Here is a 56300-nt window from a genome sequence, read left to right on the forward strand (position 1 = left end):
AGGAAGCCCGCGAGCCGTTTGCCGTACTGCGTGGGGGTGCGGACGGGGATGACGTCCGGAGCCGGCCGGCCGCCCTTCCCGATGTCCAGCACCACCGCCTCCACCCCGCGCTCGCGCAGGTACCCGTGGAGCTGTTGGACGTGGATCGCCACGCCACCGTGCGGTGGCGGATAGTCACCGACGAGGAGCACTCGCATGCCCTGATCCCTTCTGGACTACCGCGCGGCGGACGTCGCCGATGGAGGAACGGACGGGACAGCCTCGGGGCGCCGCACCGGCGGGCGCAGTCCCATCTCGCGCTCGTAGGCGGCGAGCGGATCCGCGTCCCTGCGGATCTCCCTGGCCGGGATGCCTCCCACCACCGCGCCGGGAGCCACGTCCCGCACCACCACGGCATTGGCGCCAATGACGGCGAAGTCCCCGATGTGGATGTTGCCGAGGATCTTGGCGCCCGCGCCAATGCGCACGTAGTCGCCGATGACGGGCAGATCCTTGAGCCCCGAGCGTCCGCCGATCGTCACCTGGTGGGAGATGAGGCAGTGACGGCCGATCCGGGCGTCCTTGTGGATGACGATGCCCATGCCGCCGTAGCCCAGCTGCGTGCCCTCGCCGATCTCCGCCTCGGCGGGGATGTACGAGCCATGCAGGAAGTGGATCGTCTTGCGCAGTACGGCCGGCAACACGGGGACGCCCCGCAGGTACAGCTTGCGAGCCATCCGATACAGCGTCATCGCATCAATGCCCATCACGCCACTCCTCCCCAGTTGAACGGAGCCCCAAGCTAGGTACCAGCCCCCCAGGGCGGGAGTCCCCCCAGACCCGCACCGTCCACCAGTGACAGCTCCGGGGATCAGCCGGCGCGACGAGCACGCAGGCTGGCGAGGACGCTCAGCGGCCGCACCCCCGTCGCGTACAGGACACCCACATACCCCGCGAGGAACAGCAGGCCGGCCAGCGCGAGCGGCAGGACCCGCCAGAGGAAGCCCTCGGGCAGACCGAGCCAGGCGTGCTCCGTCCCGGCGCGCAGCAGGAAGACGCCCACCCCGGCGGCCAGGGCCGCGAGGGACGCCTTGCCCAGCTCGCCCCAGGGGATGACGTCCCGGACACGCAGCGGGTGCTCCGGAGTGGACAGCGCCGCCGGCACGCGCACCAGCAGTGAGCACTTGCCCACCACCTCGGCCAATGCCCAGGACACGACACCGCCCATCATCCCGAAGTGACGCACGCCCAACCACACGAGCGGCACCGTCACCACCGCCTTCAGCAGGTACGAGATGAAGATGGCGCGCGTGTGCCCGCGCGCGCGCAGCACGCCATCCATGGGAAGGATGGCGAGCACCACGCCCAGCACGCTCACCCGGAAGATGGGGACGGCCGGGAGGAACTTCGCGCCGAAGAGCGCGCCGATGAACTCGGGAGCCGCCGCGAAGAGGAACGCGGCGAAGGGCAGGAAGACGAACGCCAGCTTGCCCGCCGCCTCCCGGAAGGCCAGCACGCCCTCCTCCGGACGCCCCTGCTTGTCCAGCTCGCCCAGGCGCACCATGAGCACCTCGCTGGTGGGCGTGTAGAGCAGATCCACCACGGGCAGCTGGAAGCACCCCACGCGGTAGAGGGCATAGAGGGCCGGAGTCACCGCGCCCGCGACCATATAGAGGTGGGCGTTCTGCTGGGGAATGGCGAGCGCCATGGCCGCGCCGAAGGGCGCCGCGTACACGAGCTGCTCGCGCCACAGCTTCGCGCGCACCAGGGGCCCCGAGGCCCCGCGCGGCACCACCACCCAGGTGGCCACGTAGCGGAGGAAGGCGAAGCCCGCCACCGCCATCATCATCCCGTACAGGCCCGCGCCCAGCAGGCACGGCACCACCATGACGGCCGCGCGCACGGCGTCGGACACCAGGTACACGAGCGCCGACTGCTTCGTGCGGCCCTGGCTGGTGAGGGAGATCTCCAGCGGGAAGGAGCCGATCAGGAAGGCGGTATAGGCCGCGAGCGTCCCCCGGTACGGGAGCAGCCCCGGGTTGCCGAACCTGTCCGCCACGAACCCGAGCAGCCCCCACACCAGCGCCGCGCCCACCAGCCCCGCGCCGGACGTGAAGAGCAGCGCCTGGCCCAACCAGGGCCGCTTCTCCTCGGTGCGAGGCACGAAGTAGTAGAGGCTCTGCACCACCCCGAAGGGCAGCACGTAGTAGAGCGTCGTGGCGATGAGGAAGAGCTGGTAGTAGGTGCCGTAGTCCTCGAGGCTCAGCACCCGCGCCAGGACGAGGGGAATGGACAAGGTGAGCCCGGCGGTGAACAGCCGGGCCAGCACCAACGGTCCCGCCTTCCCCAGGAAGGAGGAGGCGGGAGCGGACTTCTCGTTCACCAGGACACCTCCCCCAGCGGGCCAGCAGCCACGAGCGGATTGCCCAGGGCCTTGGCCTGCTGCGGGCGCCGGCCCGGCACGGGATCCCTCAGACCCAGCACGCCGAAGCAGTCATCCAGCTGGCACACGGTGAGGCTGCGCGAGTACCCGGTCAGGCCCACGCTGAAGTTCTCCCAGAGCACCTTGCGCTTGAGGGTGAACGGGTCGCCGCCGATCAGGTTGGACATGTCCTCGGTGGTGACGGCCGAGCGGAAGCCATTGCGCTTGAGCACGCCGATGACCTCGTCCGAGTACCACCCGTTGCAGTAGGCGAAGTCGCGCACGGTGATGCCGGCCTCGCGCTCGATGAGGGCCTTGGACTCGCGCACCTCGCGCTCCACCACCTCGAGCGGCTCGTGCGTGAGCACCACGTGGCCCAGGGTGTGCGCGCCGAACTCGAAGCCGTCCTTCGCCATGCGCCGCACCTCGTCCCAGTCCATCAGGTCCCCCTGCTCCGGGAGCAGCGGGGAGCCGGGCGCGAGCCGCGCCTCCAGCGCCTGGATGGTCTCCACGAGCGTGGCGGAGGGATACTGGCCGATGAAGTCGTCGAGCGCCGCGGACAGCCGCTTGCGGCCGGTGAGCACCGTCTCCACCAGCTCCGCGGCGGGCGCGGGCATCACGTCGAACAACACCTGCTTCTGCTGGGACTGCAGCAGCCGCAGCAGGTGGAAGAGCCGGTCGTGGTTGAAGCGCTGTGAAGTGCCGATGAGCTCCGCCGGCAGGTAGGTGATGGCCGGCACGCCCATCTCCTTGAGGACGGGGTAGCCGTACCGGTACACGTCGCGGTAGCCGTCATCGAAGGTGACGACGCACAGGTCCTTGCGCGCCGTGCGCCTGCCGGCCATCACGTCCAGCGCATCGCCAAGGGAGGCGAACTCGTAGTCGGCCTCGGCGAGCCCCTCCAGGTGCCTGCGGAACGTCTCCTGGGAGATGAGCAGCCCCGGGATGGAGCGCTGGAGCTCCCCGGAGAAGTCGTCCACCACCCGGTGATAGCTGACGATGAGGATACGGCGCCCGCCCGACTGGTGCCGTCTCCAGGCCGCCATGGCCTTGCGCAGCCCGGTGTGGTGGAACACACCCGCCGCCGCTGTTTTCATCGCCCGCCGCACCATTCCCCGCATGTCCATCGCTGCTTCCTCCCAGATGACGCCGCCGCCCATTCTCCGCGCCAGGAGTCTGCATACGCGATGCCAGCCGCACGGCGTGGACCTGCCTGGAAGATCGAGCCTCTGTTGACGGTAACTCCGTTCCCAATCACTACGTGCACGGGCACGGTCCGGTGCAAGCCGGGTGTCAGCGGGTGAAAGATCTTCCGTTTCGCGGAGGACAAGAGTCCCATTCACGCCCTCCCCGAGCCTCCACAAGCCCCGTGAGGGCCGCTGGTGTGGCCCACGAATTGAAAAAGGTTCCTCGGACCTCTCGCGTGGATCGCACCGGGAGAGCCCAGGCCGTGCCGTGGATTTTCCCTCCCCGGGCCACGGCTCGACCCTCCGCGTCGGAGCCCTCCGGGCGAGCCTCGGGCGGCCATGACCCCGCCCGGGGGTTCGGGCCTCGTCCTGGGGCCTCGTCTCCAGGCTCCTGACCAGGCTGCCGGGCCTGCTTTCGCTGGAGTGCGGGGGAGTTTCCAGTTACGAACGGTCCCGCCGATGGAAGCTCCCCCTGTAGCGCCTCCCGCGTTGGCCCTCCACGATGTCAGCAAGCGATATGGACGTCGCTGGGCTCTCGCGCGCCTCAGCTACACCCTTCCCCAGGGCCGCTCCCTGCTGCTCACGGGGCACAATGGCTCCGGAAAGACGACGCTGTTGCGGCTGGTGGCCACGGCGCTCTCCCCCACCCACGGCCGCGTGGAGGTGAGGGGCAAGGACTCCGTGCAGGAGCGGGAGACGGTGCGCCGCGAGGTGGCGCTCCTGTCACACGCGAGCTTCCTCTACGAGGACCTCACCGCCCACCAGAACCTGGTGGTGCTGGCGCGGCTGCTCGGCATGGACGGGCCCTCGGACGTGGCCGGCGAGCTGCTCACGAAGGTGGGGCTGACGAAGCGCTCGGACAGTCCGGTGCGCCAGTTCTCCGCGGGCATGCGCAAGCGCCTGGCCATCGCCCGGCTGCTGATGAAGTCCCCTGCCCTCGCGCTGTTGGACGAGCCCTTTGGCGAGCTGGATCCCTCGGGCATCCAGGACATGGAGAAGATCATCGGAGAGCTGAAGGACTCGGGTGTCACCGTGGTACTGGCCACGCACCTCATCGAGCAGGGCCTGGCCCTGTGCGAGGAGCGCCTGCACCTGCAGGAAGGCCGGGCGGTGGCGGCATGAAGCGCGTGCGTCCCATCTCCCTGCTGAAGACGGTGGGGGTGTTGCTGGCCAAGGATCTGCTGATCGAATGGCGCACCCGCGCGCGGCTCAACGCGCTCGTCTTCTTCGCGCTGGCCACGCTGCTGCTCTTCTCCTTCGCGGTGGGCCCGGACAGCAAGGTGCTGGCGCGCAACGCGGGCGGCTACCTGTGGCTGGCGCTGCTGTTCGCCAGCGTGCTCGCGCTGGGCGAGTCCTTCCGGGTGGAGCAGGAGAACCTCACCCTGGACGGGCTGCGGCTGGCCCCGGCGGACGCGCGCGCCATCTTCCTGTCCAAGGCCATGGGCAACGCGCTGCTGCTCATCGCCCTGGGCGCCCTGCTGATTCCGGTGATGGTGGCCCTCTACGGGGTGCAGGTGTCGATGGGGGTGGGAGCTTTCTTCACCACCCTGGTGCTCGGCTGCATGGCCATCAGCGCGCCGGGCACGGTGTATTCGGCCATCGCGAGCAATGCGCGGGCAAGAGATGTGCTGCTCCCGCTGTTGCTGTTCCCGCTCATCATTCCAGCGCTGCTCGCCGCCGCGAAGGCGACATCGCTCGTGTTGCAAGGTGACCCGATGAATCAGCTGGGCTCATGGTTTGGGCTGCTCTTCGGGTTCAATCTGATTTATTGGGGGTTGGGATTCGTCCTGTTCCCCCGGGTCATCGAGGATTGAGGTCATGAGCGGTGTCATGAACACGGTGCTGCAGACGGGCTCGGCGGCGGCGGCGCTGACGACGGTCGGTCTGGGAGTATGGCTGGGCCGCAAGTGGGCGCCTCCGGGCTCGCGCTTCAACGCGCGTCCGGTGCTGATCGGCATGACGGCGGCCACGCTGCTGCTGCTGGCGGTGGGCACGTACCTGGGACTGGTGTGGACGCCAGAGGACCGGGAGATGGGCCACGTCTACCGCATCATCTACGTCCACGTGCCAGCCATGTGGATGGCGATGCTGGCGCTGGTACTGAACTTCGGCCTGTGCGTGGCCTACCTCTTCAAGTCGAGCTGGAAGACGGACGCGCTGGCGGAGGCCTCCGGTGAGGTGGGCCTGCTCTTCGGCAGCTACGGACTGGTGCTGGGCGCCATCTGGGGCAAGCCGACGTGGGGCACGTACTGGGACTGGGATCCGCGGCTCACCGCCATGGCCATCATGCTGGTGACGTACGTGGCCTACATGGCGCTGCGCCGCTTCGTGGAGGACCCCGAGAAGCGGGCGGTGTGGAGCTCGGTGGTGGGCATCATCTCGTTCGTGAACCTGCCCATCGTGTGGTTCTCGGTGAAGTGGTGGCGCAGCCTGCACCAGGTGCAGTCGACGCCGAAGACGGTGGACCCGGACATGGTCTTGTCGCTGCGCGTCAATGCCTGGGCCTCGCTGATGATCCTCACCCTCTTCCTGCTGCACCGCTACCGGGTCGCCCTCGCCACGCGCGAGGCGGAGGTGGCGCTGCCCGAGGCGCTCCCCACGGACGCGCCGGCCCCGCGGAACGACCGCGCTTCGGAGGTTGCCTGACATGAGCACGGCACTGCACACGTACACGCTGCTCGCCCAGGTGGGCATGGGCCGCATCCAGGGTGGTTGGGAGTACATCTGGTCCGCCTACGGCATCGCCTGGGCGTCGCTTTCGCTGTATGCCCTGTCCCTCTGGCTGCGCCGGCCCGGCAAGGCCGCCAACGACGCGAAGGAGTGAGCCATGACTCAGCAGAACCGCAACCGCCTCATCGCCGTGGTGGCCCTGCTGGTGGCCGGAGCGGGCCTCGCCCTGGTGGCCTTCGGCAACATCGGTGAGAACCTCGTCTACTACTGGAGGCCCTCGGAGATGCTGGCCCAGGGCGAGAAGGCCTACGGCCCCACCATCCGCCTGGGTGGCCAGGTGAAGCCGGGCAGCATCCAGTGGAACGAGCAGCACACCACCTTGAACTTCGAGGTGATGGACAGCGAGCAGCCCGACGCGGCCCACGTGATGGTGCGCACCACGGAGGTGCCGCCGCAGATGTTCCGCGAGCGCATCGGCGTGGTGGTGGAGGGCACCTTCGACAAGTCGCGGGTGTTCCAGGGCAGCCGACTCATGGTGAACCACTCCAACGAGTACCGCGCGCCGAAGACGGATGACGACGTGAAGAAGATGTTCGAGGAGATGCAGAAGCAGGAAGCCACCACGGCGGCTGTGAGGAACCCGTGAACGGAACGCTCGGATACGGGCTGGTGCTCGGCGGGCTCGCGTTCGCGAGCTTCGGAGCGCTGGTCGGCCTGGTGGGCGGGCTGCGCCGCGACGACGCGGCGTTCCCCTGGGTGATGCGGTGCGTGTACGGCTTCTTCGCCTGCATGCTCGGCGCCAACGTGGTGATGGAGTGGGCGCTGCTCACCAACGACTTCAGCGTGAAGTACGTGGCGCAGGTGGGCAGCCTGGCCACGCCCACGGTCTTCAAGATCGTCTCGCTGTGGAGCGCGCTCGAGGGCTCCATCCTCTTCTGGGGCCTCATCATGGGCAGCTACGTGCTGGCCTTCGCGCTGGTGCACCGGCGCGAGCACGCGCGTTACATGTCCCTGGCGCTGGGCACGATGCTGGCGGTGGGCGTGTTCTTCACCTTCCTCATCGCCGGACCGGCCAACCCGTTCCACGCGATGTCGCCGGTGCCGTCGGACGGGCCGGGCCCCAACGCGCTGCTGCAGAACCACTACCTGATGGTCATCCACCCGCCCATGTTGTACCTGGGCTACGTGGGTATGACGGTGCCCTTCGGCATCGCCGTGGCCGCGCTGCTGCGCGGGGAGATGGGCGATGCGTGGATGGCGCCCCTGCGCCGCTGGACGCTGGTGGCGTGGCTGTTCCTGTCCGTGGGCATCATCCTCGGCTCGTGGTGGGCGTACGCGGTGCTGGGCTGGGGCGGCTACTGGGCGTGGGATCCGGTGGAGAACGCGTCCTTCCTGCCGTGGTTGACGTCCACCGCGTTCATGCACTCCACGCTGGTGCACGAGCGCAAGAAGATGCTGAAGCTGTGGACGCTGAGCCTGGTGTTGAGCAGCTTCGTGCTGACCATCCTGGGCACGTTCATGACGCGAAGCGGCATCTTCAACTCGGTGCACAGCTTCACGCAGTCGGACATCGGCCCGACGTTCCTGGTGTTCATCGCGGTGCTGCTGTTCGTGTCCATCGCGCTGCTGGCCACGCGCGGGCACCTGCTGGTGGCCGAGAGCGAGCTCAAGTCGCTGATGTCGCGCGAGGCGACGATCCTGGTGAACAACCTGGTGTTCGTGGCCATCACCTTCACGGTGCTGCTGGGCACGCTCTACCCGCTCATCTCCGAGGCGGTTCGCGGGGTGCGGGTGAGCGTGGGCGAGCCGTACTTCAACAAGATGGCGGTGCCCGGCGGCATCATGGTGCTGTTCCTGATGGGCGTGGGCCCGATGCTGCCGTGGGGCAGCGCGGATCCGAAGACGGTGCGCGATCGCTTCTGGATTCCGGCGGCGGTGGGCGTGGCGGTGGTGGGCGCGTGCCTGCTGGGAGGCCTGAGGGGCTTCTACCCGCTGCTGACCTTCGGACTGGCGGGCTTCGTGACGGTCATCACCCTGCGTGAGCTGGCGCTGCCGGTGAAGGTGCGCATGAGCGAGCGCAAAGAGGGCTTCGTCACGGCGCTGGTGGGCAGCGCGACGAAGGCGCGGCGGCGCTTCGGCGGCTACATCGTGCACCTGGGGATCGTGATGATCCTCGTGGCGGTGGGAGCGTCGCAGGCGTACGTGACGCACACCTCGGGCACGGTGCGCGTGGGCCAGACGATGAAGGTGGGCGAGTACCAGGTGAAGTACCTGGGACTGACGAGTGGGCAGGAGCCGCACCGCACGTTCGTGGCCACGCGGGTCGAGGTGACGGCGCCGGACGGATCGGTGAACGAGCTGGCGCCGCGGATGAACTACTACGAGCGCATGACGGATCCGGTGGGAACGCCGGCGGTGCGCACGACGGCGAAGGAAGACCTGTACCTGTCGCTGATGGCGTTCTCCGAGGAGCGGGGCACGGCGAGCTTCAACGCGTGGGTGTTCCCGCTGGTGGGGTGGATCTGGTGGAGCATCCCGGTGCTGGTGCTGGGGACGCTGATCGCGCTGTGGCCGTCGAGGAAGGCGCGGGCGGTGGCCGGGACGGAGACACCGGCGGCGGGAGCCTCGCCCGAGTCTGGCGGTGAGATGAACCGGGGTGCGGCATGAACTGGCGCGTCACGCTGAGCTTCGTCGTCCTGTGCCTGGGGCTGCTGCTGGTGCTCAACAAGGGCTTCGGGAGGGATCCGCACGAGGTGCCCTTCATGCTGAAGGGCAAACCGGCGCCGGCGTTCGGGCTGAGGTCGCTGAACGACGGGCAGCTGGTGAAGCTGGAGCAGTTCAAGGGCCGGCCGGTGGTGATCAACTTCTGGGCGTCGTGGTGCGGGCCCTGCAAGATGGAGCACCCGGTGCTCGAGTGGGGGGCGAGGGAGTTCAGCGGCCAGGCGGTGTTCCTGGGAGTCATCTTCGAGGACACCGAGGACAACGCGAGACAGTTCCTGTCGCAGATGGGGGCGAGCTTCCCGCAGCTGATGGATCCACGCTCGCAGATGGCGGTGGACTACGGGGTGGCGGGAGTACCGGAGACGTACTTCATCGACGCGCAGGGGACGATCCGGGGCAAGCACGTGGGACCGATCGACCCCCAATCGTTGGCGAACTGGATCCGGGAGCTCTCGACGAGCGCCCCCACGGCGAGACAATAAACACACCAACCCCTCTCCCTCCGGGAGAGGGACGGGGTGAGGGTATCCCGCCCCCCGGGTTGACCCCGCGAAAAACCCCCTCTCCCTCTGGGAGAGGGCTGGGGTGAGGGTCATCACCGAAATCCAGTACACTCCGCGCGGGAACAACCGGGAGCACCGAGGGCCCGGGAGCAGGAGGCCGTAACCCATGCGGTGCAAGGAGTGCGGAGAGCGAGCGCAGGATCCCACCCTGCGATACTGCGAGAACTGTGGGGCGAAGATGCCCACGCCGCCGCCCGGGAGCATCCGCCGGACATCCACCGGAACCACGGCGGTGCAGACGACGGGGCGCTCGAGGAGCACGTCGACGGCGAGGGCCGTCCAAGCCCGAGACGAAGCCGAGGACACGAACCCAGGCCCGCGCCGGGTACGCGTGGACGACGCGGACGAGCACACGGATCCAGGGAGACCCGCGGCCCCCCCATACGACGGGCCGCTCTGGCTGGCGCACGTCCCGGGACACTCGCCGAGCGTGCTGGGAGTGGGCCTGCTGGGGATAGCACTGGTGCTCGGCATCCTGCCCTTCTTCGCGAGCGTGGGAGCGCTCAGCGCATTGGCGGTCGTCGCGGGAGGGTGGCTGGTCACAGCGCGGGAGATGCGTGCGGCGGGCGCGAGGCACGGGCTGGTGGACTGGGTACCGGACTCGCTGCTGCACCCGGCGGTGCCGGCGGTGTACACGGTGCTGACGGTGGGGCTGGCGATCCGGATGCTGGGCATCGGCCTGACGCCGCTGCTGTGGCTGGGGGGAGCGGGGCTGATCGGCTACGACCAGTACCGCAAGGTGTACGCGGGAGAGAGCGGGTGGAGCCGCCTCTTCGAGCCGCGCCAGCTGGTGCGCGGCACGTCGGGGTTGGCGCTCGGGGGCGTGGTGCTGTGCCTGGTGTCGCTGTTCCTCACCTGGACGCCGGGGAGGAGCTACTCGGGGCCGGTGCCGACGCCCCAGGGACCTCCGGGGCTGCAGGTGGTGGACGCGCCGCGCCCGTCGGACGACGTCGTCTACAGCCTCCTGGCCGAGGCCTACGACAAGGGCTGGGACAAGCCGCTGGCGGAGATGGTGGAGTTGCTGCTCCTGGCGGTGCTGGCGCTGCTGGCGCTGCGCCCGGAGGTGGCCCGGCCGGGCTGGCTGCGCTTCGCCCCCCTCGCGGTGGTGGTGATCGGCCTGGTCTGGACGCTCGCGTGCGGCGCACTGCTGGCGGGGCCCCTGCTGTTCATCGGAGGGCTGGCCGCGGTGGGCTTCGCCGGGGTGTACCAGGCCTTCACGCGCGAGGCGTGACGCCGGGAGCGAGCCCGGCGCCCGCCACCGAGCCGCTAGTGGCCCTCGGGCTTCGACTTCCCGCAGGTCTTGTCGCAGGACTGGGTGCTGGACTGGAGCTTCTCCGCGCAGCGGTTCACACAGGTCCGGGTCTTCTCCTTCTCGGCATCCGTGGTCCCCGACTTCGGACAGGTCTCGACACACGCGTTCATGGCCGAGTTGGCCTTCATCAGGCACTGGCCCCTGCACTCATCCGGAGTCTGCTTGCCAGCCGCCGCGGCCGGCAGCGCCAGCAGCACTCCACCGACGAGCATCGCACCCCACCACGAGGTCTTCCTCACTCGATTCATGGCTCGCACATCCTCCTGATGAAACGTTTGCCGCGAGGATAGGAGGGCACGCCCCCCTCAGGGAAGCGAACCGGCGGGAGAGGCCCTCGAGGAGCCACTCCCGCGCGGGTGAAGCGCTACTGCCCGCCCGTGGGAGCCTCGGTGTTGATCGCGTCGAACCGCACCGCGGAGCAGAAACCAACGGGCTGACATGGAGCGGCTCGGGGTAGAGTGACGCCCATGGCCTCCATCCAGTTCCTCGGCGCGGCGGGCACCGTCACCGGCTCCAAGTTCCTCCTCGAGCACCAGGGCAAGAGGGTCCTCGTCGACTGCGGTCTCTTCCAGGGGCGCAAGGAGCTGCGCCAGCGCAACTGGCACGCCCTGCCCGTCCCCGCCCGGAGCCTCGACGCCATCGTCCTCACGCACGCCCACATCGATCACACGGGCGGCCTGCCCCGCGTGGTGCGTGACGGCTTCCACGGGCCCGTCTACTGCACCTCGGGCACGAGGGACCTGTCCGCGCTGCTCCTCCCGGACTCGGCGCACCTCCAGGAGGAAGAGGCCCGCTACGCCAACAAGGAGGGCTACTCGAAGCACCGCCCCGCCCTCCCCCTCTACTCGGTGGAGGACGCGCAGCGCGCGCTGAAGCTCTTCGAGACCTTCGGCTACGAGCGCACCCGGGAGATCCTCCCCGGCATCACCCTCACCTTCTACCGGGCGGGCCACATCCTGGGCTCGGCGGTGTGCGTGTTCCACCTGGAGCGCACCAACCAGCGCGTGGTGTTCAGCGGCGATCTGGGCCGCTACCACGCACCCATCCTGAGGGATCCTCAGACGGTCCGCTCGGCCACCACGCTCCTGGTGGAGAGCACCTACGGCGACCGCGAGCACGCGGAGACGCGCCCCGTGGACGCGCTGTGCGAGGCCGTGAACGCGGCCGTCGAGCGCAAGGGCATGGTCGTCATCCCCGCCTTCTCCATCGGGCGCACGCAGGAGCTGCTCTACCACCTGGGCAACCTGGAGCGGGCGCGGCGCATCCCGGAGCTGGATGTGTTCGTGGACTCGCCCATGGCGTGCGACGCCACGCCCATCTACCTGGCGCACGCGGAGGAGCATGATCTGGACATGTCCGCCATCGTGGAGCGTGGTGGGTCTCCGCTGGCCACGAAGCGCACGCGCTTCATCACCTCGCCGAAGGAGAGCCAGCGGATCAACCAGTTCGAGGGCCCGGGCATCATCATCTCCGCCTCGGGCATGGCCACCGGGGGCCGCATCCTCCACCACCTGAAGCACCGGCTGCCGGATCCGCGCAACACGGTGCTCTTCGTGGGCTACCAGTCCGAGGGCTCGCGCGGCCGGCGCATGCTGGACGGCGAGAAGGAGATCAAGATCCACGGGCAGATGGTGCGGGTGGAGGCGGAGCTCCGCACGGTGAGCGGCTTCTCCGCGCACGCGGACTGGACGGAGATGCTGCGCTGGATGGACGGCTTCGAGGCCCCGCCGCGCCAGACACTGCTCGTCCACGGCGAGCCCTCGGCCCTTCAGGCGCTGAAGGGCCGCGTCGAGGCGCGCGGCTGGCCGGCCTACGTGCCCGGGTACATGGAGAAGGTCGAGCTGGCGGAGTAAGACCTTCTCCCCGCCCTCTCACTCGCCCCGGACGTAGGTGCGGGTCGTCCCGCCCTGCTCGGCGATGGTGAGGGCCGGCTTGCCATTGGGGTCCGTGGTCGGGTTCACGGTCCACGTCAGGACGCCGATGTTCGGAGTGAAGTCCGCGTTCGACGAGGGGCTGCAGAAGTTCTCGCGGCGGCCGATCTTGAACTCCGGCGTCACCGTCACCTGGCCATTGGCGCCCCACTGCACGCGCCCTGAGTGGTAGGTGTAGAGCCGCAGGTAGCACGACGTCTTGAAGTTGATGCGGGTGCGGTACAGGCTGGAGAACTCGTAGCGGCCGTTGGGCAGGAAGCGCACGTAGTAGCCGTCGAGGTCATCGGGTGCGCTGATGATCCACGAGCGCGCCTTGCTGTCGTAGTACCCGCCCCTCCGGATGAGGCCACTGTAGAAGGCGCCCTCCACCGGGCCGCCCTGCGTGCCCTTCCCTGTGTTCGGAGCGGGGGCCGCGGCCTCGGGCTGCCGCGCGGGCTCGGACGGCTGGCCTCCCAGCTTCAGCTCCAGGTTGACGCTCGCGGGCGGAGACACCTGGGCGTAGGCGCCATTCTGCGTCTGGGCGCCCACCAGATCCGCCGCGTCGATCTCCTTGTTTCCGTTCAGATCCTTCCAGGCGATGACCTGGTAGCTCCCCGGGGCCACGTTCTGGATGGAGAAGGACCCCGAGCGGCCGCTCTCCGCCACCTGGGCCGAGTAGGTCGGATCGCCGCAGCCGCCGCCGGCCGGGACGCAGGCGATGACGAGCGTGCCCTTCACGTCCTGGCCCTTGGGAGCCGTCACCTTGCCAGACAAGGAGGACCCGCCGCCGGACCCGCCGCCCGTGAGCAGCCCACCGCCCCCGTGGACCTTCATCTGGATGTTGATGTTCCTGGCGGGCGCGGTGACCATCGCCATCTCCTGCCCGCCCTGCTTCTGGCTCGAATAGAAGCCGAGCAGGTCTCCCGCGTCGATCTCCCCGTTCTTGTTGAGATCCTTCCAGGCCATCACGAACCGGCGCTCCGACGGCACATTCAGAAGCTCGAACGTGTGCTGCTGACCGTGCTCGACGTCGAAGAGGAGCCCGACGGCGGTCTCCTGGACACACTCGGCCTTGGGGCTCATCTTGCACGCCACCACCATGGCGCCGTTGATGTCGTGGCCCGGAGGAGCGCTCACCGTTCCCGAGATGTTGCCCGCCGCCAGGGCCGAGGAAGTGGACAGCGCCACACAGGTGGCGAGCAACGGAACCGCCCGGCGAATGGAATCGATCATGCGATGCACTCTCCAAGCGGCTCCGGCCGGGCGTCAATAGCCGTTCCAGACGCCCGGGATGAGGATGGGGACGGGCCCGTCCCCCACCCTCACTCCTCTTCGCCGTCGCCCAGCAGCTGCGCGAGGCCGGTGCCGGTGCCGGTGGCACCGGAGGCGAGGCGGCGGACGCTGGAGAGGTGGTGCAGGAGGAGGCCGCGGTTGTCGCCCACGGAGAGGTTCTGCATCTCCAGGGCGCCGATGCGGTCCTCCGGGGTGAAGGCGCTGGCCACCTTCTCCATGGAGAGCTTGCTCGGGTCGTAGGCCATGTGCTCGGCCTGGGTGTCGAGCAGGGTGTAGTCATCGCCGCGGCGCAGCTCGAGGGTGACGCTGCCGGTGATGCTGGGGGCCACCCACCGGGTGAGCGAGTCCTTGAGGAGCATGGCCTCGGGATCGAACCACTTGCCCTCGTAGAGGAAGCGGCCGAGGCGGCGGCCGAGGGAGAAGTAGAGGTCGGTGGTGGCCTCGTTGTGGATGGCGGACAGCAGGCGCTCGTAGACGATGTGGAGCAGCGCCATGCCCGGGGCCTCGTAGATGCCGCGGCTCTTGGCGTCGATGACGCGGTTCTCGAGCTGGTCGCTCATGCCCAGGCCGTGCCGGCCGCCGATGCGGTTGCACTCGAGGAAGAGCTCGAAGAGGGACGGGAAGCGCTTGCCGTTGAGGGAGACGGGCAGGCCCTGGGCGAACTCCACGGTGACGCGCTCGGGGCGGACGTCCACCTCGGGGCGCCAGTGGGCCACGCCCATGATGGGCTCCACGATGTTCATGCCCTTGTCCAGGTGCTCGAGATCCTTGGCCTCGTGCGTGGCGCCGAGCACGTTGGCGTCGGTGGAGTAGGCCTTCTCGGTGCCCATCTTGTAGGACAGGCCGATGGAGACCAGGTACTCGCTCATCTCCTTGCGGCCGCCGAAGGCGTTGACGAACTCCTGATCCAACCAGGGCTTGTAGATGCGCAGCTCCGGGTCGACGAGGATGCCGTAGCGGTAGAAGCGCTGGATGTCGTTGCCCTTGTGGGTGCTGCCGTCGCCGAAGACGTGCACGTCGTCCTCGCGCATGGCGCGGACGATGGCGGTGGTGGTGACGGCGCGGCCCAGGGGCGTGGTGTTGAAGTACTTCTTGCCGCCCACGGACAGGTGGAAGGCGCCGCACTGGATGGCGACGAGGCCCTCGCGCACCATGGCCTCACGGCAGTCCACGAGCTTCGCCTGTCTGGCCCCGTGCTGCATGGCGACGGGAGGGATGTCGGCGGGGTTCTTCTCATCGGGCTGGGCGAGGTCGGCCGTGTAGGCGTACACGTCGAGTCCCTTACGGGACATCCACGCGACGGCGGCGCGAGTGTCGAGACCACCCGAGAAGGCGAGACCAATCCGGGTACCAGCAGGGGGAAGCGAACGGTAGATGCGGCTCATGGCGCGGTGCGTGCTAGCACGGAAACGCGCGCGCGTCCTGCCCCACGTGCAGGCGCGTCACGGCTACGCTGCCGCTCCCATGAAGGCCTGGATGACCGCCATCTTCCTCTGCCTGGTGCCCGTACAGGGGTTTGCGGCATCCCCAGCGGCGATGGAGCCCCTACCCGTTCTCGTGCTGGGCATGCCTCCCCTGCCTGGAGACGAGTCGATCCGAGCCCGCCTCAAGGCCTGCATCCTCCTGGGAGACCTCACCTGTGTCGTCGACCAGTACCTCCTGCTCAAGAATATCGGACAAGTACCGGGCTGGCTCGTCTCGTTCCAGAACGCCTTCGCCGCCGCCAGCCGCAAGGCGGGCGAGTGCGAGCGTGTCGCGAAGACGATCCACGAGGGATTGACCCGGCTCGGTCAGCGCCCGGAGTACCTGCGATTCAGCGTCGAAGGGAACGTGCAACTGTTGGGTTTCAATGAGGTCTCAAATGGAGTCGTCGTCAGGACTCATCAGCTCGCGACAATAGGAAATCACTGGGCCGTCAAGCTGGGAGACAAGGTCATCGACGCCTATACCGGTCTGGCCGGTCTACCACTCTCTGAGTACGTGACTCGTCTCACCACTGCGTCCACCAGTCGGGTGGTCTATGAGGTAGTACCTGCGTTATGAGCGAGAAGAAAATCGCCAAGGTGGAGCCTCTCCCCGAGGAATGGCGCGGGCGCAGAGTCTGGCTCATGGATGCGCTGCTCCATGCCCGGAAGCAACTCCTCATGAAGCGAGGTCTTTGGATGGTGACAGGAGGAGACACGGTTGACTCACTCCACTCGTTCACCATCGGCTGGGCATCCAACACACAATTCAACGGCGAGGATGATCTGGAGTGGCAGGACTTCCTGGACTGGCTGCGCGACGTGAAGCACGAGGCGCCACCAGAGGGGTGGCACGTGAAGTACCTTCGGGACTGCGACGGAGATCACGAGCGCGCGGCCCTGAAGTTCCTCGACTTCGCCGCGGAGTTCGTCGCGCTCCGGCGCAAGTCCCCATCTTCCTGATCATCACGTATTCTGCTCGCGGATCGCTGCCGCACTACTGATGACGGGTATTCCGTCTCCTGCGGCACGAGCCCCTCAACTCGGACGCGCATCCCCCACCCGCTTCGGCTAGTCTCCGCGCGGCGCAACACCCCCGAGGAGACACATGTCCCGTACCATTCGTGCCCCCCGCGGAACGGCCCTGTCCTGCAAGGGCTGGGTCCAGGAAGCCGCCCTCCGGATGCTGATGAACAACCTGGATCCCGACGTGGCCGAGCGCCCCGAGGATCTGGTCGTCTACGGCGGCATCGGCAAGGCCGCCCGTGACTGGGGCTCTTTCGATCGCATCGTCGACGGCCTGCGCCGTCTCACCGACGAGGAGACCCTCCTCGTCCAGTCCGGCAAGCCCGTGGGCATTCTCCGCACCCACCCGGATGCCCCCCGCGTCCTCATCGCCAACTCCAACCTCGTGGGGAACTGGGCCAACTGGGACCACTTCTTCGAGCTCGAGAAGAAGGGCCTCATGATGTACGGCCAGATGACGGCCGGCTCGTGGATCTACATCGGCACCCAGGGCATCCTCCAGGGCACCTACGAGACCTTCGCCCAGGCCGGCCGCGTCCACTTCGGCTCCGATGACCTCTCCGGCCGGCTCGTCCTCTCCGGCGGTCTCGGCGGCATGGGCGGCGCCCAGCCCCTGGCGGCCACCATGAACAACGCCGTCTTCCTCGGCGTGGAGATCGATCCGCACCGCGCCCGCCGCCGCGTCGAGACGCGCTACCTGGACGTCGTCGCCAAGGATATCGACGAGGCCATCGCGCTCGCCAAGGAGGCCCAGCAGAAGCGCGTGGGCCGCTCCATCGGCGTCATTGGCAACGCGGCCCAGGTCTACCGTGAGCTGTACCGGCGCGGTCTCAAGCCGGACCTCGTCACGGACCAGACGAGCGCGCATGATCCGCTCAACGGCTACATCCCCGCGGACCTGTCCCTGGAGGCCGCGGCCGAGCTGCGCCAGCGCGATCCCAAGGGCTACGTCGAGAAGGCTCGTCAGTCGATGTCCATGCAGGTGGAGGCGATGCTCGACTTCGCCCGCGCCGGCAGCCACGTCTTCGACTACGGCAACAACATCCGCGCCCAGGCGCAGCTCGCCGGTCTGGAGAACGCCTTCGACTTCCCCGGCTTCGTCCCGGCCTACATCCGCCCCATGTTCTGCGAGGGCCTCGGGCCCTTCCGCTGGGTGGCGCTCTCGGGTGACCCCGAGGACATCCGCCGCACGGATCAGGCGGTGCTCGAGCTCTTCCCCCAGAAGCAGTCGCTGCACCGGTGGATCAAGATGGCCCAGGATCGCGTGGCCTTCCAGGGTCTGCCGGCGCGCATCTGCTGGCTGGGCTACGGCGAGCGCGCCAAGGCCGGCCTGCGCTTCAACGAGATGGTGCGCAAGGGCGAGGTGAAGGCCCCCATCGTCATCGGGCGCGATCACCTGGACTGCGGCTCCGTGGCCTCGCCCAACCGCGAGACGGAGTCCATGAAGGACGGCACGGACGCCGTGGCCGACTGGCCCATCCTCAACGCCCTGGTGAACGCGGTGAATGGCGCCTCCTGGGTGTCCTTCCACCACGGCGGCGGCGTGGGCATGGGCTACTCGCTGCACGCCGGCCAGGTCATCGTCGCCGACGGCACGCCCGAGGCCGCCCGCCGTATCGAGCGCGTGCTCACCTCGGATCCCGCCATGGGCGTGCTGCGTCACGCCGACGCGGGCTACCCCGAGGCCGTCGACGTTGCCCGCAGCCGTGGCGTGCGCATCCCCGGCATCACCGAGTGAGTCATGGAAACCCTGGAGCTGCTGGTCCGCAACACGTCCGAGGTGCTCACCGTGGAGGGCTCGCACACCGAGCCCGCCGAGCAGGCCCTCACGCCCCGTCCCAACGCCTGTGTCGGCGTGCGCCGGGGCAAGGTGTGGTACGTGGGCCCCGAGGGCGCCCTGCCGCCGGGCGCCGTGGGCCCCTCCACCCGCGTCATCGACGCGCACGGGCAATTCGTCGGCCCCGGCTTCGTGGATCCCCACACCCACGCCGTCTTCGCCGGTGAGCGCGCGGCGGAGTTCGACCTGCGCACCCAGGGTGCCACCTACCTGCAGATCGCCCAGGCCGGCGGTGGCATCGTCAGCACCGTGCGCGCCACGCGCTTCGCCAACGAGGAGGATCTCATCCGGCTCGCCCTGCCCCGGCTGCAGATGATGCTGGAGTACGGCATCACCACCGCCGAGGTGAAGAGCGGCTACGGCCTCAACCTTCAGGACGAGCTGAAGATCCTCCGGGTGGTACAGCGGCTGTCGGCGCTCCAGCCCGTGGAGCTGGTGCCCACGCTGCTGTGCGCACACGCGGTGCCGGAGGAGTACCGCGAGTGGCGCGAGGCCTACATGGACCTGTGCATCCGGGAGATCATCCCCGCGGTGGCCGAGCAGGGCCTGGCGCGCTTCTGCGACGTCTTCGCCGAGCAGAGCGCCTTCACCCTGGCCGAGGCGCGCCGGATCCTCGTGGCCGCCCAGAAGCTGGGAATGAAGCCGCGGTTGCACGCCGACCAGCTCACCTCCAACGGGGGCGCCGAGCTGGCGGCCGAGCTCGGCGCGGCCACCGCCGACCACCTGGAGCACGTGAGCGACGCGGGCATCCGCGCCATGGCCGAGGCGGGTGTCACCGCCGTCCTCGTGCCCACCTCCACCCTCTTCCTGCGTGTGCGGCCCTATGCCCCCGGCCGCAAGCTGCGCGACGCGGGCGTCAACGTGGCGCTCGGCACCAACCTCAACCCCGGCTCCGCCATGAGCGAGAACCTCCCCCTCTCCATGGGGCTCGCCTGCCTGGAGAACGGGCTGACCGCCGCCGAAGCCTACTGGGCCGCTACCCGAGGGGCCGCCCTCGCACTTGGTTTGAACACATACGGCCGGATTACCGTGGGCGATCCGGCAAACATTGTCGTTTTTTCGTGCTCAAACTACCGCCACCTTCCCTATCACCTGGGAATCAATCACGCACGGATTGTCATTAAAGATGGCCATGTGGTGGTAGAAAGCGAGCGGGCCCTCTGTCCGTGATGTCAGTCGGACAGCAGGCGCACTCCGGGACTTCCCGTCGGGGCCGGCCGTTATAATCAAAAAAGCAAGACCATGTGCCGTCTCTTCGGCTTTCGTTCGTCCATCCCCGCCGCCGTCCATCCCTCGCTCGTCACGGAGAAGAACTCCCTTCTTCGTCAGTCCAAGGAGCACAAGGATGGTTGGGGCATCGCATCCTATGAAGCAGGCGAGCGCCCGCTCGTCGCGCACGGACTCGGCCCCGCGTACTGCGACCCCGACTTCGAGCGGGTGAGCAGCCGGGTGTCCGCTCGCACGGTGGTGGCCCACCTGCGGCTGGCCTCCGTGGGCGCGGTGGAGAAGCGCAACGCCCACCCGTTCTCCCTCGGCCGCTGGTGTTTCGTGCACAACGGCACGGTGAAGAACTTCGCCCGGCACAAGGCCGAGGTGGAGGCGCTCATCCGTCCGGACCTCCGCGCACACATCCAGGGTGCGACGGACTCGGAGCGCTGCTTCTACCTCTTCCTCACCCAGCTGGCGGAGCAGCAGACGCTCGAGGGCCAGGCGTGTGTGGAGAAGGTCGCCTGCGCGCTGGCGCGGACCATGGAGCTGGTGTCGTCCATCACGGACGTGCCGGGGCAGGACCGCTCGTCGATGAACTTCCTCGTGACGAACGGGGACGTGATGGTGGCGACGCGGCGCAACCGGACGCTCTTCCTGTCGGACACGGCGCCCGAGACGGGCAAGCGCCCCCACCGCGGGCTGTCCGGTCCTCCGAAGCCGGGAACGCAGCTCGAGCAGTTCGTGCTCGCCAGCGAGCAGCTCTCGGGCGAGGACCACTGGCACCCCATCGACGAGGAGGACATCGTCGGCGTGGACAGCCGCCTCGTCCTGCACCGGTGGAAGGTGCAGGACCTCTGCACGAAGCCCTGATCCAGGCCCGCGCTCACTCCCTGGGCGGAGGGCCTTTGCCCGGAGTGCCCCAGCGGGCCACGGTGACGGGCACCGTCATGTCCCCCTGCACCAGGAAGGTGTGGCGGGACGTGGACGAGCCGTCCATGGCGAGTTCGGGGCGCCACTCGCCCCCCTGCCAGAGATCGAAGGACACCTCCGCGCCCACCACGAGGCGCACCGAGCCCGAGTAGAACCGCTCACGCTGGCGGCGGAGCTGGAAACCCGGAGCCGTCTCCTTGCCGAGCGCTGGATCCGAGCCCACCACGAGGACGACCGCGTCGGCCGGGGTGTCGGCGGGGACGGTCACCTCGAAGGTGACGGTGGCATGGGGATACTGCTGAGGGGGAGGCTCGATGGCGCCACAGCCGGCCAGCACCGCACCGGCGAGCGGAACGACCACCAGGAGCCACTTCGCTGCATGGGAGAGGGGCATGGGGCGGAAGATACCCAGGGACCGGAAGGCTCTGCCCAGGATGGCGGCCTCCCACTGTCCGCTGGAATGCTCTCCGGCCCCCCTGCCCGGCCAGGAAGCGGCCCTCGGGACCAGGCCCGAGGTCCGCCGAGGCTCGAGGGCTTACGCCCAGCTCATCGTCTGAGCCTGACGCTGAGCGAAGAGCTGCGCCAGGTTGTTCTGGATGATCTGGTCGGTGGTGGAGTCCGGCGCGGGCTGCGACTGACGCGACGAGAAGATGTCCGTCGCCATCTTGAGCAGATCACCCGAGCCCATGGCGTTCTTCAGGAAGCCACCGATGCTGCCCAGGCCGCCCCCGCTCAGGAAGCTCTGCGCGGTGCCCAGGAAGTTCGACGCGAAGCCGCCGAAGGAGCCCAACATGCTCCCGAGACCGCCCTTGGCGAGCATGCCCAGGCCGCTGGTCAGCAGGCTGCTGGTGCCACCCGTCAGGAGGCCGAGGCCCACGTTGATGAGAAGCTTGCCGAACGGGGACTGGGCGAACTTCATGACGCCCTTGGCGATCTTGCCGAGCCCCTTGCCCACCTTCTTCAAAACCTTGCCGACGAAACCCATGAATGTTCTCCCGAAGTGAAATCTGAAGGAATTATCGGGCTGGGAAAAGCAAAGTTGCGTGGATCATCCCTGCCGTCCGTGACCCGCGCGCCGGGCCTTCTCCAGATCGGCCTTGAGCTGGGAGTCCTCCTTGCCCGGCGTGGCGGCCACGGCGGGCGTGTCCGACAGCTGCACGGGGGGCGGCTTCTTCGCCTCGGTGAACTCGGTCCTGTTCGGGTTGGCCGTCTGAGCGATCGTCGCGGCCTCGATGATGTACTGCCCCATCGCGTCCGCGTCCGGCGGCGGGCAACCCATGGCACGCAGGTCCTCGTCCTCGACGATGTAGAGGCTGGGCTCCGCGTTGGGGTTGAGCACGAAGTGGATCACCTGGTTGACGTACTCCTCGAGGGGCACGCCCAGGTTCTCCGCGATCTTCGCGGTGTTGGGGTCGGAGAGGACCTTCCTGCGGATGACCTCGGGATCCTTGGGGATTGCGGGCTTGTTCGTGTCCATGGACCCAGCTTAAGAGGGGAGGCGACTTCTCGTCGAGTGAAGTCCCCTACCCCAGCCACGCCTTCAGCAGCTCCGCCGGACGCGAGCCCCAGGCCTCGGCCACCAGCTCGCGAGACTCCTCGCCGGTGTCCCGGAGGGTGATGCGCAGGTACTCGCGGGGGGCGGCCTCGGGCACCCTGTCCAGCCACTCCACCAGCACCGCGCCATCCCCACCCACCAGGTCCAGGAAGCCCGTGGCGTACAGCTCGTCGTAGTCGGCCAGCCGGTAGAGGTCCGCGTGGTACAACGGCACCCGGCCCTTGTAGGGGTAGACGATGGCGAAGGTGGGGCTGGCCACCTCCGAGCGCGACACGCCCGCGCCCTCGGCCACGCCACGCACCAGGTGCGTCTTGCCCGCGCCCAGATCGCCCACCAGCCCCACGAAGTCCCCCGGCTGGAGCAGCTCCCCGAGCCGGACTCCCAACCGGTGCGTCTCCTCGGGCGAGCCCGACTGCACCGTGCGGCCCAGCGTCGGCGCGCTCATCGGTTCCACCTCGTCCACACGTTGCACATCCCCTTGGCCACGTCCGTGGCGATCAACCCCAACCTGCCGCGCCGGGCCACCATCAGGTCCGCCGACAGGCCGTGCGCGTAGACCGCCGTCCAGGCGGCATCGGGGAGCTTCAGGCCCTGCGCCAGGAGCGCGCCCAGCACGCCGCTCAGCACGTCCCCCATGCCTCCGGTGGCCATGCCCGGGTTGCCCGTGGGGTTGACGTACACGGTGCCATCCGAGTGCGCGATGAGCGTCCGCGCGCCCTTGAGCACCAGCGTCACCCCGTGCGTGCGCGCGAAGTCCCGCGCCACCTCCACGCGGGCCTTCTGGAGATCCTTCGTGGGCACGCCCGTGAGCCGGGACATCTCGCCCGGGTGCGGGGTGAGCACCAGCGGCCCCTTGGCCCGGCGCAGCACGTCCAGGTCCGTGGCCACGGCGTTGAGCGCGTCAGCGTCCAACACCGCGGGCGCATCCACGCGCGCGAGCAGCTCGCCCAGGAGCTTCGTCGTCTCCGGGCCCCGGGGGATTCCAGGGCCCACGACGAGCACGTCCTTCTTCTCCGCCGCCTCCAGCAGGGGCTCCAGGTCCGCCATGCCGAGCGGCCCCCGGTTCTCCAACGGCCAGCCCATCACCTCGGGCGCATGGCCGAGCACCGGCTCCACCACCTCGGAGCGGGTGGCCACGGTGACGAGCCCCGCGCCAGCGCGCAGCGCCCCCAGGGCCGACATGGCCGCCGCGCCGGACTTGCCGTGGCTGCCGGCCACCACCAGCACGTGCCCATAGGAGCCCTTGTGCGTGTCCGAGCGGCGCGGTGCGATGGCCCCTCGCGCGTCGGCCTCCTCGACGAGGAACAGCTCCGTGCCCGGGTGGGGCTCGACGGCCTCGGGAGGAATGCCGATGTCCACGCACCGCAGCTCACCGCACAGGGTGGCGCCGGGCTCCAGCACCTGCCCCTGCTTGAGGAAGCCGAAGGTGACGGTGACGTCCGCCTCCACGCAGGGCACGAAGGGCTCGCCGGTGTCCGTGTGCAGCCCCGAGGGGATGTCCGCGGCCACCACCTTCGCCCCCGCCGCGCGCCAGCGGAGCATGTGCTGGATGGCCTCGGCGAACTCCCCCGCCGGGGCCCGCGTGAGCCCCGTGCCGAAGAGCGCGTCCACCACCACGTCCCCGCCCCGAGGATCCGCCACTGCCCCGAGCGGCTGGGGCTGAATTCCCGAGGGCCCGAGCGCATGCAGGTTACGCTTCGACTCGGGCGTCAGCTTCGTCCTGTCTCCCACCAGCACCAGCGTCACGGGGAGCCCGGCGGCGTGGAGGAAGCGCGCCGCCACCAGCCCGTCCCCGCCGTTGTTGCCCGGCCCGCACACCACCACGTACCGCCCGCCCGGGGCGCCCAGCCCGCGCGCCGCGTCCGCCAGGAACCGGCCGGCGTTCTCCATCAACAGGGGGGACGGCATGCCGAAACGGGACTCGGCGGCCTGGTCGGCCGCGCGCATCCTCGCGGCGGTGAGGGCACGGCGCATGACTCAGCTCCTTTTCTGAAGGATGACCGTCGCGGCGGCGACCCCCGCGTCATGGGTGAGCGCGAGCAGGGCCTCCGCGCCTCGCTTCTCCATTTCCTGGAGAGCCACCCCGGAGAGGCGGAAGCCGGGCGGACCGCCCTGCCGCACCACCTCCATGTCCTGCCAGGTGAGGCCCGGGGGCGCGCCCAGCGCCTTCACCAGGGCCTCCTTGGCGGCGAAGCGGGCCGCGTAGGCACTGGCCGCGTCCGCACGCGCGCCACACAGGGCCCGCTCGGCCTCCGTGTACACCCGCTCCAGGAAGCGCTCGGCGCGCGGCCCATCGAGGATGCGCTGGATGCGCGCCACCGAGCAGATGTCCATCCCCAGGCCGAGGATCGCCATGGCGCCTATCCCGGGTTGCGCATCAGCTCGACCATCTCCCGCACCGCCCGCTCGAAGCCCACCAGCACTGCCCGAGCGACGATGGAGTGACCGATGTTCAGCTCGTCGATCTCCTGGATGCGCGCGATGGGCAGCACGTTGTCGTAGTTGAGCCCGTGGCCCGCCGCCACCGTCATGCCCAGCCGCGCCGCCGCCTTCGCCGCGTCCACGATGCGGCTCAGCTCCCGCGTCCGCTCACGCTCGTTGCGCGCCTCGCAGTAGCGCCCGGTGTGCAGCTCGATCCGGTCCGCGTTCACCTTGTGCGACGCCCGCACCTGGTCCAGGTCCGGGTCGATGAACAGCGACACCGGGATGTCTCCGTCCTTGAGGTTCTTGATGATCTTCGCGAGCGGCTCGCGCTGGCCGGCCACGTCGAGCCCGCCCTCGGTGGTGAGCTCCTCGCGCCGCTCGGGCACCAGCGTCACCACGTCCGGCTTGTGCTCGTAGGCGATCTTCACCATCTCCTGGGTGGCCGCCATCTCCAGGTTGAGCAGCGTCTGCACGGTCTCCCGGAGGATGCGCAGATCCCGCTCCTGGATGTGCCGCCGGTCTTCCCGCAGGTGGATGGTGATCTGCCCGGCACCGGCCAGCTCGGCGATGGCCGCCGCCGTCACCGGATCCGGGTACGTGGTGCGCCGCGCCTGCCGCAGCGTCGCCACGTGGTCCACATTCACACCCAGTCGCTGTCCCATCTCGGCCGCTCCCTGCTGGCGCGCGTCTCAGAGCACGCGCGCCCTTCTATTGGCGGCCCGAGACCGGATGTCAACCGTTGAGCGCCTTGGAGAGCGCCTCGGCGATCTCCCGGGCGTACTGCTCGTTGCGCGCGGCGTCGGTGCCCTCGATGAGGACGCGGGCCTTGGGCTCGGTGCCGGAGAAGCGCACCAGCACCCGGCCCTCCTTGCCCAGCTTCTTCTCCACGTCCTGGATGGCCCTCATCACCGTGGGCAGCTCGCCCAGCTCGCGCTTCTGCTTGACGACCACGTTGACGAGCGTCTGCGGCACCGGCTCGAAGATGGAGGCCAGCTCGCTCACCGGCTTCTGCTGGCGGCACATGACGGCCAGCAGCTGCAGCGCGGCCAGGGTGCCGTCGCCCGTGGTGGTGTGGTCCGAGAAGATGAGGTGGCCGCTCTGCTCGCCACCGATGTTGTAGCCGTTCTTGCGCATCTCCTCGACGACGTAGCGGTCACCCACCTTGGTGCGGACGACCTTCACGCCCCAGCGCGACACCGCCCGCTCCAGGCCGATGTTGCTCATCACCGTGGACACGAGCGTCTTCTTCTTCAGCTCCTTGCGCGTGACGAGCTCGCCGGTGCAGATGGCCATGATGGCGTCGCCATCCACCACGTTGCCCTTCTCGTCCACGACGATGAGGCGGTCCGCGTCACCGTCGAGCGCGATGCCCACGTGCGCCCCGTGCTTCACCACCGCGCGGGACAGGTTCTCCGGGTAGAGCGCGCCGCACTTGTTGTTGATGTTCTTGCCGTCCGGCTGCACGCCCAGGGCGATCACCTTGGCGCCCAGCTCCTCGAGCACCGCCGGAGCCGTCTTGTAGGCGGCGCCGTTGGCGCAGTCGACGACGATGGTCATCCCCTCCAGCGTCAGCTCGCGGGGGAAGGTCGTCTTGAGGAACACGATGTAGCGCCCGCGCGCGTCCTCCAGGCGGAAGGCCCGGCCGATCTTCGTCGCGGTGGGGCGGATGGAGTCGATGGCGCCGCTGGCCACCAGCTCCTCAATCTTGGCCTCCGTCTCGTCCGGCAGCTTGAAGCCGTCGCGCCAGAAGAACTTGATGCCGTTGTCCTGGTACGGGTTGTGGGAGGCGGAGATGACGGCGCCGGCGTCGGCGCGCATCGAGGTGGTGAGGTTGGCGATGCCCGGTGTGGGCAGAGGACCCACCAGGTCCACATCCACGCCCATGGAGATGATGCCGGCGGCGAGCGCCTGCTCGAGCATGTAGCCGGACAGCCGCGTGTCCTTGCCGATGATGACGCGGTGACGGTGGGGCCCGTTGCGGATGAGGTGCGCGAGCGCTCGTCCGAGCTGCATCGCGACCTCCGCCGTCATCGGGTACACGTTGGCGACGCCCCGGACGCCGTCCGTGCCGAACAGTCTCTGCGACGCCCGCTCTTCCTTCGGGGGCATGTTCATCCTGTAAGCCATGGTGTGCCGCTCACCTTTCCCTATCCCTGGGCCGGCCTGAAGCCGGAACCTCCGACGCCGAGGGCTTATACCCTGCCCTCCACAGTGCCCGAAGCTAGGGAGTACGAGCCCCCTAAACAAGCTTGCGGCCAATCAGGCCGTCTCGCCCCGTGGTCGGTCGTCCCGGAGCGCACATCCGCCCTGAGGGGGCCACTCCCTCAGTCTCGTACTTTTCCCCCCAGGTAGAGAGACCCGCCCTCCCCCGCCGCGCGCACGGCATCCGCGACGGCGAGTGCGTCCCGCACCTCGGCCACGTCGTGCACGCGCACGAAGTCGGCGTCCCCCGCCGCGGCGACCACGGCCACGGAGCCCAATGTCGCCGCCAGACGCTCGTTCGCCGGCTTCCCCCCCGCCAGCTTCCCGAGGAAGGACTTCCGGCTGGTGCCCACCAGCACCGGCAGCCCCAGCACGCGCAGCTCCCCCAGCCGCCGCAGCAGGAAGAGGTTGTGCCCGAGCGTCTTGCCGAAGCCGATGCCCGGATCCACCAGCACACGCTCGCGCGGCACGCCCGCGGCCACCGCCCGCGCCACGCTGTCCTCCAGGAAGGCCAGCACCTCGTCCACCACGTCCTCGTAGTGGGGGTCCTTCTGCATCGTCTCGGGGGTGCCCTGGATATGCATCACGCAACAGGCCGCGCCCGCCTCGGCGGTCACACGGGGCAGCTCCGGATCGAAGAGAAAGCCACTGATGTCGTTGACGAGCACCGCGCCGGCCTTGAGCGCCTCGCGGGCCACCGCCGCCTTGGTGGTGTCCACGGAGATGGGCACCTCCGTGCGGGCGCGCAGGCCCTGGATGACGGGGACGATGCGGGCCACCTCCTCCTCGGCGGGCACGGGCGGAGAGCCGGGCCGGGTGGACTCACCGCCCACGTCCAGGATGTCCGCGCCCGCCTCGGCCAACCGCAGCCCATGCGCGATGGCCCGCTCGGTGTCGAAGTAGCGTCCACCGTCCGAGAAGCTGTCCGGAGTTACATTCACCACGCCCATGACGTAGGTGCGCGTCCCGAAGGTGAAGGTGCGTCCCCCCAGCACCAGTGATGCGGGTGGAGCCGGGGCCTCCAGCACGCGAGCCAGCGCCGTGCCCAGTCCGGCCAGCTCCGGCCGGACCTTCGCCTCGGACACCACGCGCTCGAACTGCTCCTTGCGTCCGGAGAGGAGCCCGGTGCCGGGGCGCGTGCGCTCGTCGCCCGCCACCCAGGAGGGGTACGCCTCGCGCCCGGCGGCCACCGGGGACGCGGAGAGGCCGGAGAGGAAGCGGCCCTGCTCGCGCTCCAGGCCAGTGAGCAGCACGTGCAGCGCGGGCAGCGTCCCGAGCAGGTGCTCGCGAGCGGAAGCAGGCAGCCCCATGCGAAGCAGGGCCGGCTCGAGGTCGGCGGGACGGTCGGCGCGGACGGGGCGGGCGCGAATCATGTCGGGTCGGCTCCGGGGACTCGGAAAGCAGAAGGGCCCTCCCCACGAGAGTGGAGAGGGCCCGGGTTCTACACGCAAGCGCGGCTCAGGCTACGCCTTGTTCGGCTCCATGTTGGGGATGCCATCGAGCGCGTCGAGGATCTTCCGCTTGTCCTTCTTCTCGGTGGACTTGGTGGGCGGAGCCACGACGCGGGGAGGCGGGCGCTCGCGGGTGAGCTGGCCACCCTGGAGGAGGATGTTGACGTCCTCGGCGTCCAGCGTCTCGTACTCCACCAGCGCATCGGCCACGCGCTTGAGGCCCTCGAGGTGCTCGGTCAGCAGCGCCTTGCCCTTCTCGTAGCAGCCCATGACGATGCCGCGCACCTCGGCGTCGATCTGCCGCGCGGTGTCCTCGGAGTAGTCCTTGGCCGAGTTGAAGTCGCGGCCCAGGAACACCTCACCGTCGCTCTTGCCGAAGGCCAGGGGCCCCAGCTTGTCGCTCATGCCCCAGCGGCACACCATGGCGCGCGCCGTCTCGGTCGCACGCTCGATGTCGTTGGACGCACCCGAGCTCATCTCGTTGAAGATCAGCTCCTCGGCGATGCGGCCGCCCATGGCCATGGTGATCTGATCGAGGATCTGCTTCTTGTACCCGTTGACCTTGTCCTCGGTGGGCAGGCTCCAGGTGAGACCCAGGGCCTGGCCGCGCGGGATGATGGTGACCTTGTGGAGGGGATCGCAGCCGGGCAGCAGCTTGGCGATGAGAGCATGGCCCGCCTCGTGGACGGCCGTGTTCTTCTTCTCCTTCTCGGTCATGATCATGGACTTGCGCTCGGGGCCCATGAAGACCTTGTCCTTGGCCTGCTCGAAGTCGCTCAGGTCCACGCGCTCCTTGTTCTGACGCGCGGCCATGAGGGCCGACTCGTTGACCAGGTTCTCCAGGTCCGCGCCCGTCATGCCCGGAGTTCCGCGGGCGATGACCTCGAGGTCCACTTCCGGAGCCAGCGGCACGCGGCGGGTGTGCACCTTGAGCACGCCCAGGCGGCCCTTCAGGTCGGGGCGCGGCACCACGATGCGGCGGTCGAAGCGGCCCGGGCGCTGCAGCGCGGGATCCAACACGTCCGGACGGTTGGTGGCGGCGATGAGGATGACGCCCTCGTTGGACTCGAAGCCGTCCATCTCCACCAGCAGCTGGTTGAGCGTCTGCTCGCGCTCGTCATGACCACCGCCGAGGCCCGCGCCACGGTGACGGCCCACGGCGTCGATCTCGTCGATGAAGATGATGCAGGGGGCGTTCTTCTTGCCCTGCTCGAACAGATCGCGCACGCGGCTGGCGCCGACGCCCACGAACATCTCCACGAAGTCCGAGCCGGAGATGGAGAAGAAGGGCACGCCGGCCTCACCGGCCACGGCACGGGCCAGCAGCGTCTTGCCGGTACCCGGAGGGCCCATCATCAGCACGCCCTTGGGGATGCGGCCGCCCAGCTTGGTGAACTTCTTGGGATCCTTGAGGAAGGCGACGATCTCCTCGAGCTCCTCCTTGCACTCGTCGGCGCCGGCCACGTCCGCGAACGTGACCTTGTTGTGGCTCTCATTGAGGAGCCGCGCCTTCGACTTGCCGAAGGTCATCGCCTTGCCGCTCCCACCCTGGAGCTGGCGCATGAAGAAGATGAAGAAGAGGAACAGGAAGACGACCGGCATCCACTGGCCGAGGATGGTGAGCCAGAGGCTGTTCTGCTCCTCCCGCTCGTACTTCACGTCCACGTTGTTCTTGCGCAGCTGCTCGAGAACGGTGGCGTCGGCCTCGGGGCCGGTGGTCCGGAACTTCTCCTCGGTGTCGGTGTAGACACCCGAGTAGGTGTTCCCCTTGACCGAGACGGCCCGGACCTTCTTGTCCTCTACCTTGGCGAGGAACTGCGTGAACGTCGGTTCCTGGACCTGGTCGTTGCTCGTGGAGAAGAAGTTGTAGAAGGCGACGAAGAGGACGATCAGGATGACCCAGAGGCCGATGGTCTTGTAAGTCGAACGCACGTGTCAGCTGCCCTTTCGGTGCTCGGCAGGATGAGGGCACGGTCAAAAAGGCCTAGCATTTCGACCGTTTGTCACGACACCGGGTGTGTGACCCGTTTGTCGGACGGTATCAGCAACAGCAAAAACGCCTCAACTATTTTGGGGGTTCCACCCCCCCACATCCTCCGCGGTGGTCGACTCTATAACGGAGTCGTCCCGAGCATGCCCGGGACTGGAGGCGAGGCCCACAGAAAGAGGCGTACAGCCCGCGAGGGTGTGGAATTCCAGACCCCTGGAATCCAGAGGACGAGCCCCTCGGCGTCCGTCACCACGGGCAGCGAGTCGCGGCGCTCGCCGGGAATGCGCCGGTCCACCAGCACATCCTGCAGCTTGCGCGAGCCGGCGGGCCCTCGGACCCGGTCGCCGGGCCGCCGCGTCCGCACGGTGAGGGGCCAGCGCGTCTCCTCCGGCAGCGACAGGCCCAGGGTTCCTGGGGGCGGAGCGACCGCCGCCACGGTGAAGCGCCAGCCCGTTCCCTCCTGGAGTCCCGAGGCCCCCTCCCCCGCCAGTACCAGCTCCGGAGGAGGTGGAGTGCTCCCACCCCGGCGCACGCAGCGCACGCGCCCGCCCGCCGTGTGGAGCTGAAGGCCGCCGGGCTCGTGGCCTCCGCCCAGCGTCACCGGCCGGCCCGTCTCCACCGCGCTCAGCGCCCGGGCGAGGGAGGCATCGTCCACCGTCGCCCCCGCCTCGGTCAGCAGGCGGGCCAGCACCCGGCGTCGCAGGGGCGGCTCCAGGGCGCGCACCCCCACCGCGTCCAGGCTCCCATCCGGCAGGGTGAGCCGGACCCGGGCGCCGTCGGCCAGCTCGCCCAGCAGGGCCTCGTCCTCGGCGGCCAGGCGGGCGAAGGTGGCCAGGTGCGGTACCACGGGGAAGCCCGCGGCGCGCACCAGCACGGGCAGCACCTCATATCGGATGCGGGTGCGCAGGAACGCGGGGTCCACGTTCATGGGATCCATGACGAAGGAGATTCCCTGCTCGGCCAGGAAGGCCTCCACCTCCTCCCGCGTACGCTCGATGAGCGGGCGGACGAGGAACGGACGTACCCTGTGGATGCCGACAGCGCCCCGGAGGGCGGTGCCCCGCACCAACCGCATGAGGAGCGTCTCCGCCTGGTCGGACGCCGTGTGCGCGGTGGCAACTACTTGGAGCCCCAACTCCCGCCGCAGGGTCTCCAGCGCCGAGTAGCGGGCCTCGCGCGCCCGCGCCTCCACGCCGGAGCCCGGCGACAGGTTCAACCGGCGCACATGGCAGGGCAGCCCCCAATGGGCGGCCAGCCGGGCGACCGCCTCCACCTCTCCCCGGGCCTCGGGCCGCAGGCCATGGTCGAGCGTGGCCACCTCCACCCTCAAGGAGAGGGACTCGCGCACCCGCGCGGTGCCCACGAGCAGCGCGGACGAGTCCGCGCCCCCCGAGACGGCCAGCAGCACCGAGCCCCCCACCAGCCCCAGCTGCCGGTAGGTGCGCTCCAGGGCCGTCGAGAAAAGGACGCTCGTTTCACCAGTGGAGGGCATTGAACAGGGGAAGGAATCAGAATCGAGCGAGTCGGGTTACACCGGATGCAGCCGGTTGAAGGGGCGCAAGACGATTCTTATGATCGTCACGGAGGTCGCGAGGGTCGGGAGGGTCGGGGAAAAGATGGTGGGGGGAAATGGTCGCGCGACGCAAAATGTTCTGAACGTGGATTTTTGACGGAGTTGGGCCTAGGGGTCCCCCCCCTCCCCCTCTGGGCCCACGGGGCCGCCGGGATCAGTCCTGGCGGTCCTTCTTTCCGGAAAGCCCCGGGTTCTCGCCATGAGGACCCGGGGCTTTCCCTTTTGCGGGTTTTTTTCCCAGACGGCGTCAGTCCGGGTGCATACGCTGTGTGAGCACTCCGAAACCGTTGACCCGTCAGGGAGACTGTCGGATAACGGCACCGGTGTGTTCAGGTCGTCACCTCGTATCCGCTCCGGAGACCCAGGTATGGCAGGCACCGACAAGCGCAAGCAGTCCCTGTACTTCCCCGAGGAGATGCTCAAGGAGATCCAGGAGGAGGCCAATCGCCAGGACCGCTCGCTCTCGTGGGTCGTGCAGCAGGCCTGGAAGATCGCTCGCGATCGTATCAAGTCGTTCCCCGCCGTGAACGACGTCACGGGCGACGAGCGGCAGGACCCTCGCGAGGAAGGAAGGTCCTAGCCCTCATGGCCGCAACCGATCATCGAAAGCAGAGCCTCTATTTCCCCGAGGACATGTTGGACGAAATCCAGCGCGAGGCGACGCGGCAGGATCGCTCGCTCTCGTGGATCGTCCAGCAGGCATGGAAGGTAGCTCGGGCCGAGCTGCGCAAGATGCCGTCGCCCAATGACGTGTTCGGGCCGACGCCCTCGCGGCCAGACGGCTCGGGAGATTCGCAGTCCTGAAGCGTGCGCGCCACGCGCCGCCGGCCTACTGCACCACGGGCCGGCCCGGCCGGGCGCAATTGACGAAGACGATCCGCTCAGCCTCCTCCAGAGGCTGTTTGTCCGTGGCGTGGTTCTTCCGCAGATAGGCCTCGGTGAGGTTGGCGTCCGTGGCCTTGCCGTCCGTCGCGCTCGCCGTGACGGGGTTGCGTGACAGGTCCTTGCCCGCGTCCTTGAAGATGACGCCGTACCCGTCCCCTCCTCCGAGGAGGAACTCGGCCATGGCCACGCGGTAGCGGATGGAAGGATCCGCGCGCGGCGGCAGCGGCACCGTGCGGTCCTTCACCTTGAGCCCCACCACGCGCTGGCCCATGGGGCGCGAGCAGTCCACGCGCACCGTGGTGCCCTCGGACACGTGCAGGAAGGCGCCGTCCGGCGAGACGATGGGCTGCTCCTCCGGGGACAGCGCCTCCACCGAGTGCTCGAACATGTCCACCAGCTGCTTCTCGGTGAGGTCCACCGTGATGACGGCGTTCTCGAAGAGGAGGATCTCGTGCAGCAGGCCGTTCTTCAGGGGGCCCCTGGGCACGGAGGTGCGGGTGACGCACAGGCCCTCGGCGCGCAGCGAGCCCCCGTTGACGATGCCGAGCTCGGCGGGGGCCTTGGAGCCGTCCTCCGCGTGGAGGAAGGCGTCCGCGGCGAGCTGGCCGAGCGCGTTGTTGTCGTGCCGGGTGAAGGGCTTGTCGAGGAAGACGTCCTGGGCCAGGTAGCCGACGATGGAGTTCGGATCGTCCACCAGCGGCTGGCACTGGTCGTTGAACTGCATGCAGCCGAGACCCGGCGCGAGGGCCACGGCGAGAACGGCGGCGGTGAGCGTGCGGGACATCAGTTGCGGGCCCTCAGGGTGAGGAAGGCGGAGACGCCCTCGCGTGGCAGCAGGCCGGACATGCGGTCCGGGCGGGGGACGTCGTCGCGCAGGTCGGAGTCGAAGACGTTGTGCACCACCACGGCCAGCTCGAAGCGGTCGGCGATGGGCTCGGTGCGCAGTTGCGCGGTGATGAGGCTGTAGGAGGGAATCTTGTAGCGGCGGATGAGCTCCAGCACGCTGCGGGTGTTGTTGCGCCGCTCGGCACCGGCGCGCACCACGAGATCGAAGTTGATGAAGTCACCGATGGGCATGGACACGCCCGCGTTGAAGCGCGCCTGGGGGATGTCGGTGAGGTACTTGTGGTTGGTGGGCAGCTCCTGGTCCTCGGCGCGGAAGAGGCTGGCGTTCACCCACGCGTTGGCGCGCTTGGAGGCCTCCAGCCGGGCCTCGCCCTCCACGCCGTAGACGAGCACGCCCAGCTCGCGGTTGCGCACCGGGACGATGTTGCCCGAGATGTCCACGGCCATGATGGGGTTGGAGAAGCTCTCGAGGAAGGCGTTGGTGCGCAGACGCACGCGCGCATCACCCGCGGCCTGGACGAGATCCGCGCCGACCTCGAAGGTGTTCACCACGGCGGGCTTCAGGTCCGCGTTTCCCTCGAAGCGGCCCTGGTTGTAGTCCGTGTCCGGGATGGTCTCCACCAGCTCCTGGAGCGTGGGCGGACGGAAGGCGCGGCCGTAGAGCAGCTTGAGGACGAGCGAGTCCGTGGCGGAGAAGACGAGCCCCACGCGCGGGTTGATGGTGGGCACCAGGTGGGTGCCGGTGATGAGGTTGGAGTCGTCGACGGTGGGCAGCTGGGTGGCGTCCACGCGCACGCCGAGGGTGAGCGTGAGCGGCTCCACCACCGTCCACTGGTCCTGCGCGAAGGCGCCCAGCGACAGGCGCCGCGCGGCCGCGCCATCGGCGAGCTCGAGGATGTCCACCAGCCCCTCGGGCGTGGTCAGCTCGGCACGGCGCCGGCTGTCGAGGGTGTAGTTCGTCGCGTAGCTGTAGTCGCCCAGCATCTGCAGCTCGCCCACGGCCCCCACCGAGAGCCGGTTGCCCTCGAACAGGGAGATGTCCGAGTCCACGCTGACGCCGATCGTGCGCACGGTGACGCGGGTCTGCTCCTGCATGCCCTCGGGGAAGAGCTGGTTGTCGTCGGGGCCGGTGCGGAAGTCGTTCGGGCCGATGTGGAAGAGCCGATCCGTGTGCTGCTGGTCCCCGTAGAGGCGCGCGCGCAGCCGCACCTGCTCGTTCAGCTCGTGCTCGTAGGTGACGTCGCCGAGGAACACCTGCCACCCCAGGCGCGAACCCGGGCCCGCGGTGTCGAAGAGGCCCATCAGGGCATCGCGGTCCTCGGAGATCAGCCGCGCGGAGACGTTGAGGTGCCCCTTGGGCGCCACGTCGAGCTCGGCCCCCAGGCCCAGGTTGAGCAGGAAGCGTCTGTCCTGGGTGTAGCCGACGGGATCCAACGGGTCGCGCATCTTCTGGGCGAGCGTCTCCGCGTCGAGCGCGTCCGTCTCGATGGGGGAAGAGTCCCCCTGCTGGTACCAGACGTCCGCGTCACCGAAGAGCTTGAAACCGCCGAAGGAGTGGGCCCCGGAGGCGTGACCATCGAAGGAGGTGGCCAACCGGTCGTCGAGCGCGGGAAAGCCGCCACCGGAGACGGCCGCGAGGAAGCCCTCGTTCCGCCAGGTGACGAGGTTCACCACGGCGAGGAAGGCGCCAGCGCCGTACAGCGCCGAGCCGGGCCCACGGATGACCTCGATGCGCTCGAGGTTCTCCACCGGCAGGTTCATCAGCGCCTTGCCATCGAAGAAGTTGTTGAGGCGCTGGCCATTGAGGAGGAAGAGCACCTCGGCGTCATTGCGCAGGCCGCGGATGGCGACGCGGTGGAAGCCCTGCACGTCGCGGCTGATGGTGAGGCCGGGCACCACGTCCAGCACGTCCGCCACCGTGCGGGCCCCGAGCGCGCGGATCTGCTCGCGCCCGAAGGAGGCGCCGATGGCGGGCACCTTCTTCACCGACTCCTCGTGCCGGGTGGCGAGCGCCAGGGTGTCCTCGGCGGTGTAGAGGGCCAGGTCCTCCTCCAGCGCGGAGCGCTCGGGCGGGGGCTCGGTGGGCTCGGCTGGCCGCGAGGACCGTGCGAGGGCCGAGCGCGAGGAGGCATTCTCCGGGTCCGGGGGCAGGTCGGCGGACAGTGCCGCCATGGCGTCATCGGAAGACGTGGCCTTCCGGGTCGGCTCGGCCCGGGTCTCGGCCTTCGGAGCCGGTTCCGCCTTCTGCGCCGGCTCGGCCTTCTGCGCCGGCTGACCCCTCCGGGTGGACTCGGCTCTGCGGGAAACGGGCTCCGGCTCGGAGGTCCGGGCAGACGCGGCCGAGGCAGCGGCACGCGGCGTGGGAGCCGGCTCCGGAGCGGGCCGGGACGTGGTGAGCGGGGTTCGCGTGGAGGGCACCTGCCCCACGACGATGACGCGGACCGGGCGGGTGGCGCTCTTGAAGAGAGGCACGCGGTCCCCGTCGGGGGTGTAGCCCTCCATGTAGTACTCGACGCCGGGCGGCGCGACGTTCGTCCCGGGGATGACACCCCGGTAGAGATCGCCGTACTGCAACTCCATGGGCGCTTCCGTATAGGGCTCGCCGGGTCCCCGGTAGCGGATGACGACGCGCTGGATGCGCTGGGTCCCGGTGAGCACGCCGTCGACCACCAGCGTCGCCCCGGGCTCCGCCTGGGCGGGCGCGGTGTGGAGCAGGGTCGACTGCTCCTGGGCGGAAACAGGCAACGCCGCGAGGAGCACCAGCGCGACGAGGATGGTGGGGGGGCTCGGGAGTGCGGACTTCACGGGTAATCCGGATGCTCCTCCGAGGGGTTCGGTACGTCAAGGAAGGGGGGTGGGCCCGGCCGCCGAATTTTTGCCGGGGTGGCGGGCGCGTGCGAGTTGTGACCGTCCATGCGCGCGTCGCTCGCTCTCCACCTCGCCCTGTTCCGCCGCCAGAAAGCCCAGATCGCCCGGGCCATCGAGGGGCAGTCGGTGGCCTTCCGGGCCTATGAGGCCCGCTACCGCCGGCGCACCTCGGAGTATCGGAGGGTGCTGCCCGCCTCGGCGGTGTCCCAGCAGGTGCAGGCGGCGGACGTGGTGTACGTGGGCGACTACCACACGCTGCCGCTGGCACAGGAGACGTACCTGGAGCTCGTCGAGGGCACGCGTGAGGCGGGCCGCCGCGTGGTGCTCGCGCTCGAGTGCGTGGAGGGCCGTCACCAGTCAGCGGTGGAGGCATATCTGGCGGGCCGCCTCGCGGAGCGCTCGCTGCTCGCCCGCCTGGGCCATGGCGTGGGCCAGGGGAACGGGGCCTGGTCGGGCCTGCGCTCGCTGCTGGCTTACGCGAAGCGTCATCGGCTGCAGGTGGTGGGCATCGACCGGCGGGCGCAGGGCGAGCGCTCCCTGGAGCTGCGGGACGCGTACGCGGCGGAGCGGATCGCCCGGGCGGTGCGGGCGGAGGATCGGCCGCGGGTGATGGTGCTGGTGGGCCAGTACCACGTGGCGCCCTGCCATCTCCCGGCGCAGGTGGAGCGGGCACTGGGCGAGGGGCACGGGCTGCGCGGGCTCGTGGTGTACCAGAACGCCGAGGGCGTGTACTGGCGGCTGGCGCGCGAGGGCAAGGCGGGCGCGGCGCAGGCGGTGGAGCTGCCGGACGGCTCGCTGTGCCTGCTGAACGCCTCGCCGGTGGTGTGCCAGCAGAGCTTCCTGGACTACCTGGAGGCGGAGTCCGGGGACTCGCCGCTGCGGGAGCGGAGCGCGGCGGAGCGCTTCCGGGAGATGGCGAGCCTCATCGGGCGGCTGGCGGGAGTACCGGTGGGCCGGGCACTGGACGAGGTGGAGGTGGTGACGGCGGCGGACGAGGACGCGCTGGTGCGCATCCAGCAGCGGGGCCGCTTCACGCAGGGCGAGCTGCTGCAACTGCGGCGGCACATCCTGTCGCGGGAGAGCTGCTACATCCCCCGGGCGCGGACGGCGTACCTGGCCTCGCTGTCGCTGAACCACGCGGCCGAGGAGGCGGCGCACTTCGTGCGGCACTGCGCGGTGGGAGACGCGATGGATTCTCCGCGGCGGGCCTCGGACGCGTTCTACGCGCGGTGCCTGGAGGAGGCGCTGGGGTTCTTCGGCTCGAAGCTGGTGAACCCGCGGCGCAGCTGCCTGGGCCCGGGCGAGTGGGCACTGCGCTTCGCCCAGGCACGAGGCGTGGAGCGGCAGATCGCCGCGTTCGTGCTTGCACACAAGGCGGCGGAGGTGGAGGTGCCCGACGAGGCGGTGAAGCTGCTGCCCCTGCGCAAGGACCGGCTCTTCCACGGCGTCAGCCACGCGCTGGGGTACCTGCTCGGAGACGCGCTGTACCGGGGCTTCGACGGAGATCAGGTGGACAAGGCGGACCTGCGGGCCCTGTTCCGCAATCCGTTGGAGGACCCGCGCGCCACGTATTTCGACTGGGTCCGCCGGCTCTCCGTGTGACCCTCGGGGGGTTTGGTCCCCTACCCGCCCCTCGTCACCAATCTTTCGCAAGCCTCCTCGCCTGCTTCACGGTGGGTAGGCGGTGGCGCCCGACGGTGACGTGCACAACGTCCGGAGCATGAAAGCTCTAACCTATGAAGGACCGTACCGGGTCGCGGTGCGTGAGAAGCCCGATCCGAAGATCGAGCATCCCCAGGACGGCATCGTCCGCGTGACGAGCGCGGCGATCTGTGGCTCCGACCTCCACCTGTTGCACGGGCTCATGCCGGACACCCGCATCGGGTTCACGTTCGGCCACGAGTTCACGGGCATCGTGGAGGAGGTCGGCCCCGGGGCCCAGGGCATCAAGAAGGGCGACCGGGTGATGCTGCCGTTCCAGATCTTCTGTGGCGGCTGCTACTACTGCACCCGCGGCCTCACCGCGTGCTGTGACAGCACCAACCCAGCAACCGACGCGGGGACCGGTATCTACGGCTACTCGCACACCATGGGAGGCTACGACGGCGGCCAGGCCGAATACGTCCGCGTTCCCTTCATTGGAGTGGACGCCGAGAAGATCCCCGATGACGTCGAGGACCTCGACGCCCTGCCCATCACGGATGCGTTCTCCACCGGCTACCAGGCCGCCGAGATGTGCGACCTCAAGGGGGGCGAGACCGTCCTGGTCCTCGGGTGTGGCCCGGTCGGCCTGTTCGCGATGTGGTCGGCCTGGGCGATGGGCGCCGGCCGCGTCATCGCCGTGGACCACATCGACTACCGCCTCGAGTTCGCGAGGAACTGGTTCGGCGTCGAGACGCTCAACTTCAAGGACCTCGATCTCGTCACCACGGTGAAGGGAATGACGGAGGGCCGCGGCGCCGATGCCACCATCGACGCGGTCGGCTGCGAGGCGGCGGGCTCGCCCGTGCATCGCGTGCTCGGCGTCTACGGGAAGCTGGAGGCCGGGTCTCCACAGGCCATCAACTTCGCCATCCACGCCACGCGCAAGGCCGGGACGATCTCCCTCATTGGCGGCTATGGCCCACCGTTCAACGGCGTCGACATCGGCACCTTCATGAACAAGGCGCAGACGATGCGCACCGGCCAGGCCAGCGTGAAGCGCTACATGCCGCACCTGCTCGAGCACGTCCGGGCCGGGCGGATCCAACCGAAGAAGGTCTTCACCCACCGCCTGCCGCTGGAGCAGGCCTCCCTCGGCTACCACACGTTCGCCCAGAAGCGTGACGGCTGCATCAAGGTGGCGCTCTTCCCCAACGGAACCCTTCACTAGGACGGAGACCCCGATGAATCCCACGCCAGAGCTGAGCACTCCGGAGAGAATCCAGAAGCGGTCCGGGTACCAGTCCCTTCAGCCCGTGACGAGACCGGACTACTGGGGCGTCGACCTCGACCCGTCCCGCCGGCCGGGTGTCCCGATGATGCGGGAGAACCCCCAGCCGTGGCCGAACACGCGCTTCCCACCGGAGCGCCAGCCGGGTGAGCCGACCTCACCCATGCACGGCCGCCCCAACAAGACCATGCCGCCGGTCTTCGGCACCGCCGTCCCGCTGCGCGGCCTCTCCGGTGCGATCCGTAGGTTCGCCTACAGCTACCCGGACCACTACCCGAGCCACTGGTTCCTGAAGATGCTCGGGGACCGCGTCGACTTCTGGAGCTACCGCGCCCGGCGCGTCCTGCCGGTGGTGGTGCCGTTCGCGGTGCTGGGCTTCCTCGGCGGCCTGGTCCGCCGTTGAGCCACTCCCCGCGCGGGGGGCTATGACTCCGGCGTGGGGAACACCACCAACCGCCCCGAGCGCAGCATCACGGCGAGCTCGGGGCGCGCGTCTCCGAGCAGGTTCACGGGCCGGACCCACTCCACCTGTCCGCCTGGCTCGTAGCGCCGCGCCCGGCCCCAGTTGCCGCCGCCCGTCCCGAGCGCCACCCACAGCGTGGTGTTGTCCTGGGACACACCGACGAAATCCGAAACGCCATCAGCATCCAGGTCCGTCAGCGCGAGCGTCTTGTCTCCCACGGGAGGCGCGCACGGAAAGGCGGCCCCAAGCGACCCGTGCCCATCACCGGGGTACAGCACCACGCCGCCGTTGCGCGACGCCGCCTGCACCAGGTCCATCCGTCCATCACCATCGGCATCCGTGACACCGAGCAGTTCCTCGGCGGAAAACTGATACGCGAAGCCGTGTCCCCGGAGCGTGGAGCCATCCGCTGCGGTGGGGTTGAGGTTGATGCCCAGCGTCGTGTGGATGAGATCCAACGTGCCATCGCCATTGAAGTCCGCGGCGAGCGGAGCTCCCACACCCGCGCAGCTGTCATCCGGCTCGGGGTTGTAATCCTCCAGGCGAGCCCCGCGGAACGTGCCGTCCCCCTGGTTCGTGAAGCGCAACACCGTGCCGAGGCAGTACCCCGGGACGGCGACCACGAGGTCCATGCGCCCATCGCGATTGAAGTCGGCGGCCAGGTGGTACCCCACATACTCCAAGGCCCAGAGCGGTAGCTCCCGCTCGAAGGGGGCCGTCGTGTCGTTCCACAGCACCCCCACGGAAGGCCCATACCAGGTGTCCGGTGGAGCATCCAGACGCCGGAAGGCACCCGCGAGATCGGTCCGGCCATCGCCGTCGAAGTCGCCCGCGACGATTCCACGCGCCTCGCGGTGTGAGGCGACGTCCCGGGTCATGAAGGTGCCGTTCCCCGCGTTCAGCACCAGCCGGACCCCTTTCTCCGGCAGCGCGAGCGCCACATCCTGGCGCCCATCCGCATCGAAGTCCCCCATCGCCACGTCCGTGCTCACCACCCCTGTCTCCACCGTCGCCAGCGGAGACACGGACGGGAGCGTGGAGGAGCCACCGGGCCTGGAAGCCAGGGGGCACGCGAAGGGGACGAGCGGTTCGCGGACGAGCTCGTCCGGGATGGCGTACACGGACACCGTGTTGTCGTCCGCCTCGGCCACCAGCAGCTCCGGCGTGCCATCGCCATCCAGGTCCGCCGTGGCGGCGGCGCTCGGAGCCCGGCCCACCGACAACTGGCCACGCGACACGAGCGTTCCATCTCCCTTCCCCCGCAGGAGGGTCACCGCGCCCCCCGTGCCGTGCAGGGCCACCACGTCGGGAAGGCCATCGGTGTCGAGGTGCACCACGGCGACGTCGGTCGCATCGGGCTCGAGAAACACCGTGGAAGCCAGGGAGAACCCCCCCTGGCCATCGCCCAGGAACACCGAGGCCCGGGTAGCGGTTGCCGCGAGCAGATCCGCGTGCCCATCGCGGTTGAAGTCCGTAGTGTACAGGTGACGGACGAAACCACTCCAGAGCGCGAGCCCCGCGGCCCGGACCCGGCCCATGGCGTCTCCGAGGAAGAGGTGGGCATTGTGCCCATGCTCCAGGGTGGCGTTGAACGCGACATCCGCGAAGCCATCCTCGTTGTAGTCCGCGACCGCGGCCTCCAGGCCGGAGTCCAGCATGTAGACCACATCCCCTCCGTCCTCCCACTGGAGGAACGAGGCCTCGAAGCCCCCGTCTCCCCGGGGCCGCAGCAGACTGAATCCGGCGAGGCTCCCGGGCCCCTCGTCGGAGGCTTCGTTACCGAGCACCCACAGGAAAGGGGAACCCGCGCCTCCGCTCCAGAAGCCCAGGCTGGAGACGACCCCCTCGCCAAAGGAGAAGGGCTTCACCGCGAAGGAGCCGTTCCCCTCCCCGAGCAGCAACTGCGCCCCGCCGCGAGTCCCCACCAACACGTCCAGATCGCCATCGCCATCCGCGTCACCAGCCGCGATACGGCCCATCGCACCCCGGACGTCTCGCAACGCAGTGACCTTGCCGAGACCTCCGCGCCCGTCATTGAGCAACAGGAGGAACTCGCCGACACGGCTCACGTACTGGCTCGTGAAGTTGCGGCCACTCGCGTTGACGGCGACGTCCACCGCACCGTCGCCATTGAAGTCACCCACCGCGAGCCCTCGCGGCGACACGCCCGCGTGGAACGAGGCTCGCCACCAGGCGCTCCGCTCACGCTTCGGCTCGGCCGGAGGCGGCATGCTCCCGCCCGGGCCAGGCGGATCCGGCTCGACGGGCGGAGGCTCGACGAGCGGGGGCGGTGGCTCCACGGGTGGTGCAGAGACATCCTCCGAAGGAGCCGACGGGACCGACGAGGGAACCTCGGCGGGCACCTCCCCCACGTCCACCACACGACACCCCGCGAACAACCAGGCCCCCGCGTACAGGCCCACACGCGCCCACTTCCCCCACCCGCCCCTCGACACCATCACCGCTCCCCCTCGACCCGCTTGCGCTGCAAATGCGCATGGGGCGCGTGGCTCGCAAGAACGGTCCGCCCGAGGCCGCGCCGCTACTCCCTCGCTCCCTCTACGGTGAGCCCGCTCCGGCATCCGCGGTGTCGGCGTGACGCACGCGGAACCGCAGCGCCTGGCCCGACACGGGTTCCATCGCTCGCCGTCCCAGATCGTTGGGAACGAACCAGAAGCTCCCCTCGTCGTTCACGCACCACAGCTCGTACTCGCCCACGGGGATGGCCCCGAGCGTGGTCACCACCCTGCCCCGCCCGGGCTCCTCGGTGACGGCCTGGGCGAGCGGGATGACGAAGAGTTGCAGCAGCTCGGCGGCGATCTCCCGGCTCGGGTCCCCCTGCAGGGCGCCAAGGAACGGAGCCGGATTGGGCAGCAGCGGCACGAGGACCTGCGCGGGCCGCCCCTGGCTGTCGAGCGGCACGGTCTGACCGGGCCGAGGCACGAAGCGCAGGAAGAACTGGGGCCACAGGTCGAACACGCCATCCCCGTTCACGTCATCTGGAGTCCCGTCCCCATTGGTGTCCGCGAGCCGGACGAAGAACCGGGGCTCCTCGCCGCGCAGCAACCCGAAGCCCTCGCTCCTCACGGAGAACGAGGTGATCGCCGTGGCCGAGTCCGTCAGGGACAGCACGCCCCCCTCCCCCTGCTCCACGACCTGGAACGCGGGAAGCGGACGGCGCACGCCGCGAGACAGCGCGAGGTCCGCCGTCAGCACCTGCCCCGGCTGGACGTTCAGCTCGACCGAGGACTCGGGCACCTGATCGCCCGCCCCTGGCTGCGCGAGCACGTCGACGGTCAGGTCCGCGTCGCCATTGGCATCGAGGAACCCCCACAGCCGGTACACGTCGGGGCCCACCTCGGAGAAGCGGAAGCGCGCGTCCCCGGCCGCGAGGCGCACCTCGGGCACGGCGGTCACGTACCTCGGCACCCCACGCTGCTCCGGAGGCGCTTCGCCGGGAGAAAACAGGAACAGGTAGGCATTGCCCCGGGCGGGGCCCGACGGCGCCACGCTGCCCTCCACGCGGGCGGCGCGCCGGAGCTCCGTGGAGGGCTCGGAGCAGCCGGCGAGGACGAGCCCGAGGGTCAGGCAGAGGACACGAAGGGCGATGGGAGACACGGCGCCACTCTATCCTTCCGGGGGTGCTCGCGGCTCTGGCAAGGTATCGCCCCGACTCTCCTGGGAGGCCACACCATGAAGATGAAGGATCGGGTGGAGAAGCTGGAGGAGCAGCGCCGGCGCAACGAGGGGATGGGGGGACCGGAGCGGATCGAGCGTCAGCACGCCAAGGGAAAGCTGACGGCCCGCGAGCGCCTGAAGCGGCTGTTCGACGAGAACACCTTCGAGGAGATGGGGCTGCTGGCCGGAGCGGAGGGCAACCTCCCCGAGGAGGAGGCGCCGGGCAAGCCCTCGCCGGCGGACGGCGTCATCACGGGCGTGGGGGAGATCGACGGCAGACCGGTGGCGGCGGCCATCTACGACTTCACGGTGTTCGGGGGCTCCATCGGCACGGTGGGCGAGCGCAAGGTGGCGAGGCTGAGGGACCTCGCGCTGAAGAACCGGATTCCGATGGTGTGGCTGGTGGACTCGGCGGGGGCGCGGTTGGAGGCGGGAGGCGAGGTGGACCCGAGACGCCTGGCGAGCTTCGCGGACACGGGGTACCTCTTCCGCGAGCAGGTGGTGATGAGCGGGGTCATCCCGCAGGTGGCGGCGATGGTGGGCCCCGGAGCTGCGGGTACGGCCTACATCCCGGCGCTGGCGGACTTCGTGCCCATGGTGAAGGGAACGAGCTCCATCGCCATTGGCGGCCCATACCTGGTGGAGTCGGTGGTGGGCGAGAAGGTGACGGAGGAGGAGCTGGGAGGCTCGAAGGTGCACAACGAGCTGTCCGGGGTTGCTGACTCCGAGTACCCGGACGACGCGGCATGCCTCACCGCCATCCGCGAGTATCTGTCCTTCTTCCCCTCGCACTGCGAGGACAAGCCGCCGCGCAAGCAGTCGTCGGACCCGTTCGACCGGAGGGACGAGGATCTGCTGAAGGTGGTACCGGAGAGCCCGAGGCAGGCGTTCGACATGCACAAGGTCATCCTGTCGCTGGTGGATGACCGGAAGTTCTTCCCGCTCAAGCCGAGGTTCGCGCGCAACTTGATTACAGGACTGGCGCGCATCGATGGCTGGCCGGTGGGCATCGTGGCGAACAACTCGATGTACCTGGGCGGAATCCTGGACGTGAACGCGTCGGACAAGGCGGCGCGGTTCATCAACCTGTGCGATGCCTTCAACATCCCGCTGGTGTTCCTACAGGACGTGCCGGGCTTCATGGTGGGCACGAAGGTGGAGCAGCAGGGAATCATCCGGCACGGGGCGAAGATGATGTACGCGGTGGCGAGCGCCACGGTGCCCAAGCTCACGGTGGTGGTGCGCAAGGGTTACGGGGCGGGCTATTACGTGATGAACGGCCGGGCCTTCGAGCCGGACCTGCTGGTGGCGTGGCCTGGGGCGGAGATTGGCGTGATGGGCCCAGAGGGAATGGTGTCCATCGCGGCGCGCAAGCTGCTGCAGAGCGCGGAGAGCCCCGAGGCGGCCGAGGCCATGAAGAAGGAGCTGGCGGACGGCCTGCGCCAGCACATCCGCATCGAGCGCACGGCGGCCATGGCGATGGTGGATGACGTGGTGGACCCGCGCGACACACGGAGGCTGCTGGCCCGGGCTCTCAAGCGCACAGCCAACAAGAAGGTCGAGCGCCCCTTCCGCCGCCGCGAAATCTCCCCCGTGTAGCCTGCCCCGACGGGTTCGAATCCCGTCGGGGCTGACCTGGGAATCCTGGCCCAGTCCCTGCCTGTCGTTCGCGTGAAGGTGCGTGTTGGCGTGCAGGAAGAAGCCCTCCATGAGGGCGCACCGGGGTAGCGGCGAAGGTGTCAAACACCTCGTCCGCAGGGGCGGCGTTGGTGGACTCGACCGGGGAAGAGGTGGCGCATGCCGCGTGGCAGGAGGCGCCCATTCCCCCCAATGGTTCTGGCGGCGTCGTGGTGGGCACCCAGGGGAAGCCTGCGCAGCTCAGCTGCCCCTGTACTCTCAAGCTGTGGGAAGCTCAGGGGCCCCGTACCGTCACCCCGGGAACGTCACCTTCCCGGTGAGCCAGAAGGCGGCGCCCTGAGCACGGCAACTGCGAGCCGTGCCCGGCCTCAAGGGGTGGAGCGCCCGCCGATCTCCGGGAAGCGCTCGTAGGCCCGCGTCAGCGCGTCCAGGTGCGCGGGGTTGTCCAGGTCGAGCGGAGCCTCGGTGAGCCGGACAACCCACCCGTCCGTCGCGGTACGCCGTGAGCGCGAAAGCAGCTCCGCGTCGCGGGCGGGATCCGGAAAGCCGATGGCCCGTGCGGCAGCTTCCGACCAGTAGTTCAGCCACCCGAGACAATGTGGAATCTCGGGTGCGGGGATGGCGTCTGGGAGCTTGAGCGCTGGCAACCCCCGTGGTGGCTTTGGTGGCCCATACATCTTTGGCCCCATCTGCTCCGCAATGACAAGCATCACGCTTCCCGGCGTTATATGTCCCCACACAGCCTGTGCACCCTCCGCCACACCTGCCAATACACCCCCCGCAGCGGCGATAACGGCGTTCTCCAGCGGCAACATCGCATGGATTTGAAGCTGCGGCTGGGCGCCCGGATAACGGCCCGCCGGGATTTCCCATCCGCCTAGCGTCACGACATGGTTGTCATCGTCATTACAGAGGAACGGGAAATCCCCATCTGCTCTCTCTCTTTCGACCCATTCATCTCGTTGGGGCAAAGAGACGAGTCCTTCTTCCTTGGACATCGTCCATCCCAGGTACAAACCAGGGAAAGCTCGTTCCATCCCATGAACGATGGCAAGTCTGCGCTCATCATGACTCATGAGTGAAGGCGCATAGACATTGAGGGTGAGGGAATCTTTTGCGTCTGACATTTCAACACCAATTCATGACTACTACGTCAAGGCTGGGGTCTGCTCGGAGCAGAGCTGCTTTGTGTGCTTCGCTACGAACGCCGACGACAAATTTAAAGCCACATTCCGCAGCAAGCCTTCGCTCTCGCTGTATTTCCGGCAACTTCATTTCGACCAAGAACTGCCGCGAGCGAGGCGGTTGTTTCTCAAAGTCATCCGTTTTGACCTCCCAGAGCGTGCGCGTGGCCAGTTGCAGCGCGTCGAAGTTCTTCCCATTCACGTACACATCCCCACCAGGGAAGGCGTTGCCCGGCATCTTGTCGGCGCATTCGTTGTGCGGGTCATGCCCGCCACGGTGGCGCGGCAAGGGGATGGGCTTGCATCTCGGGTCGTCTTCTTCCTGGGTGAGGGCGGTCGCGGGCTGCTTTCGCGGTGACGGCTCCCGGGCCGGTGCTTTCGTCGCACGAGGCTGGGCCTCGAGTTCCACAATGAGTTCGAGACGTCCCGCAGTCGGGCCTCGAGCACCCGTTGAGCGTCGACCCAGGGCGGATGGCTGTCAGACTCCGGCCCGGCGGTGCTGGAGGGCCAGAGCAGGACGAGGGCCACGAGCACCGGGCCCACCCTGGAGAGCGCCAAAGGGGCCTCGCTTGCGCGTCCAGCCTGGGCGAGGCCCTCGGCGCCCCTCGCCACCTCAGCGGCTTGCCCGCTCGTCCTCGCTGCGCGGGAGAAGCGCTCGAAGGCCCGTTCCGCTGCGGTGAGCTTGCGGTCCAGCTGTTCCCACTGATGCGGCTCGATGTCTTTGCGTGCCCGAGACAGCAGCGCCCTGGCCTTGTCCAGGTCCGCCTTTCCAATCCACGACCGATCCGGTGCCGGCTCCATCGGCGCGGAAACGAGCCGGATGCGCGGGCTCGAAGTGGGAGTCGACGCGAAGGCCTGGGACCGTGGCATCGACTGCGAGGCGGGCGCGCTAGCGCAGGCGGTGAGCAGCACCAGGAGCGCGGTCCAAGCTCGCAAGCGCATCGTCACGTCCTTTCATCAAGCGAGGGGGGGGCAGGCTCAAGTCGGGCCCGCTGGGGAGTATGCCAGCACGCTTCGACAGCGACGAACGAGCGCGCGAGGGGCACAACCTCTCCCCCTCTTGCAGCGTCGCGCTTCGTCGTGCTGCCCGCTCAGAGCTGGAGGTCCAGCGCCTGGACAGGGCTGATGCTCTTGGCGGTATAGCCAGGCTGGGTGCCGTCGCCCAACTGGCCGCTGAGATTGCCTCCCCAGGTCCAGACCGTGCCGTCCTTCTTCACCGCGACCGCGTTGTGCATGCTCGCCGCGACGCGGGTGACGTCCGTCAGTCCCTGAACCCGCACGGGCGTCGTGCGCACGGTGGCTGTGGAGCCATCACCCAGCTGTCCGTCCAGGCTGTAGCCCCAGGCCCACGCGCTGCCATCACTCCTCACCGCCACCGAGAACCGATTCCCCGCGGCGATGGAGATGACGCCAGGCAGGCTGGCGAGCCGCGCCGGAGTGGTGCGCTTGTCGGTGGCGGCACCATCGCCCAGCTGACCGTGGCCGTTGACTCCCCAGGCCCACAGCGTTCCGTCATGGCCCACCGCCAGGGAGTGATTTCCATTGACGGAGAGGAGGACGATGCCGGAGAGGCCTGGCACCTGCACCGGAGCCGTGCGTTGGGTGGTGGTGCCGTCGCCGAGCTGGCCGCTTGCGTTTCTACCCCAGGCCCAGACGGTGCCATCCGGTTAACACGTTGTCAGCTTGTATTCACCCACAGTGAAGGACGCAAAGGCGAGCACTGGCCGCCAGCAGGATGAATTCCACGTCATGGGGCGGACTCCAAATCCGCTCCACCGCCGAGCACAGGAGCGGCTCGTCGTCGCTCACCAGCTGCTGGGCGTGCTGGCCGACGTGCTACTCAAGGCCCTCACCAAGGCTCCCGCCGGACACGAGGCAAGCGATGACCACCAAGAAAACGCCTCGGCCCACGTTTTCCGAATCCAGAAGGACGCCACTCCAGGTCATCGCTGAGATTCGCAAGCTCGCCAGGAAGCATTACAGCGATTCGCAGATAGCAGAGGAGCTCAACCGGAGTGGCTTGAAGAGCGGCCTGAGTCACGCCTTCACCCACCGCCTGGAGGTGTCCGCACCCGGGGAGGACCCGGAGACCACCACGCTCTCGGGCAAGATGAGCCCCTGGACCGGCGCATGGATGCTGCTCGCCGAGGGCGCCGATAGGACCTTCACCGCCCGGGTCCTAGACGCCGCCGGCACCCAGCTCTACGCGGGACAGGCCACAAGCGTCACGCTTGCCGACGGCAAGAAGACACTCGTTTTCATCACCCTCGACGACCTGGCCATCTCGAACGCCACGCAGAGAGAGGCGCCCTACCTCACCTCCGTCACCTCCCACCCGGCCGAAGTCAGCGCCGGCTGCACCGTGTCCCTGCGCGCCACCGTCCGCGAGAGGAACCCGGGTGACACGCTGCAGTTGGAGTGGAGAGCCTACCGGCGGAGCCCTCGCCCACCCTCCGGAGGCACCATCACCTAGACGGCGCCTCTACCGGTGCCGCCTGCTCTGTCGACTGCACAGCCGTTGACTACCTGGGGGGGAGCTCCGGCTTCACCCTTCCCCTCATCGTGCCCGCCTCCGCCACCACCAGCTCCTGCTGCCAGCACTGTGGGACTGGCAGCAAGCCGTGCGGTGACAGCCCTCCTCAATCACTGACTGACGCTGACGCTGAAGTCCAGCGAGGATATCTTGTCATCAATATCCCCATACCACGGCAAGTCAAACCAGTGGGTATCACCAAAGTCAAAATCAGCATGCCCGTCGAACAGGTAGGCTCGAGTATCATCGAGGTATGGGTCCTTATAGAAACTGCCCACAATGTTATTGATTACAAAACTCGACCCATTCAAGCGACAAGGAGAGATGCCCCGCTCATAACATATGGAAAGCGCATCCCTGTAGGATGAGTACGCATTGTCATGCAGAATCGTGGGGTATCGCAAACCAATCTCAGATGCAGGATTTGGGTACTGACTGGCGATGGCGGAGTTGAATTCAAAAAGCGAACCATAACAGGCTCTCTCGCCCCCATAGCCGGTGCCGGTATACATCTCAACGAGACAGGACGGGGGGGACAGACACGAACCGTAATTCCCACAGGTCGACCCAGCACCATTAATTGTGCACGCGCGATCACACCGTGAAGAACCAGAACAGATGCTGGAGCACTCGCTTGTGCAAACTCTGATAGCCCCACAATACGCAACCGGTCCTTCTGGATTCAACATGCACGGGGTATCACATGGCATTTGCGCCGTACAAATTGCTTGGCACGGAGGTCCCAATATATTCGCCTGCGTGACGGCACCAACATCCGGGGCGATTGGCTCGTCCCCAATGTTGACATCTTCAGCCACGCCGCATCCAAGAGCCCAAACGACCGACACGAATACAAACAAAAAGTGTCTCAATCTCGCCTCAATCAAGTGACACTGCCATGCACCAGACGTCCCCATAGTCGTCAGTATCGCACAAAGTCAATGGATTTCAGATGCTGTCGAGCAGGAGCGATCATGCGAGACTGTGGAGCATGAGTCGCGTCGTGCACAGATAGAGGATGGATTCGGAAAGCTTGCCCTTGTGCTCGTAGTCATTGGGCGAACGCCGCTCCCGATTGAGCGAGCCGTAGGTGCTCTCGCCAATCAAAAGCACGACTGTGTCTCGCCCGGGACGCAGACCGGATCGGGTCACCCGGATGCCAACAAGAGTACGAGCGACAACGCAGCGAGAGTAAACGGTGAGTAGCGCATGGCCATCAACCTACTCGTAGGTGCCCCGATTTAAAGAAAAACCGCACCCTGGCTACCTCTCACCTTCACTTGAAGATGCGGGGTCACCTCCTCGACCACCCAGCCCTCCGAAGCCGTGTTCTTCACCATGACACGGACCGCCGCCTCGGACCTCCCGCCGCTACCGGAAAACAGGAGCTTGGAGATCGTCGTGGCGGCGCCCGCAGAACCGGGCCCAACCACGTAGTCTCCCACCTTCGCCCACGGGAGCCGCGTCAAACCCTTGACTTCCTGGGCGAGGAGCCCGGGCAGCACTCCCACCAGCTCACTCGCCGCCGACGCCTGCCCACCGCTTTCGCATTGCGCGAGGCGCCGCGTGCGGTCCTCCACCTCCTCGCGCAAGGACGCTGCCGTCCGCGGCTGGCGCAACACCTTCACCTGCAGCTGCGCCCTCCCCGCCACGACTCGCGTCGTGGTCCCCCGCTCGGAGGTCCGCCGGAAGGCTCGGTTGTAGCTGCCACCTCCCCAGCCGTGGGGTCCACCGAAGCACCGGCTGATGCTTGGCCAGCAGTCGCAGCACCTCCCCGCTCTACTGGGATCCACCACCTAAACGCACTGCCGACGACAGCCCCGGCACCGAGGTCTCCTCGGGCCGGGGTTTTTCTTTCGTACCTGCGCCGGCGAGAGCCGGGCCCTACATGAAGATCCCGGGCGCCCCCTCGAGGGCCGCGCGCAGTTCCTCGACAGTTGTGTCGCTCTTCTTCGCAATGGTGGGCGCGTGCCACGCCGACGCGACCGTGCCCTTTGGCGGATCGCATACCGTCCTGATGACGGAGTCAAAGGACCCGGGCCACTCGCGCCGCGCCAGCTCCGCCGCGTGCCGGCGTGCGTCCAGGAAGGTGAAGCACGGCCAGCGCGGCAGCCGAATCGAAGTCATGTCGCAATTGAAGAAGCGGCACCCCTCGAGCTGCGCCTCGGAGAAGTCGCAGTCCTCGATCCCACCCGCCCTCCACCTCTCGTCCACGTCCTCGCGGAAGCCGAAGTCATTGCCGGTGTAGCTACCCTTGAACCGGCACCCCTTCAGCTTCATCGTGGCCCACGGCAGGCCCTTCAGCTGGCCCTTCGCCTGAATGGTGCAGTTGACGAGCTGCCCTGATACCAAGCTCACTGCGCGCCGCGCGGCACTGATGATGACCGTGCAGTCGCGCAGCGTCAGGTCGGGGCCGAGCCAGTAGAATGGGCCTTTCAGCAGCTCCAGCCGCTCGCCGATGATCTCTCGCTTCTCGTAGTGGATGTTGGGAGTCACGAGGACCTCAGAAGAAGATCATGCGGAAGAATGTGCTGGCCATCCGCCGCCCGTGCAGCGCGAAGTTGGACTCAGTGCCCGACAGGATCTCGTAATGGTAACTCTGTCCGCCCGGGCCGGTGATGTCTACTCCGCGGCTGTTCCAGGACAAACCGGGGAATCGGTCCTTCACCTGCGCCTCGACCCATCGCCCTCGCGCCTGACGCTCCAGGAGATTCGCACGATGCTCCAAGCTGCGGCGCCGCATCCTGTCGATTGCCCGCACTTCGTCATCCGACAGCATAGCCCGGGACCACTTCGCCGCTTCCTCCCTCACAGCCGCCTGCAGCTCGTCGCCTAGCCGGTCCTCCGCCGGTATGTCCCTGTGGCTCTTGCCTCGCGGGAGGTGCCACCGCTCGCCATTGCTGAGGATGACCTGCCTATTTCCACCACGGTGCTGGATGGCCACGGTGCCCGAGTGCCCTCAAGCTGCTCCCGAGCTGCCGCTCCTCGCCAGGACGTTGATGGCGACGGGCGCCTGCGGGGACGTGAGGACGACGAGGGCGCGGCTCTGCTCCACCACCACCTCCACCGCGGCGGCCTCCTCCATCGCCACCGCTACAGAGCCCTCCATGCCCTGGGCCGCCCACTGAGCCTGCACCTGGTTGAACCTGGGCAGTGAGCGCAGGTGCGTTGCTACCTCGCCGAGAGTCCGCCGGGTGAGGGTGGCCACCGCGAGAATGAGGGCCCGGGCTGCGTCCGTCCCTATGCGCTTGCCGAAGGCCTCGCCGGCGTCGCGCAGCTCCTCGAACGTGGTGGCCTCGTGTGCCGCGTGCGCCATGCTGGCCCACCCGTCCATGAGGCCCCACATGGCGTCCACGCCCAGCCAGGCCAGCAGCACCACCGAGAGCGCGGCCGCAACTGCCTTCGTGCTCGGCTCCGGTAGCAGCCAGAGCGCCAGATACAGGCCCGCGGCCCACACCAGCGAGGCGAGCCCTTGTCGGTGAGGGGCACCAGCGTGAGGACCCTGTCCCGGTACACCTCGGCAAGCAGCTCCTCCTCGGGCATGGCCTGAAGCAGCCCTTGTGCGGCCTCCTGGGGTGTCCCCTGCACCTGGTGGTGCTGGAGGAGCTGCGCCACCGCGCGCTGGTACTCCTCCCGCGTGACGGCCACCACCCGTGTTTTCCCGCCCGCCTCGACATGGCCCGCGTACACAATGACCACCGGCTGCAGCTCCCTCGGCGCCGTTCGCGCCTCGCTCCCCGCTGCCTCCTCCCAGCCGCGGATCCCCCCCTCCCCCCGCTTCCCCGCCGGGCCCCGCGTCGCGCAGGCCGCGTGGAGGAAGAGGACGATGAGCCAGAGGGCGCCTGCCGGCGCCCAGGGGGGCGGGCCTCGCCGCCGAGCCTTGAGCTGCGTACCGCCGCACTCCCCCGCACTCCCCAGCCCCAGGACTCCAGCACCCGGCGCCTGCCCCCACACCGTACGCAGGCCAACACGCCCAGCGCTTTCCGTCCTGCGCAGCAGCCCGGCCCAATCCACTCGCGGCGTCCGATCCTTCTTTGCTTCCGCCTTCGCTGCTGCCTCAAGCGGGGGGCTCGCCTCTTGCTGCTCCGGCTCTACTCCCTCTTGGGGGAGCTGCTCGTGCTGCACTACGCCCTGGGCGCGCGGAGTGAGGATGCTCATCGCCTGGATCCGGTCGAAGGCATGGCCTCGAGCGCGCCCAGGTCCCACGCGCCGTCATGCCAGAAGGAGCTCGACAGCACGTACTCCACCTCGGGCTCCGTGACGCCCTCACTCAGGGGCAGGCCCAGCGCCTCGGCGAACGCCAGGTCGTAGTCGAGGAATAGCGCCTGGAGCGCGGGTGGCGTGCTCGGCGGGTACACGGCGAAGGGCACCAGCGTGTCCTTCCGCGAGATGGCGAGCAGTTGCCGCGCCAGCACGCTCCCCCGCGCGTCCCGCGCGTAGAGCACCCGCTTGTTGATGTCGAGCGCCACCGCCGCTGCGGACTCCGCGCGGATGCCATTGAGGCCGAAGCAGCTCCCCACGTAGGTGCCCATGCGCAGCACCTCCAGCGCGTCCCCTTCCATCTCCAGCGTCACCCGCCCCCACCCCGGTACCTCCCAGCTCAGCACCGGCCCCGCGAGCCACGTCTCCGGCTTCACCCGGGGGTGGCGGGCGAACCAGGCGCGGGACTCGGGGTGCTCGCGGATGAAGTCGCGCTCGCCCGCGAAGTAATGCTGGAGCAGCCGGCGCAGGCCCCGCCGGTTGCCCTCCACCAGCCGCGCCATCTGCAGCGCGTGCCGCACCCGCGTGTCCCCCACGTCCGCCGCGAGGCTTCCGCGCAGGAATTCGAGCACATGCCGCGCCAGCAACTGCATCCGCAGCCGGGGCAGCTGGGTCCGCGCCAGGCGCAGCGCCCGCTCCGTCCGGGCCGGGGACAGCGTCTCCCCCGCCTCCCACGCCAGCCGCGCCTTCCTCGGCAGCGGGCTGTCCACGCCCTCGCTCCCATGCTCGCGCAGGCTCGCCACGAGGCGCCCGGGCTCCCACTCCAGGGGATCCTCCCGGACCCAGGGGTGCCGGGCGAAGTCCTCCCACAGCGCGGCCCGGGCCTCCTTGTGCGGTGTGCCCAGCAGCGCCACCGTTCGCGCCAGGGTCTCGGGGCAGGACTCCAGGGCCGCGAGCACCAGGTCCGCCCTCCGCGCCACCAGGTCCGCCATTCCCTCGCCCACCAGCCCCGCCAGGTCTCCCCGGGAGCAGCTCTCCTCCAGGCACGACAGGCTCCGCTCCGGAAGGCGCGTGAGCCGCTCGCGCACCGAGGGCTCGGGGTGATTCACCAGGGATTCGAGCGCGTAGGACAGGCGGTCCGCGTCCCCGAAGGGCGGCTGGCACACGCGCTCGGCCAGGGTGAACACGGTGGGTTCCAGCCAGTCCGGGCCCGACCACTTCGCCCCCATGTCGCCCAGAAGGTTGAACACCATCTGCACCGCGCGCCGCTGGTGGCTCGCCGGAATGCGCTCCAGCAGCCGGAGCAGCCGGGGATGGAGACGCCGGATGGCCCCCCACGCCCGTGGCTCCTCCTCGTCGGGCGCCCAGGCCTCGGCCAGGCCCTCCACCAGCCGCCCCGCCGCGCCCGGGCTCAAGCGCCGCCAGGGCGTGTCCACGAGCAGCCCGGCGAAGTCCGGGAACTGGCCACACAGCCCCCACAGCGTCACCAGGGTGGCCTCCTCGAGCTCGATCTCCGCGAAGGCGAAGAGGTCCAGCAGGAGCTCCTCCGGGACGGGGCCACTCGCCGTGGGCAGCGCGTGGGTCAGCCAGTCCCGTCGGGGGGAGTCTCCGAGGGCCTCCAGCAGCCGGTAGCCACTGAGCAGGTACTCGCTGGTCAAGCCCAGGGCGAGGCCACACAGGTAGTACCGCCGCCGTCCCGGCACCTCGGCCGCGAAGTCCTCGATGCGGAGATCGTACCGGCCAGGCTCGAGGCCCGCCACCTTGGACTTCGTCTCGAAGAGGGCCTGGAGCAACCCCGCCTGGTGCTCGGGTTCGAGCGAGGCGGTAACCTCCAGCCAGCCCAGGCCCTTGTCCGGCACCCACTCCGCCAGCAGCCGCGCGGCGAGCACCCCCACCTCGGGGTGGGAGTCGAGCGCCAGGCGTCCCCGCAGCGCGAACAGCCGGTGGAAGTCGGAGGCCTCGCCCGGCCGCAACAGGCACCCGAGCCGGAGCAGGCTCCCGGGCAGCTCGGCGCTCCGCGCCTCCAGGACGCCATGGCGCCACGCCAGGGCCACGTCCACGCGTCCCGGCGCCGTGAGCGCGCGATCCACCTGCGCCAGCCGCTCGCGCGACAGGCCCTCGTCTCCAAGCCGCTGGAGGGCCTCGGCCAGGTGGGGCCGCAGGGGCTCGAGCAGGGCCCGCGCCGTGGAGCGGTGCAGCAGGTAGGGCCGCACGTCGAGCGCCTCGGGCTGGCTCCGTTTGGGCGGCTGATAGGTGGTGCCCCGGTAGCCCCGGGGGTGGGCGGCGGTCCTCTTGTGCGGCGCGGGGGGCGGCTCCAGCCAGGGGTGGGCCAGCGCGGGCGCGGGGCCCAACTCACCCGGCACGGTGTGCAGCAGCACCCGCAGCACGTGGGTGAGCGTGTCCACCGTCGCGCCGCGCGCCCGGCCCAGGTGCTCCCAGGACGCGAGCAGCGCCGCGCGCTCCCGCGAGCCGTCGCCCTTCACCTCGCCGAGTGGCCTCCGGACGAGGCGGCTCGCGCCCTCCTCCTCGGGCAGCAGGAGCGCGATGAGCCCCTCCGGCTCGCGAGACACACAGATGAGGCGTGGCATGCCGTCCCCCTTCACCCCCACGATAGCCCAGGGCCACGCGGCCCGTTGAGTCTCCAGGATCAAGCCCTCAGGAGCGCTTTCGCCGCGAGCCACTGTGCGGCGACAAGCTCGGCTCGGCCAGCGTGGCCATGGCATCCACGAAGAGCCGGACCTTGGCCGGAAGATTCAGCCGGCTCGGGTAGACGACGTGGATGGCCCGCAGGCTCGCGGGCTTCGGGCCGAAGAGGATTTTCAGCCGGCCGTCACGGACTGCGTCCCGGCAGAGGATGGCCGGGACGCGCGCAATGCCGATCCCGGCGATCGCCGCCTCACACGCGAGCTCGAGATCATTCACGGTCAGGACCGGATCGATTCGAGACTTCACCCCCTCGGCCTCCCACGTCTCGAACGGACTGAAGCCAATGCAGCGCGCGGAGTGGAGCGCCCTGGCGCTCGGCGCGCCGTACTTCGATAGGAAGCGAGGGCTCGCCACGAAGTGAATCGGACCCTCGCCGAGCTTTCTCGCCACGAGCGACGAGTCGTCGAGCGGGCCGATGTGAATCCCGACATCCAGCCCCTCTTCGATGAGGTGGACACGGCGGTCCGCCAGCACCAGCTCCACCCGCGCCTGGGGATAACTGGCGAGGTACTGCGCAATCACGGGTGTCAGGTATCGCCGCCCGTAGAGTACCGGCGAGGACACCCGCAGCAGGCCGGTGGGCTCCGCCTGCCGCTGTTGCACCTCGCTGTTCGCCTCGTCGATTTGGGCGGCGATGGCGGAGCAGCGCT

Annotated in this window: 51 protein-coding genes and 1 pseudogene (2 of these 52 cut by a window edge); 22 read left to right on the forward strand and 30 right to left on the reverse strand. The window is 68.9% G+C overall.

Annotated features, from left to right (window positions below):
* From NR810_RS27850 to NR810_RS27865, 4 genes are all read right to left on the reverse strand, one after another.
* A protein-coding gene (locus NR810_RS27850; protein WP_257457026.1) for a glycosyltransferase family 4 protein crosses the window boundary here: on the reverse strand, nucleotides 1–197 show its beginning. Its footprint begins 865 nt before the window's first position; 197 of the gene's 1062 nt are visible here — the first part of the coding sequence; its start codon is at nucleotides 195–197; its stop codon lies off the left edge, out of view.
* 18 nt (nucleotides 198–215) lie between these two features.
* Entirely contained in the window at nucleotides 216–746 is a 531-nt protein-coding gene (locus NR810_RS27855; protein ID WP_257457345.1) for a serine O-acetyltransferase, read from the reverse strand.
* 104 nt (nucleotides 747–850) lie between these two features.
* Nucleotides 851–2362 (reverse strand): lipopolysaccharide biosynthesis protein, encoded by a 1512-nt coding sequence (locus NR810_RS27860; RefSeq protein WP_257457027.1) that lies wholly within the window; start codon nucleotides 2360–2362, stop codon nucleotides 851–853.
* A complete protein-coding gene (locus NR810_RS27865) occupies nucleotides 2359–3447 on the reverse strand; it encodes a polysaccharide deacetylase family protein (RefSeq protein WP_257457349.1) in 1089 nt (362 codons plus the stop codon). Before NR810_RS27865 ends, NR810_RS27860 begins: the two co-directional genes overlap by 4 nt.
* A gap of 600 nt (nucleotides 3448–4047) precedes the next feature.
* Between NR810_RS27865 and ccmA the strand changes: the two genes are divergently transcribed.
* The 8 genes from ccmA (at nucleotide 4048) to NR810_RS27905 (ending at nucleotide 10773) form a co-directional block, all read left to right on the forward strand.
* Nucleotides 4048–4710: a heme ABC exporter ATP-binding protein CcmA gene (gene ccmA, locus NR810_RS27870; RefSeq protein WP_257457029.1), complete on the forward strand. Its 663-nt coding sequence runs from the start codon at nucleotides 4048–4050 to the stop codon at nucleotides 4708–4710.
* Nucleotides 4707–5402, forward strand: coding sequence for a heme exporter protein CcmB (locus tag NR810_RS27875; protein WP_257457031.1), 696 nt, complete (start codon nucleotides 4707–4709; stop codon nucleotides 5400–5402). Before ccmA ends, NR810_RS27875 begins: the two co-directional genes overlap by 4 nt.
* Before the next feature lie 142 nt (nucleotides 5403–5544).
* Nucleotides 5545–6234, forward strand: a complete 690-nt coding sequence (gene ccsA, locus NR810_RS27880) for a cytochrome c biogenesis protein CcsA (RefSeq protein WP_257457352.1) — start codon at nucleotides 5545–5547, stop codon at nucleotides 6232–6234.
* Between the two features lies 1 nt (nucleotide 6235).
* Nucleotides 6236–6412, forward strand: coding sequence for a hypothetical protein (locus NR810_RS27885; RefSeq protein ID WP_257457033.1), 177 nt, complete (start codon nucleotides 6236–6238; stop codon nucleotides 6410–6412).
* A 3-nt stretch (nucleotides 6413–6415) separates the two neighbouring features.
* Nucleotides 6416–6904: a cytochrome c maturation protein CcmE gene (locus tag NR810_RS27890; RefSeq protein ID WP_257457035.1), complete on the forward strand. Its 489-nt coding sequence runs from the start codon at nucleotides 6416–6418 to the stop codon at nucleotides 6902–6904.
* Entirely contained in the window at nucleotides 6901–8925 is a 2025-nt protein-coding gene (locus NR810_RS27895; protein ID WP_257457036.1) for a heme lyase CcmF/NrfE family subunit, read from the forward strand. The genes NR810_RS27890 and NR810_RS27895 overlap by 4 nt, the downstream gene beginning before the upstream one ends.
* On the forward strand, nucleotides 8922–9461 hold the full coding sequence (locus NR810_RS27900) for a TlpA family protein disulfide reductase (RefSeq protein ID WP_257457038.1): 540 nt from the start codon (nucleotides 8922–8924) through the stop codon (nucleotides 9459–9461). Before NR810_RS27895 ends, NR810_RS27900 begins: the two co-directional genes overlap by 4 nt.
* Nucleotides 9462–9648: 187 nt before the next feature.
* Nucleotides 9649–10773: a zinc ribbon domain-containing protein gene (locus tag NR810_RS27905; RefSeq protein WP_257457040.1), complete on the forward strand. Its 1125-nt coding sequence runs from the start codon at nucleotides 9649–9651 to the stop codon at nucleotides 10771–10773.
* Between the two features lie 35 nt (nucleotides 10774–10808).
* Here NR810_RS27905 and NR810_RS27910 read toward each other — a convergent pair whose 3' ends face one another.
* The gene (locus NR810_RS27910) at nucleotides 10809–11102 is read right to left on the reverse strand and encodes a hypothetical protein (RefSeq protein ID WP_257457042.1); all 294 of its coding nucleotides are present in this window, start codon (nucleotides 11100–11102) and stop codon (nucleotides 10809–10811) included.
* Nucleotides 11103–11321: 219 nt separating this feature from the next.
* Here NR810_RS27910 and NR810_RS27915 point away from each other — a divergent pair, with 219 nt between their 5' ends.
* Nucleotides 11322–12707 (forward strand): MBL fold metallo-hydrolase, encoded by a 1386-nt coding sequence (locus NR810_RS27915; RefSeq protein WP_257457044.1) that lies wholly within the window; start codon nucleotides 11322–11324, stop codon nucleotides 12705–12707.
* An 18-nt stretch (nucleotides 12708–12725) separates the two neighbouring features.
* On the opposite strand, the gene NR810_RS27920 is transcribed toward NR810_RS27915, so the two are convergent.
* Together NR810_RS27920 and argG are read right to left on the reverse strand one after the other, a co-directional pair.
* Nucleotides 12726–13997: a hypothetical protein gene (locus NR810_RS27920; protein ID WP_257457045.1), complete on the reverse strand. Its 1272-nt coding sequence runs from the start codon at nucleotides 13995–13997 to the stop codon at nucleotides 12726–12728.
* Between the two features lie 89 nt (nucleotides 13998–14086).
* Complete coding sequence (gene argG / locus NR810_RS27925) at nucleotides 14087–15442, reverse strand: argininosuccinate synthase (RefSeq protein WP_257457047.1); 1356 nt, start codon at nucleotides 15440–15442, stop codon at nucleotides 14087–14089.
* 91 nt (nucleotides 15443–15533) lie between these two features.
* On the opposite strand from argG, the gene NR810_RS27930 reads away from it, so the two are divergent.
* The 5 genes from NR810_RS27930 (at nucleotide 15534) to NR810_RS27950 (ending at nucleotide 20462) form a co-directional block, all read left to right on the forward strand.
* Nucleotides 15534–16100, forward strand: a complete 567-nt coding sequence (locus NR810_RS27930; RefSeq protein WP_257457048.1) for a hypothetical protein — start codon at nucleotides 15534–15536, stop codon at nucleotides 16098–16100.
* Nucleotides 16097–16483 (forward strand): hypothetical protein, encoded by a 387-nt coding sequence (locus NR810_RS27935; protein ID WP_257457050.1) that lies wholly within the window; start codon nucleotides 16097–16099, stop codon nucleotides 16481–16483. Before NR810_RS27930 ends, NR810_RS27935 begins: the two co-directional genes overlap by 4 nt.
* Nucleotides 16484–16628: 145 nt before the next feature.
* A complete protein-coding gene (gene hutU, locus NR810_RS27940; protein ID WP_257457051.1) occupies nucleotides 16629–18284 on the forward strand; it encodes a urocanate hydratase in 1656 nt (551 codons plus the stop codon).
* 3 nt (nucleotides 18285–18287) lie between these two features.
* Nucleotides 18288–19553 (forward strand): imidazolonepropionase, encoded by a 1266-nt coding sequence (gene hutI, locus NR810_RS27945; RefSeq protein ID WP_257457054.1) that lies wholly within the window; start codon nucleotides 18288–18290, stop codon nucleotides 19551–19553.
* A 72-nt stretch (nucleotides 19554–19625) separates the two neighbouring features.
* The gene (locus NR810_RS27950) at nucleotides 19626–20462 is read left to right on the forward strand and encodes a class II glutamine amidotransferase (RefSeq protein ID WP_257457056.1); all 837 of its coding nucleotides are present in this window, start codon (nucleotides 19626–19628) and stop codon (nucleotides 20460–20462) included.
* Between the two features lie 13 nt (nucleotides 20463–20475).
* Here the strand turns inward: NR810_RS27950 and NR810_RS27955 are convergent, their stop codons facing one another.
* From NR810_RS27955 to tilS, 11 genes are all read right to left on the reverse strand, one after another.
* The gene (locus tag NR810_RS27955; protein ID WP_257457058.1) at nucleotides 20476–20916 is read right to left on the reverse strand and encodes a hypothetical protein; all 441 of its coding nucleotides are present in this window, start codon (nucleotides 20914–20916) and stop codon (nucleotides 20476–20478) included.
* A gap of 141 nt (nucleotides 20917–21057) precedes the next feature.
* A complete protein-coding gene (locus NR810_RS27960; RefSeq protein WP_257457059.1) occupies nucleotides 21058–21507 on the reverse strand; it encodes a hypothetical protein in 450 nt (149 codons plus the stop codon).
* Nucleotides 21508–21570: 63 nt separating this feature from the next.
* Entirely contained in the window at nucleotides 21571–21999 is a 429-nt protein-coding gene (locus tag NR810_RS27965) for a hypothetical protein (protein ID WP_257457061.1), read from the reverse strand.
* 46 nt (nucleotides 22000–22045) lie between these two features.
* Nucleotides 22046–22522 (reverse strand): tRNA (adenosine(37)-N6)-threonylcarbamoyltransferase complex ATPase subunit type 1 TsaE, encoded by a 477-nt coding sequence (gene tsaE, locus NR810_RS27970; protein ID WP_257457069.1) that lies wholly within the window; start codon nucleotides 22520–22522, stop codon nucleotides 22046–22048.
* The gene (locus NR810_RS27975; RefSeq protein ID WP_257457072.1) at nucleotides 22519–24051 is read right to left on the reverse strand and encodes an NAD(P)H-hydrate dehydratase; all 1533 of its coding nucleotides are present in this window, start codon (nucleotides 24049–24051) and stop codon (nucleotides 22519–22521) included. Before NR810_RS27975 ends, tsaE begins: the two co-directional genes overlap by 4 nt.
* 3 nt (nucleotides 24052–24054) lie before the next feature.
* Nucleotides 24055–24432, reverse strand: a complete 378-nt coding sequence (gene acpS / locus NR810_RS27980; protein WP_204227830.1) for a holo-ACP synthase — start codon at nucleotides 24430–24432, stop codon at nucleotides 24055–24057.
* A 5-nt stretch (nucleotides 24433–24437) separates the two neighbouring features.
* On the reverse strand, nucleotides 24438–25163 hold the full coding sequence (locus NR810_RS27985; protein ID WP_257457075.1) for a pyridoxine 5'-phosphate synthase: 726 nt from the start codon (nucleotides 25161–25163) through the stop codon (nucleotides 24438–24440).
* A gap of 70 nt (nucleotides 25164–25233) precedes the next feature.
* Nucleotides 25234–26628 carry a phosphoglucosamine mutase gene (gene glmM, locus NR810_RS27990; RefSeq protein WP_257457084.1) on the reverse strand — a complete coding sequence of 465 codons (1395 nt, stop codon included), beginning with the start codon at nucleotides 26626–26628 and terminating at the stop codon, nucleotides 25234–25236.
* 197 nt (nucleotides 26629–26825) lie between these two features.
* Nucleotides 26826–28076, reverse strand: coding sequence for a dihydropteroate synthase (gene folP, locus NR810_RS27995; protein ID WP_257457085.1), 1251 nt, complete (start codon nucleotides 28074–28076; stop codon nucleotides 26826–26828).
* Between the two features lie 90 nt (nucleotides 28077–28166).
* Nucleotides 28167–30086 carry an ATP-dependent zinc metalloprotease FtsH gene (gene ftsH / locus NR810_RS28000; protein WP_257457094.1) on the reverse strand — a complete coding sequence of 640 codons (1920 nt, stop codon included), beginning with the start codon at nucleotides 30084–30086 and terminating at the stop codon, nucleotides 28167–28169.
* A 179-nt stretch (nucleotides 30087–30265) separates the two neighbouring features.
* On the reverse strand, nucleotides 30266–31636 hold the full coding sequence (tilS, locus tag NR810_RS28005; RefSeq protein ID WP_257457102.1) for a tRNA lysidine(34) synthetase TilS: 1371 nt from the start codon (nucleotides 31634–31636) through the stop codon (nucleotides 30266–30268).
* A gap of 448 nt (nucleotides 31637–32084) precedes the next feature.
* Between tilS and NR810_RS28010 the strand changes: the two genes are divergently transcribed.
* Both NR810_RS28010 and NR810_RS28015 read left to right on the forward strand, forming a co-directional pair.
* A complete protein-coding gene (locus tag NR810_RS28010) occupies nucleotides 32085–32297 on the forward strand; it encodes a TIGR04563 family protein (RefSeq protein WP_002628981.1) in 213 nt (70 codons plus the stop codon).
* 5 nt (nucleotides 32298–32302) lie between these two features.
* Nucleotides 32303–32521 (forward strand): TIGR04563 family protein, encoded by a 219-nt coding sequence (locus NR810_RS28015; protein ID WP_204227825.1) that lies wholly within the window; start codon nucleotides 32303–32305, stop codon nucleotides 32519–32521.
* Between the two features lie 25 nt (nucleotides 32522–32546).
* Here the strand turns inward: NR810_RS28015 and NR810_RS28020 are convergent, their stop codons facing one another.
* Nucleotides 32547–33386, reverse strand: a complete 840-nt coding sequence (locus tag NR810_RS28020; protein WP_257457104.1) for a 5'-nucleotidase C-terminal domain-containing protein — start codon at nucleotides 33384–33386, stop codon at nucleotides 32547–32549.
* Nucleotides 33386–36253, reverse strand: coding sequence for a TonB-dependent receptor plug domain-containing protein (locus NR810_RS28025; RefSeq protein WP_257457106.1), 2868 nt, complete (start codon nucleotides 36251–36253; stop codon nucleotides 33386–33388). Before NR810_RS28025 ends, NR810_RS28020 begins: the two co-directional genes overlap by 1 nt.
* A gap of 108 nt (nucleotides 36254–36361) precedes the next feature.
* Here NR810_RS28025 and NR810_RS28030 point away from each other — a divergent pair, with 108 nt between their 5' ends.
* The 3 genes from NR810_RS28030 to NR810_RS28040 all read left to right on the forward strand — a co-directional run bounded on the left by NR810_RS28030 (nucleotide 36362) and on the right by NR810_RS28040 (nucleotide 39651).
* Nucleotides 36362–37918, forward strand: coding sequence for a ChaN family lipoprotein (locus NR810_RS28030; protein WP_257457107.1), 1557 nt, complete (start codon nucleotides 36362–36364; stop codon nucleotides 37916–37918).
* A gap of 118 nt (nucleotides 37919–38036) precedes the next feature.
* Nucleotides 38037–39188, forward strand: coding sequence for a zinc-dependent alcohol dehydrogenase (locus tag NR810_RS28035; RefSeq protein WP_257457108.1), 1152 nt, complete (start codon nucleotides 38037–38039; stop codon nucleotides 39186–39188).
* A 13-nt stretch (nucleotides 39189–39201) separates the two neighbouring features.
* On the forward strand, nucleotides 39202–39651 hold the full coding sequence (locus NR810_RS28040) for a hypothetical protein (RefSeq protein WP_257457110.1): 450 nt from the start codon (nucleotides 39202–39204) through the stop codon (nucleotides 39649–39651).
* 20 nt (nucleotides 39652–39671) lie between these two features.
* On the opposite strand, the gene NR810_RS28045 is transcribed toward NR810_RS28040, so the two are convergent.
* Both NR810_RS28045 and NR810_RS28050 read right to left on the reverse strand, forming a co-directional pair.
* On the reverse strand, nucleotides 39672–42011 hold the full coding sequence (locus NR810_RS28045) for an FG-GAP repeat domain-containing protein (protein ID WP_257457111.1): 2340 nt from the start codon (nucleotides 42009–42011) through the stop codon (nucleotides 39672–39674).
* Between the two features lie 259 nt (nucleotides 42012–42270).
* The gene (locus NR810_RS28050; protein ID WP_257457113.1) at nucleotides 42271–43329 is read right to left on the reverse strand and encodes a hypothetical protein; all 1059 of its coding nucleotides are present in this window, start codon (nucleotides 43327–43329) and stop codon (nucleotides 42271–42273) included.
* Nucleotides 43330–43404: 75 nt separating this feature from the next.
* Here NR810_RS28050 and NR810_RS28055 point away from each other — a divergent pair, with 75 nt between their 5' ends.
* Nucleotides 43405–44988, forward strand: coding sequence for an acyl-CoA carboxylase subunit beta (locus NR810_RS28055; RefSeq protein WP_257457114.1), 1584 nt, complete (start codon nucleotides 43405–43407; stop codon nucleotides 44986–44988).
* Between the two features lie 407 nt (nucleotides 44989–45395).
* On the opposite strand, the gene NR810_RS28060 is transcribed toward NR810_RS28055, so the two are convergent.
* From NR810_RS28060 to NR810_RS28070, 3 genes are all read right to left on the reverse strand, one after another.
* The gene (locus NR810_RS28060; RefSeq protein WP_257457115.1) at nucleotides 45396–46154 is read right to left on the reverse strand and encodes a DUF5953 family protein; all 759 of its coding nucleotides are present in this window, start codon (nucleotides 46152–46154) and stop codon (nucleotides 45396–45398) included.
* A gap of 1 nt (nucleotide 46155) precedes the next feature.
* Nucleotides 46156–46620, reverse strand: coding sequence for a DUF6310 domain-containing protein (locus NR810_RS28065; protein WP_257457116.1), 465 nt, complete (start codon nucleotides 46618–46620; stop codon nucleotides 46156–46158).
* A gap of 682 nt (nucleotides 46621–47302) precedes the next feature.
* Nucleotides 47303–47797, reverse strand: coding sequence for an RCC1 domain-containing protein (locus tag NR810_RS28070; RefSeq protein ID WP_407653842.1), 495 nt, complete (start codon nucleotides 47795–47797; stop codon nucleotides 47303–47305).
* 112 nt (nucleotides 47798–47909) lie between these two features.
* Between NR810_RS28070 and NR810_RS28080 the strand changes: the two genes are divergently transcribed.
* A complete protein-coding gene (locus NR810_RS28080) occupies nucleotides 47910–48164 on the forward strand; it encodes a hypothetical protein (RefSeq protein ID WP_257457118.1) in 255 nt (84 codons plus the stop codon).
* A 67-nt stretch (nucleotides 48165–48231) separates the two neighbouring features.
* Nucleotides 48232–48684, forward strand: coding sequence for a hypothetical protein (locus NR810_RS28085; protein WP_257457121.1), 453 nt, complete (start codon nucleotides 48232–48234; stop codon nucleotides 48682–48684).
* Nucleotides 48685–49985: 1301 nt separating this feature from the next.
* Here the strand turns inward: NR810_RS28085 and NR810_RS28090 are convergent.
* The 5 genes and pseudogenes from NR810_RS28090 to NR810_RS28115 form a co-directional block, all read right to left on the reverse strand.
* Nucleotides 49986–50372, reverse strand: coding sequence for a hypothetical protein (locus NR810_RS28090; protein ID WP_257457122.1), 387 nt, complete (start codon nucleotides 50370–50372; stop codon nucleotides 49986–49988).
* A gap of 256 nt (nucleotides 50373–50628) precedes the next feature.
* Nucleotides 50629–51240 carry a hypothetical protein gene (locus NR810_RS28095; RefSeq protein ID WP_257457123.1) on the reverse strand — a complete coding sequence of 204 codons (612 nt, stop codon included), beginning with the start codon at nucleotides 51238–51240 and terminating at the stop codon, nucleotides 50629–50631.
* Nucleotides 51241–51247: 7 nt separating this feature from the next.
* Nucleotides 51248–52662, reverse strand: a pseudogene (locus NR810_RS53045) (hypothetical protein).
* 236 nt (nucleotides 52663–52898) lie between these two features.
* Nucleotides 52899–55532, reverse strand: coding sequence for a hypothetical protein (locus NR810_RS28110; protein ID WP_257457126.1), 2634 nt, complete (start codon nucleotides 55530–55532; stop codon nucleotides 52899–52901).
* Nucleotides 55533–55599: 67 nt separating this feature from the next.
* Nucleotides 55600–56300, reverse strand: partial view of a LysR family transcriptional regulator gene (locus NR810_RS28115; protein WP_257457128.1) — the 3' portion only. 199 nt of this gene lie beyond the right edge of the window; 701 of the gene's 900 nt are visible here — the last part of the coding sequence; its start codon lies off the right edge, out of view — the gene reads right to left on this strand; it ends in the stop codon at nucleotides 55600–55602.

Origin of the sequence: Archangium lipolyticum (assembly GCF_024623785.1) — a bacterium.
GTDB classification, from domain to species: domain Bacteria; phylum Myxococcota; class Myxococcia; order Myxococcales; family Myxococcaceae; genus Archangium; species Archangium lipolyticum.

What these genes read in the sequence shown, in the direction of transcription:
- NR810_RS27855 (WP_257457345.1), bottom strand. Translation starts at nt 746, where the DNA reads ATGGGCATTGATGCGATGACGCTGTATCGGATGGCTCGCAAGCTGTAC.
- NR810_RS27865 (WP_257457349.1), bottom strand. Translation starts at nt 3,447, where the DNA reads ATGGCGGCCTGGAGACGGCACCAGTCGGGCGGGCGCCGTATCCTCATC.
- ccmA (WP_257457029.1), top strand. Translation starts at nt 4,048, where the DNA reads ATGGAAGCTCCCCCTGTAGCGCCTCCCGCGTTGGCCCTCCACGATGTC.
- NR810_RS27875 (WP_257457031.1), top strand. Translation starts at nt 4,707, where the DNA reads ATGAAGCGCGTGCGTCCCATCTCCCTGCTGAAGACGGTGGGGGTGTTG.
- ccsA (WP_257457352.1), top strand. Translation starts at nt 5,545, where the DNA reads ATGACGGCGGCCACGCTGCTGCTGCTGGCGGTGGGCACGTACCTGGGA.
- NR810_RS27885 (WP_257457033.1), top strand. Translation starts at nt 6,236, where the DNA reads ATGAGCACGGCACTGCACACGTACACGCTGCTCGCCCAGGTGGGCATG.
- NR810_RS27890 (WP_257457035.1), top strand. Translation starts at nt 6,416, where the DNA reads ATGACTCAGCAGAACCGCAACCGCCTCATCGCCGTGGTGGCCCTGCTG.
- NR810_RS27900 (WP_257457038.1), top strand. Translation starts at nt 8,922, where the DNA reads ATGAACTGGCGCGTCACGCTGAGCTTCGTCGTCCTGTGCCTGGGGCTG.
- NR810_RS27905 (WP_257457040.1), top strand. Translation starts at nt 9,649, where the DNA reads ATGCGGTGCAAGGAGTGCGGAGAGCGAGCGCAGGATCCCACCCTGCGA.
- NR810_RS27910 (WP_257457042.1), bottom strand. Translation starts at nt 11,102, where the DNA reads ATGAATCGAGTGAGGAAGACCTCGTGGTGGGGTGCGATGCTCGTCGGT.
- NR810_RS27915 (WP_257457044.1), top strand. Translation starts at nt 11,322, where the DNA reads ATGGCCTCCATCCAGTTCCTCGGCGCGGCGGGCACCGTCACCGGCTCC.
- NR810_RS27920 (WP_257457045.1), bottom strand. Translation starts at nt 13,997, where the DNA reads ATGATCGATTCCATTCGCCGGGCGGTTCCGTTGCTCGCCACCTGTGTG.
- argG (WP_257457047.1), bottom strand. Translation starts at nt 15,442, where the DNA reads ATGAGCCGCATCTACCGTTCGCTTCCCCCTGCTGGTACCCGGATTGGT.
- NR810_RS27930 (WP_257457048.1), top strand. Translation starts at nt 15,534, where the DNA reads ATGACCGCCATCTTCCTCTGCCTGGTGCCCGTACAGGGGTTTGCGGCA.
- NR810_RS27935 (WP_257457050.1), top strand. Translation starts at nt 16,097, where the DNA reads ATGAGCGAGAAGAAAATCGCCAAGGTGGAGCCTCTCCCCGAGGAATGG.
- hutU (WP_257457051.1), top strand. Translation starts at nt 16,629, where the DNA reads ATGTCCCGTACCATTCGTGCCCCCCGCGGAACGGCCCTGTCCTGCAAG.
- hutI (WP_257457054.1), top strand. Translation starts at nt 18,288, where the DNA reads ATGGAAACCCTGGAGCTGCTGGTCCGCAACACGTCCGAGGTGCTCACC.
- NR810_RS27950 (WP_257457056.1), top strand. Translation starts at nt 19,626, where the DNA reads ATGTGCCGTCTCTTCGGCTTTCGTTCGTCCATCCCCGCCGCCGTCCAT.
- NR810_RS27955 (WP_257457058.1), bottom strand. Translation starts at nt 20,916, where the DNA reads ATGCCCCTCTCCCATGCAGCGAAGTGGCTCCTGGTGGTCGTTCCGCTC.
- NR810_RS27960 (WP_257457059.1), bottom strand. Translation starts at nt 21,507, where the DNA reads ATGGGTTTCGTCGGCAAGGTTTTGAAGAAGGTGGGCAAGGGGCTCGGC.
- NR810_RS27965 (WP_257457061.1), bottom strand. Translation starts at nt 21,999, where the DNA reads ATGGACACGAACAAGCCCGCAATCCCCAAGGATCCCGAGGTCATCCGC.
- tsaE (WP_257457069.1), bottom strand. Translation starts at nt 22,522, where the DNA reads ATGAGCGCGCCGACGCTGGGCCGCACGGTGCAGTCGGGCTCGCCCGAG.
- NR810_RS27975 (WP_257457072.1), bottom strand. Translation starts at nt 24,051, where the DNA reads ATGCGCCGTGCCCTCACCGCCGCGAGGATGCGCGCGGCCGACCAGGCC.
- acpS (WP_204227830.1), bottom strand. Translation starts at nt 24,432, where the DNA reads ATGGCGATCCTCGGCCTGGGGATGGACATCTGCTCGGTGGCGCGCATC.
- NR810_RS27985 (WP_257457075.1), bottom strand. Translation starts at nt 25,163, where the DNA reads ATGGGACAGCGACTGGGTGTGAATGTGGACCACGTGGCGACGCTGCGG.
- glmM (WP_257457084.1), bottom strand. Translation starts at nt 26,628, where the DNA reads ATGGCTTACAGGATGAACATGCCCCCGAAGGAAGAGCGGGCGTCGCAG.
- folP (WP_257457085.1), bottom strand. Translation starts at nt 28,076, where the DNA reads ATGATTCGCGCCCGCCCCGTCCGCGCCGACCGTCCCGCCGACCTCGAG.
- tilS (WP_257457102.1), bottom strand. Translation starts at nt 31,636, where the DNA reads ATGCCCTCCACTGGTGAAACGAGCGTCCTTTTCTCGACGGCCCTGGAG.
- NR810_RS28010 (WP_002628981.1), top strand. Translation starts at nt 32,085, where the DNA reads ATGGCAGGCACCGACAAGCGCAAGCAGTCCCTGTACTTCCCCGAGGAG.
- NR810_RS28015 (WP_204227825.1), top strand. Translation starts at nt 32,303, where the DNA reads ATGGCCGCAACCGATCATCGAAAGCAGAGCCTCTATTTCCCCGAGGAC.
- NR810_RS28020 (WP_257457104.1), bottom strand. Translation starts at nt 33,386, where the DNA reads ATGTCCCGCACGCTCACCGCCGCCGTTCTCGCCGTGGCCCTCGCGCCG.
- NR810_RS28030 (WP_257457107.1), top strand. Translation starts at nt 36,362, where the DNA reads ATGCGCGCGTCGCTCGCTCTCCACCTCGCCCTGTTCCGCCGCCAGAAA.
- NR810_RS28035 (WP_257457108.1), top strand. Translation starts at nt 38,037, where the DNA reads ATGAAAGCTCTAACCTATGAAGGACCGTACCGGGTCGCGGTGCGTGAG.
- NR810_RS28040 (WP_257457110.1), top strand. Translation starts at nt 39,202, where the DNA reads ATGAATCCCACGCCAGAGCTGAGCACTCCGGAGAGAATCCAGAAGCGG.
- NR810_RS28055 (WP_257457114.1), top strand. Translation starts at nt 43,405, where the DNA reads ATGAAGATGAAGGATCGGGTGGAGAAGCTGGAGGAGCAGCGCCGGCGC.
- NR810_RS28060 (WP_257457115.1), bottom strand. Translation starts at nt 46,154, where the DNA reads ATGTCAGACGCAAAAGATTCCCTCACCCTCAATGTCTATGCGCCTTCA.
- NR810_RS28110 (WP_257457126.1), bottom strand. Translation starts at nt 55,532, where the DNA reads ATGCCACGCCTCATCTGTGTGTCTCGCGAGCCGGAGGGGCTCATCGCG.